Annotated in this window: 46 protein-coding genes and 2 pseudogenes; 20 read left to right on the top strand and 28 right to left on the bottom strand. The window is 64.2% G+C overall.

The genetic code is table 11. From position 1 onward, the window contains the following. Positions 1 to 283: 283 nt before the first annotated feature. On the top strand, positions 284 to 784 hold the full coding sequence (locus tag C6A77_RS16835) for a methylated-DNA--[protein]-cysteine S-methyltransferase (protein ID WP_114170475.1): 501 nt from the start codon (positions 284 to 286) through the stop codon (positions 782 to 784). Positions 785 to 788: 4 nt separating this feature from the next. Here C6A77_RS16835 and C6A77_RS16830 read toward each other — a convergent pair whose 3' ends face one another. Continuing rightward, the gene (locus C6A77_RS16830; protein WP_114170474.1) at positions 789 to 1,028 is read right to left on the bottom strand and encodes a hypothetical protein; all 240 of its coding nucleotides are present in this window, start codon (positions 1,026 to 1,028) and stop codon (positions 789 to 791) included. After that, positions 1,025 to 1,768 carry a carbon-nitrogen hydrolase family protein gene (locus tag C6A77_RS16825; RefSeq protein WP_114170473.1) on the bottom strand — a complete coding sequence of 248 codons (744 nt, stop codon included), beginning with the start codon at positions 1,766 to 1,768 and terminating at the stop codon, positions 1,025 to 1,027. Before C6A77_RS16825 ends, C6A77_RS16830 begins: the two co-directional genes overlap by 4 nt. Before the next feature lie 164 nt (positions 1,769 to 1,932). Here C6A77_RS16825 and C6A77_RS16820 point away from each other — a divergent pair, with 164 nt between their 5' ends. After that, on the top strand, positions 1,933 to 2,658 hold the full coding sequence (locus C6A77_RS16820; protein ID WP_114170472.1) for a metallophosphoesterase: 726 nt from the start codon (positions 1,933 to 1,935) through the stop codon (positions 2,656 to 2,658). On the opposite strand, the gene C6A77_RS16815 is transcribed toward C6A77_RS16820, so the two are convergent. After that, positions 2,606 to 3,220, bottom strand: a complete 615-nt coding sequence (locus tag C6A77_RS16815; RefSeq protein WP_114170471.1) for a LysE family translocator — start codon at positions 3,218 to 3,220, stop codon at positions 2,606 to 2,608. The genes C6A77_RS16820 and C6A77_RS16815 overlap by 53 nt on opposite strands. 195 nt (positions 3,221 to 3,415) lie before the next feature. Then, a complete protein-coding gene (locus tag C6A77_RS16810; RefSeq protein ID WP_114170470.1) occupies positions 3,416 to 4,234 on the bottom strand; it encodes an AraC family transcriptional regulator in 819 nt (272 codons plus the stop codon). 130 nt (positions 4,235 to 4,364) lie between these two features. On the opposite strand from C6A77_RS16810, the gene C6A77_RS16805 reads away from it, so the two are divergent. After that, positions 4,365 to 4,988: a LysE family translocator gene (locus C6A77_RS16805; RefSeq protein WP_114170469.1), complete on the top strand. Its 624-nt coding sequence runs from the start codon at positions 4,365 to 4,367 to the stop codon at positions 4,986 to 4,988. A 105-nt stretch (positions 4,989 to 5,093) separates the two neighbouring features. Here C6A77_RS16805 and C6A77_RS16800 read toward each other — a convergent pair whose 3' ends face one another. The 15 genes and pseudogenes from C6A77_RS16800 to C6A77_RS16730 all read right to left on the bottom strand — a co-directional run bounded on the left by C6A77_RS16800 (position 5,094) and on the right by C6A77_RS16730 (position 21,106). Further along, positions 5,094 to 5,369, bottom strand: coding sequence for a peptidylprolyl isomerase (locus tag C6A77_RS16800; RefSeq protein ID WP_110994954.1), 276 nt, complete (start codon positions 5,367 to 5,369; stop codon positions 5,094 to 5,096). Positions 5,370 to 5,414: 45 nt separating this feature from the next. Continuing rightward, the gene (locus C6A77_RS16795; RefSeq protein ID WP_114170468.1) at positions 5,415 to 7,373 is read right to left on the bottom strand and encodes an acetoacetate--CoA ligase; all 1,959 of its coding nucleotides are present in this window, start codon (positions 7,371 to 7,373) and stop codon (positions 5,415 to 5,417) included. A 147-nt stretch (positions 7,374 to 7,520) separates the two neighbouring features. Then, a complete protein-coding gene (eco, locus tag C6A77_RS16790; RefSeq protein WP_114170467.1) occupies positions 7,521 to 7,991 on the bottom strand; it encodes a serine protease inhibitor ecotin in 471 nt (156 codons plus the stop codon). 55 nt (positions 7,992 to 8,046) lie between these two features. Next, a complete protein-coding gene (gene hbdH, locus C6A77_RS16785) occupies positions 8,047 to 8,817 on the bottom strand; it encodes a 3-hydroxybutyrate dehydrogenase (protein WP_114170466.1) in 771 nt (256 codons plus the stop codon). A gap of 10 nt (positions 8,818 to 8,827) precedes the next feature. Next, positions 8,828 to 10,219, bottom strand: coding sequence for a GntP family permease (locus tag C6A77_RS16780; RefSeq protein WP_114170465.1), 1,392 nt, complete (start codon positions 10,217 to 10,219; stop codon positions 8,828 to 8,830). Positions 10,220 to 10,488: 269 nt separating this feature from the next. Then, positions 10,489 to 11,889, bottom strand: coding sequence for a sigma 54-interacting transcriptional regulator (locus C6A77_RS16775; RefSeq protein WP_114170464.1), 1,401 nt, complete (start codon positions 11,887 to 11,889; stop codon positions 10,489 to 10,491). 138 nt (positions 11,890 to 12,027) lie between these two features. After that, positions 12,028 to 13,043, bottom strand: a pseudogene (locus C6A77_RS16770) (ABC transporter permease). Continuing rightward, entirely contained in the window at positions 13,043 to 14,101 is a 1,059-nt protein-coding gene (locus C6A77_RS16765; protein WP_114170463.1) for a microcin C ABC transporter permease YejB, read from the bottom strand. The pseudogene C6A77_RS16770 and the gene C6A77_RS16765 overlap by 1 nt, the downstream one beginning before the upstream one ends. Continuing rightward, entirely contained in the window at positions 14,098 to 16,041 is a 1,944-nt protein-coding gene (locus tag C6A77_RS16760; RefSeq protein ID WP_114170462.1) for an extracellular solute-binding protein, read from the bottom strand. Before C6A77_RS16760 ends, C6A77_RS16765 begins: the two co-directional genes overlap by 4 nt. A gap of 13 nt (positions 16,042 to 16,054) precedes the next feature. Then, entirely contained in the window at positions 16,055 to 16,336 is a 282-nt protein-coding gene (locus C6A77_RS16755) for a peptidylprolyl isomerase (RefSeq protein ID WP_114170461.1), read from the bottom strand. 33 nt (positions 16,337 to 16,369) lie between these two features. Then, complete coding sequence (locus C6A77_RS16750) at positions 16,370 to 17,479, bottom strand: 3-deoxy-7-phosphoheptulonate synthase (protein WP_114170460.1); 1,110 nt, start codon at positions 17,477 to 17,479, stop codon at positions 16,370 to 16,372. Between the two features lie 552 nt (positions 17,480 to 18,031). Continuing rightward, positions 18,032 to 18,583, bottom strand: a complete 552-nt coding sequence (locus C6A77_RS16745; RefSeq protein WP_114170459.1) for a YbhB/YbcL family Raf kinase inhibitor-like protein — start codon at positions 18,581 to 18,583, stop codon at positions 18,032 to 18,034. 43 nt (positions 18,584 to 18,626) lie between these two features. Continuing rightward, complete coding sequence (locus tag C6A77_RS16740) at positions 18,627 to 18,947, bottom strand: hypothetical protein (RefSeq protein WP_114170458.1); 321 nt, start codon at positions 18,945 to 18,947, stop codon at positions 18,627 to 18,629. A gap of 118 nt (positions 18,948 to 19,065) precedes the next feature. Further along, positions 19,066 to 20,049, bottom strand: coding sequence for an endonuclease (locus C6A77_RS16735; protein WP_114170457.1), 984 nt, complete (start codon positions 20,047 to 20,049; stop codon positions 19,066 to 19,068). Between the two features lie 175 nt (positions 20,050 to 20,224). After that, positions 20,225 to 21,106 (bottom strand): LysR family transcriptional regulator, encoded by an 882-nt coding sequence (locus tag C6A77_RS16730; RefSeq protein WP_114170456.1) that lies wholly within the window; start codon positions 21,104 to 21,106, stop codon positions 20,225 to 20,227. A 170-nt stretch (positions 21,107 to 21,276) separates the two neighbouring features. Here C6A77_RS16730 and C6A77_RS16725 point away from each other — a divergent pair, with 170 nt between their 5' ends. The 4 genes from C6A77_RS16725 (at position 21,277) to C6A77_RS16710 (ending at position 26,830) form a co-directional block, all read left to right on the top strand. Then, complete coding sequence (locus C6A77_RS16725) at positions 21,277 to 22,920, top strand: acetolactate synthase large subunit (RefSeq protein ID WP_114170455.1); 1,644 nt, start codon at positions 21,277 to 21,279, stop codon at positions 22,918 to 22,920. Positions 22,921 to 23,054: 134 nt separating this feature from the next. Then, the gene (locus C6A77_RS16720; protein WP_114170454.1) at positions 23,055 to 24,614 is read left to right on the top strand and encodes a sensor domain-containing diguanylate cyclase; all 1,560 of its coding nucleotides are present in this window, start codon (positions 23,055 to 23,057) and stop codon (positions 24,612 to 24,614) included. A 105-nt stretch (positions 24,615 to 24,719) separates the two neighbouring features. Next, positions 24,720 to 25,340: a dTMP kinase gene (locus C6A77_RS16715; protein ID WP_114170453.1), complete on the top strand. Its 621-nt coding sequence runs from the start codon at positions 24,720 to 24,722 to the stop codon at positions 25,338 to 25,340. Positions 25,341 to 25,453: 113 nt separating this feature from the next. Continuing rightward, the gene (locus tag C6A77_RS16710) at positions 25,454 to 26,830 is read left to right on the top strand and encodes an NtaA/DmoA family FMN-dependent monooxygenase (protein ID WP_114170452.1); all 1,377 of its coding nucleotides are present in this window, start codon (positions 25,454 to 25,456) and stop codon (positions 26,828 to 26,830) included. 41 nt (positions 26,831 to 26,871) lie between these two features. Here the strand turns inward: C6A77_RS16710 and C6A77_RS26005 are convergent, their stop codons facing one another. Then, positions 26,872 to 27,288, bottom strand: coding sequence for a hypothetical protein (locus tag C6A77_RS26005; RefSeq protein ID WP_241507434.1), 417 nt, complete (start codon positions 27,286 to 27,288; stop codon positions 26,872 to 26,874). A gap of 823 nt (positions 27,289 to 28,111) precedes the next feature. Here C6A77_RS26005 and C6A77_RS16700 point away from each other — a divergent pair. From C6A77_RS16700 to C6A77_RS25625, 4 genes and pseudogenes are all read left to right on the top strand, one after another. Then, positions 28,112 to 28,426, top strand: a pseudogene (locus C6A77_RS16700) (Lrp/AsnC family transcriptional regulator); the annotation flags it as partial. 454 nt (positions 28,427 to 28,880) lie between these two features. Further along, positions 28,881 to 29,150, top strand: a complete 270-nt coding sequence (locus tag C6A77_RS16695; protein WP_114170451.1) for a DUF3077 domain-containing protein — start codon at positions 28,881 to 28,883, stop codon at positions 29,148 to 29,150. A 294-nt stretch (positions 29,151 to 29,444) separates the two neighbouring features. Then, on the top strand, positions 29,445 to 30,056 hold the full coding sequence (locus tag C6A77_RS16690) for a class I SAM-dependent methyltransferase (RefSeq protein WP_114170450.1): 612 nt from the start codon (positions 29,445 to 29,447) through the stop codon (positions 30,054 to 30,056). 227 nt (positions 30,057 to 30,283) lie between these two features. Next, the gene (locus C6A77_RS25625; RefSeq protein WP_162604244.1) at positions 30,284 to 30,454 is read left to right on the top strand and encodes a hypothetical protein; all 171 of its coding nucleotides are present in this window, start codon (positions 30,284 to 30,286) and stop codon (positions 30,452 to 30,454) included. A 26-nt stretch (positions 30,455 to 30,480) separates the two neighbouring features. On the opposite strand, the gene C6A77_RS16685 is transcribed toward C6A77_RS25625, so the two are convergent. Together C6A77_RS16685 and C6A77_RS16680 are read right to left on the bottom strand one after the other, a co-directional pair. Beyond that, entirely contained in the window at positions 30,481 to 30,750 is a 270-nt protein-coding gene (locus C6A77_RS16685; RefSeq protein ID WP_114170449.1) for a DUF6555 family protein, read from the bottom strand. A gap of 145 nt (positions 30,751 to 30,895) precedes the next feature. Then, complete coding sequence (locus tag C6A77_RS16680; protein ID WP_114170448.1) at positions 30,896 to 31,105, bottom strand: general stress protein; 210 nt, start codon at positions 31,103 to 31,105, stop codon at positions 30,896 to 30,898. A 262-nt stretch (positions 31,106 to 31,367) separates the two neighbouring features. Here C6A77_RS16680 and C6A77_RS16675 point away from each other — a divergent pair, with 262 nt between their 5' ends. Beyond that, the gene (locus C6A77_RS16675) at positions 31,368 to 35,504 is read left to right on the top strand and encodes a CheR family methyltransferase (RefSeq protein WP_114170447.1); all 4,137 of its coding nucleotides are present in this window, start codon (positions 31,368 to 31,370) and stop codon (positions 35,502 to 35,504) included. A 90-nt stretch (positions 35,505 to 35,594) separates the two neighbouring features. Next, entirely contained in the window at positions 35,595 to 35,993 is a 399-nt protein-coding gene (locus C6A77_RS16670) for an NUDIX domain-containing protein (RefSeq protein WP_114170446.1), read from the top strand. 33 nt (positions 35,994 to 36,026) lie between these two features. Here C6A77_RS16670 and C6A77_RS16665 read toward each other — a convergent pair whose 3' ends face one another. Together C6A77_RS16665 and C6A77_RS16660 are read right to left on the bottom strand one after the other, a co-directional pair. Beyond that, on the bottom strand, positions 36,027 to 36,578 hold the full coding sequence (locus tag C6A77_RS16665; protein ID WP_114170445.1) for an ATP-dependent Clp protease proteolytic subunit: 552 nt from the start codon (positions 36,576 to 36,578) through the stop codon (positions 36,027 to 36,029). A 50-nt stretch (positions 36,579 to 36,628) separates the two neighbouring features. Continuing rightward, the gene (locus C6A77_RS16660; protein ID WP_114170444.1) at positions 36,629 to 37,015 is read right to left on the bottom strand and encodes a low affinity iron permease family protein; all 387 of its coding nucleotides are present in this window, start codon (positions 37,013 to 37,015) and stop codon (positions 36,629 to 36,631) included. Positions 37,016 to 37,205: 190 nt separating this feature from the next. Here C6A77_RS16660 and C6A77_RS16655 point away from each other — a divergent pair, with 190 nt between their 5' ends. From C6A77_RS16655 to C6A77_RS16635, 5 genes are read left to right on the top strand one after another with little or no spacing between them, the layout of a single operon-like run. Next, positions 37,206 to 38,123, top strand: a complete 918-nt coding sequence (locus C6A77_RS16655) for a DUF72 domain-containing protein (RefSeq protein WP_114170443.1) — start codon at positions 37,206 to 37,208, stop codon at positions 38,121 to 38,123. After that, positions 38,120 to 38,905, top strand: coding sequence for an endonuclease/exonuclease/phosphatase family protein (locus tag C6A77_RS16650; protein WP_114170442.1), 786 nt, complete (start codon positions 38,120 to 38,122; stop codon positions 38,903 to 38,905). The genes C6A77_RS16655 and C6A77_RS16650 overlap by 4 nt, the downstream gene beginning before the upstream one ends. Continuing rightward, a complete protein-coding gene (gene clsB, locus C6A77_RS16645; protein WP_114170441.1) occupies positions 38,902 to 40,104 on the top strand; it encodes a cardiolipin synthase ClsB in 1,203 nt (400 codons plus the stop codon). Before C6A77_RS16650 ends, clsB begins: the two co-directional genes overlap by 4 nt. After that, positions 40,104 to 41,051: a lysylphosphatidylglycerol synthase domain-containing protein gene (locus C6A77_RS16640; RefSeq protein ID WP_114170440.1), complete on the top strand. Its 948-nt coding sequence runs from the start codon at positions 40,104 to 40,106 to the stop codon at positions 41,049 to 41,051. The genes clsB and C6A77_RS16640 overlap by 1 nt, the downstream gene beginning before the upstream one ends. A 32-nt stretch (positions 41,052 to 41,083) precedes the next feature. Then, positions 41,084 to 41,512, top strand: coding sequence for a hypothetical protein (locus C6A77_RS16635; RefSeq protein ID WP_114170476.1), 429 nt, complete (start codon positions 41,084 to 41,086; stop codon positions 41,510 to 41,512). A 161-nt stretch (positions 41,513 to 41,673) separates the two neighbouring features. On the opposite strand, the gene C6A77_RS16630 is transcribed toward C6A77_RS16635, so the two are convergent. Together C6A77_RS16630 and C6A77_RS16625 are read right to left on the bottom strand one after the other, a co-directional pair. Further along, positions 41,674 to 41,898 carry a metallothionein gene (locus C6A77_RS16630; protein ID WP_114170439.1) on the bottom strand — a complete coding sequence of 75 codons (225 nt, stop codon included), beginning with the start codon at positions 41,896 to 41,898 and terminating at the stop codon, positions 41,674 to 41,676. Further along, the gene (locus C6A77_RS16625) at positions 41,895 to 42,359 is read right to left on the bottom strand and encodes a phosphotransferase system, HPr-related protein (RefSeq protein ID WP_114170438.1); all 465 of its coding nucleotides are present in this window, start codon (positions 42,357 to 42,359) and stop codon (positions 41,895 to 41,897) included. The genes C6A77_RS16630 and C6A77_RS16625 overlap by 4 nt, the downstream gene beginning before the upstream one ends. 146 nt (positions 42,360 to 42,505) lie before the next feature. Here C6A77_RS16625 and ligD point away from each other — a divergent pair, with 146 nt between their 5' ends. Both ligD and C6A77_RS16615 read left to right on the top strand, forming a co-directional pair. Continuing rightward, positions 42,506 to 45,004, top strand: coding sequence for a DNA ligase D (ligD, locus tag C6A77_RS16620; RefSeq protein WP_114170437.1), 2,499 nt, complete (start codon positions 42,506 to 42,508; stop codon positions 45,002 to 45,004). Between the two features lie 31 nt (positions 45,005 to 45,035). Beyond that, positions 45,036 to 45,791, top strand: a complete 756-nt coding sequence (locus C6A77_RS16615) for a PIG-L family deacetylase (protein ID WP_114170436.1) — start codon at positions 45,036 to 45,038, stop codon at positions 45,789 to 45,791. Between the two features lie 404 nt (positions 45,792 to 46,195). Here C6A77_RS16615 and C6A77_RS16610 read toward each other — a convergent pair whose 3' ends face one another. Both C6A77_RS16610 and C6A77_RS16605 read right to left on the bottom strand, forming a co-directional pair. After that, complete coding sequence (locus C6A77_RS16610; RefSeq protein ID WP_114170435.1) at positions 46,196 to 47,029, bottom strand: Ku protein; 834 nt, start codon at positions 47,027 to 47,029, stop codon at positions 46,196 to 46,198. Between the two features lie 72 nt (positions 47,030 to 47,101). Continuing rightward, positions 47,102 to 48,007, bottom strand: coding sequence for an SDR family oxidoreductase (locus C6A77_RS16605; protein WP_114170434.1), 906 nt, complete (start codon positions 48,005 to 48,007; stop codon positions 47,102 to 47,104). Between the last annotated feature and the right edge of the window lie 221 nt (positions 48,008 to 48,228).

Here is a 48,228-nt window from a genome sequence, read left to right as displayed (position 1 = left end):
CGCCGGTGTTCGCGGCTAAAGCCGCTCCCACAAGTACAGCGTGAGCCCCGGACCTGCGCCGTCCCAGTGGGAGCGGGTTCACCCGCGAAGCAGGCGACGCGGTGCATGGCACCGGCTACGCCGGTGTTCGCGGCTAAAGCCGCTCCCACAGGTACAGCGTTGAGCTGAGATATGCGCAGCTCCATGGCGGGCGGCGTCGCTTGTCAGAAGCGCAAGAAAGCGGATGCGGGCCGGGCTGTGGATGCGTACAGTAGCCTGATCGCAACCTGTCAGGAGCCGGCCCATGTCCAGCGCATTCACCTTCATGCAGTCGCCGGTCGGCACGCTGACCTTGGTCGCCCGTGGCGAATGCCTGGCAGCGGTGCTCTGGGAAGAAGAGCGGGAAAACCGCGTCCGCCTCGGTGCCCTGCACCGTGACGATCAAAGCCCGGTACTGCTGGAAACCGCCCGCCAGCTCGGCGAGTACTTCGCCGGCAAGCGTCGGCGTTTCGAGCTGCAACTGGACTTTGCCGGCACCGATTTCCAGCGCCAGGTGTGGGCCGCGCTGTTGGCGATACCGTTCGGTGAAACCCGCAGCTACAGCGACATCGCCCGGCACATCGGCAACCCCAACGCGGTGCGCGCGGTAGGCGCCGCCAACGGCCGCAACCCGATCTCGATCATTGCCCCGTGCCACCGGGTGATCGGTGCTTGCGGCAGCCTGACCGGGTTTGCCGGCGGCCTGGCGGCCAAGCAGTACCTGCTGGCGCTGGAAGGCCGGCAAAGCCTGGCACTGGACCTCTAGCGTTTCAGAGCCAGCTGGCGACCAGGCACATCAGTACGGCCAGGGCCGTGCCGGCCATCAGGCTGTAGTGCCGATGGGCCCGCTTGGCCTGGTGCCTGACTGCGCGCAGGTATTCGCCAGGCGTTGGCGCATCGGGGCGATGACGCAAGCCCTCGGCCACATCCGCCAATTGCCCATGAATCAGCAAGCCGACCACGTAGTAGGTAGCGGCGTAACTCAGCAACGCCAGCAGCAGATAACTCATCCGCGTTGTAGCGCCAGCGGCAGCGTCACGGCACTGGCAGTGGCGGTGTCGAACACGAGCAGCCCTTCGCTGTGGTCATCCAGGCTGGCCAGCAACTGCCCGTGGCGGTCCCAGGCTGCCGAGCCGCCCGCGCCGATAAAAGTGTCGGCCGGCCCTACGCAGTTGGCCAGCAACACCGGCATGCCCAGTTCGCGCGCGACTTCGGGGTAGTGCGCATATCCCTCGCGGATGCCTTTGGCGCTTTTCACCACGCTGACCATGTACAGGTCGGCGCCGTTTTCCCGCGCTGCGGCCGCATGCGCCATGAACATCGATTCGTAGCAGATCGCTGGCGCCAGCCGATGTTCGCCTACCTGCAGCAGCAATGCCTGGTCGCCGGGGGTGAAGTAAGCCAGCTCGTCATCGTGCAGGCGCCGCTTGGCATAGGCCTGGCGCGCGGTCCCGGGGCTGAAGATGGGCATGCCGATGCGGATGCCATCGGGGCTCGGCAACGGCAGGCCTACCGCGACGGTGACGCCGAGGCGGTCGCAGGCTGCCTGCAGCGGGTCCAGCCGCGCCGAGCTGACTGGCAAGGCAGCCTGCCGCGCGAGGGTTGGCTCATAGCCGGTCAGTGACAGTTCGGGGAACACCAGCAGTTCGGCACCCACGGCTGCTGCCTGTTCGATACAGGCCAGGTGGCGTTCGAGATTGGCTTGCACATCGCCCTTGAACGATTGCAATTGCACGGCGCACAGTTTCATGAAAGAGCCTTCCCTGGTTCAGGTTGAAGGGCCGAGCATACGCCTGGCCCAACGCCTGTTCCAGTGAAGGCCCGTTCATGAGGCTGTCTGCACGGCCGGGGTACCTTATGCCATGCTGTGCAGTGCACCATGAGCACTGGCGGCAGCAGCAGAGGAAAATTGCAATGACACGGTTTCGGCGGCTGATCGCCAATCTGCGCGGGCGGGACCTGGCGGTGGGCGATATCCACGGTCACTTCCAGCGCCTTGAGCAGTGCCTGGACGCGGTGGGCTTCGACCCGGCCGTGGACCGCCTGTTCAGCGTCGGTGACCTGGTTGACCGTGGCCCGGACAGCGCGGCGGCGCTGGAGTGGCTGGCGCAGCCCTGGTTTCATGCCGTGCAAGGTAATCATGAAGCGTTGGCGATTACCCGCGTGCGCGGCGGGCGGCTCGATCTGGACATGTACCGCGCCGCCGGGGGCAGCTGGTTTCTTGACCTGCCAAGGGCCGAGCAATTGCGCTTCGTGGAGCGATTCGAACAGCTGCCGATCGCCATCGAGGTGGAAAGTGCGGCGGGGCTGGTCGGCCTGCTGCATGCCGACAGCCCGTTTTCCGATTGGGCTGCCTTGCGCACCAGTCTGGAACTGGAAGACGACCGCAAAGTGCGCGAAGTCTGCCAGTGGTCGCGGCAGCGCCTGAAGGTTGGCCACACCCAACCGGTACAGGGCCTGCGCGCGCTGCTGGTCGGCCATACGCCGGTGCTGGAGGCCAAGCTGCTGGGCAATGTCTGGCACCTGGACACGGGCGGCTGGGCCAGCGGCCACTTCAGCTTGATGGACATGCGCACCCTGCAGCTGGTCAGCCCCGCAGCATGTGCACCAGCAATGCCGCCGCCAACAGCACCAGCATGACCCCGGAAGCGCGTTCCAGCCACGGCAGGGCGCGGGCGAAACGCCGCAGCACCCGCTGGTTGCCGATGGCCACGGCCACCAGCAGGTCCCACAGCAGCACGACACTGAACATCCACACGGCGCAGGTGGTTTTCCAGCCGACGCTGGCGTTGCTGACCATGCTGGCCAGGCTGGCGTAGAACAGCGCGTTCTTCGGGTTGAGGATGCCGGACAAAAACCCCATGGCCAACCCCCGCCACCAGCCCTGGGCTGCCTGCTGGCCGGCGACTGCACCCAGCTGGGTCTGCCCGGCATGGCGCAGGAACAGCACGCCGATGTACAGCAGATAACCGGCACCGGCCAGCTGCAGGGTGGTGAACAGCAGGCTGCCTTCTTGCAGCACCGACAGGCCGGTGAAGGCCATGGCGATGAACGCGCCATTGGCCAGGGCGATCCCCAGGCAGGCCCCACTGGCTACCCGCCAGCCGCTGCTGACCGAGGTGCGTGCGACCAGGAAGAAGTCCGGGCCGGGCGAGAGCAGGGCGAGGAAATGGGCGAGGGCGATGATCAGGAATGCTTGCATGGGCGCTGCTCTGGCGAAAAAGCCGAACTTTGCCCCTCGCTGCTCACGCCGTATTGAACAATATTGCAGACGCCTGCACGGTACCTGTGAGCGCGGGCAAGCCCGCGAAGCAGGCAACGCGGTGGCTGGCACCGGCTGTGCCGGTGTTCGCGGGCGCGCCCGCTCCCACATGAAGACCGAGCTGCCGGCAAAAACTCAACGGCGCTGGCAACCCCGATACTGCCCCGGTGTCACCCCCACATGGGCCTTGAACACCCGCTGGAAATGGCTCTGGTCGGCGAAGCCCAGGCGATAGGCCACCTCTGCCAGGGCCTGCCCCTCGCCGAGCAGGCGACGGCCTTGGTTGATGCGCGCGTTCAGCAAGTAGGCATGCGGGGTAAACCCGGTGGCAGCGCGAAACGCGCGGATCAACTGGTAGCGCCCAAGCCCCGCCTGTCGTGCCAGCGCATCGAGGCTGAGCTGCGTCAGGTCCTGGCTTTCGATGGCCTCGAGCAAGCCGTTCAATGCGCCCGCCGCCAGGGCAGGTGCCGGCGCCAGTGGCGCATGCGCGGACAAGTCCAGGTCACCCAGAAAGGCAATCAGCGCCGCCTCCTTCTCAGCGCTGCTGGCCTTGGAGAACAGCAAGCCGTTCAGCGCGCAGAACTGCCGATACACCCCCGCCACCCGGCAGATACGTGCCGGTTCACCGGGCCCGTCACCCGCCAGCCCGGACTCCCGGCGCAGTTGCGCCAGCCAGCCGCCATCCACATGCAGCATCTGGTAGCTCCACGCTTGCCCCGGCGCGGGGTTGCAGGCATGGACCCGGCGGGCCGGGACCAGCACCAGGGTGCCGGGCGTCAGGCGTTGCTGGCCGGCGGCAGCACCGCTGAAATGGCTGCAGCCGGCATCCACCGCACCGATGGAAAACGTCGGGTGGCTGTGGGCCTTGTAGCAGGCGCGGCTATGGCAGGCACGACGGCTTTCGACATGGGGCAGGGCCGGGTCGCGCCACAACGTGGCATGGGAACGGGGCATCACGGAGTCCTCAATATGGCCGGCAGGGTAAACAGCTACCGCGTACCCGTACAGTTTTTATCCCTGGCTGTCCCTTGACCGCAAGGCCTGGCCCGGTCGAAATGGACGGCTGTTGCCAGAGGAAACCACAATGGAACTGTCCAGCCTGCTGCTTTTCATCCCCGCCTGCTTCGCCCTGAACATGGCGCCGGGGCCGAACAACCTGTTGTCGCTGCACAACGCCAGCCGCTACGGCCTGCGCACCGCCTGTGTCGCCGGTGGCGGGCGTATTCTGGCCTTCAGCGGCATGATTGCCCTGGCGGCGATGGGCCTGGCTGTGGTGCTGCACACCAGCGAGTACCTGTTCCTGACCATCAAGCTGGTGGGGGCTGCCTACCTGTTCTATATCGCCTGGCAACTCTGGCGGGCGCCGGTGGGCGAGGCCGTGGTGGCAGGTGAGCAGCCACGGGGTACCTGGCGCCTGGCCCGCCAGGAGTTCTGGGTGGCAGCCGGCAACCCCAAGGCCATCCTGATCTTCACCGCGTTCCTGCCGCAGTTCGTCTCGGTGGGCAGCGCCACCCCGGTGAGCGAGCAGTTCCTCTGGCTGGGCGTACTGTTCCTGCTGCTGGAATGGGCGGCCATCGCCCTCTATTCGGGCCTGGGCGCCTACCTGCAGCGCTGGTTCAGCCAGCCCGGGCCACGGCGCCAGTTCAACCGGGGCAGCGCCTGCTTGCTGGGCTGCGCCGGCCTCGGTCTGCTGGCGGCGCGCCGCTAGAACTGCCAGCGCAGCCTGGTCGCCTCCATGCGGCCAATCTGGCCCCAGGAGAACAGCGGATTGTCGCCATATTCGAACGCGCCGACAATGCGCCCGCCGGCGGGGTCAGTCGCGGTAGAACGTCTGCACCAGGTGATAGCCGAATTTGCTCTTGATCGGCCCATGTACCACGCGCAAGGGCTTCTTGAAGATCACCTGGTCGATGGCGCCGACCAGCTGCCCCGGGCGGATTTCACCCAGATCGCCGCCACGCTTGCCCGAAGGGCAGGTGGAGAACTTTTTCGCCAGCACGTCGAAAGCTTCACCGTTGGCGATGCGCTGCTTGAGCTTTTCGGCTTCGTCAGCGGTCTTGACCAGAATGTGGCGGGCTTGGGCTTTCATGGGGTTACCTGTGCTTCGGGACTGAAAGGGCGGCATTATGCCCAATTACGGCTGTTCGCGTAGCTCCACGCGATCACGAAACTGCGCCAGCGCCTCGGGGTTGGCCAAGGCATCGGTGTTCTTCACCGGCAAACCATGCACCACATTGCGAATCGCCAGCTCCACCAGCTTGCCGCTGATGGTGCGCGGAATGTCATCGACCTGGGCGATCACCGCCGGGACATGGCGCGGCGTGGTGTACTGGCGAATCACCTGACGAATATGCTGGCGCAGGGCCTCGTCCAGCTGCAGGCCGTCGCGCAGGCGTACGAACAGCACCACCCGCACATCGCCGTGCCAGTCCTGGCCGATGGCCACGCTTTCCAGCACTTGCTCGACCTTTTCCACCTGGCGGTAGATTTCCGCCGTGCCAATGCGTACACCGCCCGGGTTGAGCACGGCATCGGAGCGGCCATGGATCACCAGCCCGCCACTGGCGCGCTGTTCGGCATAGTCACCCTGCGCCCACACCCCCGCGAACTGGCTGAAATAGGCGTCGTGATAACGGCTGCCGTCCGGGTCGTGCCAGAAGCCCAATGGCATCGACGGAAAGTTGCGCGTGCACACCAGCTCGCCTTTTTCGCCTTGCACCGGCTGGCCGTGTTCATTCCACACTTCCACCGCCATACCCAGGCCCTTGCACTGGATCTCGCCCCGGCGCACCGGCAGGGTCGGGTTGCCCAGCACGAAGCACGAGACGATATCGGTGCCGCCGGACATCGATGCCAGGCACAGGTCGGGCTTGACCTTGCGGTACACGTAATCGTAGCTATGCGGCGACAGCGGCGAGCCGGTGGACAGCAGCAGGCGCAAACTGCTCAGGCGATGGCTTGCCGCAGGCTCCAGGCCGGCCTGCTCCAGCGCCGCCAGGTACTTGGCGCTGGTGCCGAAAGCCTGGATGCGCTCGGCGTCGATCAGGTTCAGCAGCCGCTCGGGGCCGGGGTGCAGCGGCGAGCCGTCGTACAGCACCAGCGTGGCGCCCACCGCCAGGCCGCTGGCCAGCCAGTTCCACATCATCCAGCCGCAGGTGGTGTAGTAGAACAGCACGTCATCGGCCTTCAGGTCGTTGTGCAGGCCATGTTCCTTCAGGTGCTGCAGCAGCACGCCGCCCGCGCGGTGAACGATGCACTTGGGCACGCCGGTGGTGCCGCTGGAATAGAGGATGTACAGCGGGTGATCGAACGGCAGCGGGGTGAAGTGCGGCTCGCCGCCGGGCTGGTAGAACGCTTCCCACAGGCTGACATTGGCGGCCTGGAAGGCGTCGGGGCGGGTGTCGCGGCGGGTATGCGGCACCACGACAAGCTGTTGCAGCCCGGGCAGCTGCGCACACACCTGGTTGACCTTGTCCACCAGGTCGATGTCCTTGCCGGCGTACTGGTAGCCGGCGCAGGCGATCAGCAGCTTCGGTGCGATCTGGCCGAAGCGGTCGATGATGCCGTGCACGCCGAACTCGGGCGAGGCGCTGGACCAGATCGCGCCGAGGCTGCTGCAGGCAAGCATGGCGACCAGTGTCTGCCAGGTGTTGGGCATGATCGCGGCAACCCGGTCGCCGGGCACCAGGCCGGCCGCCTTGAACGCCGTTTGCAGCCCGGCTACCTGGGCCGCCAGCTGGGCATGGCTGAACTGCTGGCGCTGGCCGTCTTCGCGCACCGCGACCACGGCCAGGCGGTCATCGCGGCGGCGCAGCAGGTGTTCGGCGAAATTGAGTGTGGCGTCGCTGAACCACTGGGCATCGGGCATCTGCGGCCCTTCGCTGAGCACCTGGCTCGGCGGGGTATGCCAGTGCACCTGGAAATAGTCGGCAAGGGTCTGCCAGAAGGCGGGGCGCTGCTCGATGCTCCAGCGCTGCAGCGCGTGATAATCGTCGAGTTGCAGGTTGTAGCGCAGGTTGACCTGGCGGCGGAAGGCATCCATCCGGCTGGCCTCGATCTGCGCCGTGGAGGGGCGCCAGAGCACATCGTTCATGCCGAACCTCCAGATGATCATTTGGATTCGAGGGCCTCTTCGCGGGTTCGCCCGCTCCCACAGGTACAGCGTAGATGTCGAGCCGGTGACATCCTGTGGGAGCGGGCGTGCCCGCGAAGAAGGCCCCCTGGCAGCGGGGTTTGCGCGTTACTCTACTTTAGCCTTTTGCACATCCTGCGATGCGCTCCAGACGCGGTAGCGCACTTCGACATCCTTGGGCACATACACCACCACTGGCAGCTTGCTGTTGTAGCGCAGCATGAAGCCTTCACCGACCACCGGCACGAAGGCCTCGGTCTTCTTGCCATCCGGGCAGGCCATCAGCGTGCTGGCCGGGCCGCTGACCTTGTCCAGGCGGTAGTAGCTGTAGCCCCAGCCGTCCAGGGTGTGTTGTTCCAGGCTGCCGCCCAGGCGCTGGCGATTGCAGTCCACCTTGAGGGTCTTGCCAGCGAGGATTTCCAGTTGGTAGGCCGACTCGTCAGCCTGGGCCGGCAGGTGGATGACCTGCCGGGTGAAGCCTTTTTCCGCCTCGGGGTAGGGCGCGACGTCCTTCAGGCTGGCAGCCATCACGGGGGCGGCGGCCAGGGTCAGGGCGAGGATCATCGGGGTTGGGCGCATAGGGCCTCCTTGCAGATAAACGAATGCAAGACCGCCGCCAGGCCCAGGCCGCCCGTCATTGGGCCAACCAGCCACCATCGACGTTCCAGGCGGCACCGCGAACCTGGCTAGCGGCCTCGCTGCACAGGAATAGTACCAGCTCACCCAGGTGTGTGGGGGTGACGAAGGCCAGCGACGGCTGCTTTTCTGCCAGCAGATCGTGTTGCGCTTGCAGCGGATCGCCACCGTTGGCAGCACGATCGTCGATCTGTTTCTGCACCAGCGGCGTCAGTACCCAGCCCGGGCAAATGGCATTGCAGGTGACGTTGCTGGTGGCAGTTTCCAGGCCCACCACCTTGGTCAGGCCGACCACGCCATGCTTGGCCGCCACGTACGCCGCTTTGCCGGTCGAACCGACCAGGCCATGTACCGAGGCAATGTTGACGATACGCCCCCAGTTGCGCGTGCGCATGCCGGGCAGGGCCAGGCGGGTCCCGTGGAACACCGCCGACAGGTTGAGGGCAATGATCTTGTCCCAGCTTTCTGGCGGAAACTGCTCCACCGCTGCCACATGCTGGATACCGGCGTTGTTGACCAAGATGTCGACACCGCCGAAGTCGCGCTCGGCCAGCGCGAACAGGGCTTCGATCTGGGCTACATCGGACAGGTCGGCCGGGTGGTGGGCCACCTTCACCCCGTGCCGGGCGATTTCGGCCAGCGCCGCGGCCGGGTCGCCGAAGCCGTTGAGCACGATGTCGGCGCCTGCGCCGGCCAGCACCTGGGCAATGCCCAGGCCGATGCCGCTGGTGGAACCGGTGACGAGTGCAGTCTTGCCTTTGAGGGTCATGCAAAGCTCCTTAGACGATGCCGGTGGCATAGAACGTGGCAATGACCACGAACACTGCCAGGGTCTTGATCAGGGTAATGCCGAAAATATCCTTGTAAGCCTCACGGTGGGTCAGCCCGGTGACCGCCAGCAAGGTGATCACCGCGCCATTGTGCGGCAGGGTGTCCATGCCGCCGCTGGCCATGGCGGCCACCCGGTGCAGCACTTCCAGCGGGATGTTGGCGGCGTTCGCGGCGGCGATGAAGCTGTCGCCCATGGCCGCCAGGGCGATGCTCATGCCACCCGAGGCAGAGCCGGTGATGCCCGCCAGCAAGGTCACGGTGACGGCTTCGTTGACCAGCGGGTTGGGGATACCGCGCAGGGCATCGGCCAGCACCAGAAAGCCCGGCAGCGAGGCGATCACCGCGCCGAAGCCGTATTCCGATGCGGTATTCATGGCCGCCAGCAAGGCGCCGCCGACCGCGCTTTTGCTGCCTTCGGCCAGGCGTGTGCGGATGGCGCCGAAGGCGCACACCAGCACCATCAGGATGCCCATCAGCAACGCTGCCTGCACTGCCCAGATGGCGGTGAGCTTGGCCACATCGCTCTGTACCGGTGCGCTCATGCCGGGCAATTGCAGGCTGTGGCTGGTGCCGTACCACTGCGGGATCCAGTGGGTGAACAACAGGTTCATCACCCCCACCAGCAGCAACGGCGACAACGCCAGCCAGGGGTTGGGCAGGGCCAGGTCGGCGGCGGTCTCTGGCTCGTTGCGCAGCTGCGTGCCATAACCTTCACCGGCGCGCTGGGCCTTGTTGCGCTGGCGCTGCAGGTAGGCCATGCCAACGCAGAACACGAACAGCGTACCGATCAGCCCGAGCCAGGGCGCGGCCCAGGCGGTGGTGTTGAAGAAGGTGCTGGGGATGATGTTCTGGATCTGTGGGGTGCCGGGCAGGGCGTCCATGGTGAACGAGAACGCACCCAGGGCAATGGTGGCCGGGATCAGACGCTTGGGAATGTTGCTCTGGCGGAACATCTCGGCGGCGAACGGGTACACCGCGAACACCACCACGAACAGCGAGACGCCGCCATAGGTGAGCAGGGCGCAGACCAGCACGATCACCAGCATCGCCTGCCGGGTGCCGAGCACGCGGATGGCGGCGGCGACGATCGAACGGGAGAAGCCGGACAGCTCGATCAGCTTGCCGAACACTGCGCCGAGCAGGAATACCGGGAAGTACAGCTTGATGAAGCCGACCATTTTCTCCATGAACACCCCGGTGAATGCGGGGGCCACGGCGGACGGGTCGGTGAGCAGGACGGCGCCGAGGGCGGCGATGGGGGCGAAGAGGATTACGCTGTAACCGCGGTAGGCAGCGAGCATCAGCAGGGCCAGTGCGGCGAGGGCGATGAGCACGGTCATCGGGGTAGGTCTCCTGGGTGAGTCTTGTTTTTATCGGTGAGCAGGAGATAGCGGGAAACGTGCCAATTACTAACTGACTGATTTATAAGGACTTATTGTTTTTAATCAACATTGGTGTCTACAAGTTGAGACCGTAGGGGGCTGCTGTGCAGCCCATCGCCGGCAAGCCAGGTCCCACAGGGTTGCGCTGAGCCTTGTGGAAGCCTTGTGGGAGCTGGCTTGCCGGTGATCGAGGGCGCAGACCTCGCGGCGATCTCGAATTAGAAACATTAGTCTCCAACAAGAGACGAAATCCCGAGCGCCACCATTTTCTTGTACAAAGTCGAGCGCCCCAACCCTAACGCAGCGGCGGTCTGTGGCACATTTCCCTGATGTTCAGCCAAGGCATCGCCAATAAGCTTGCGTTCGAACTGCTCACAGGCTTCCCGGTACGTCTGCCGGACCGGCGCAGCGGCAACCGGGCTCAACGGCCCCAACGCCGCGCGCAAATCGGCTACCTCCAGCCGTGGCTGGTCTGCCAGCAGCGTGGCGCGTTCCAGCACATTGCGCAGTTCGCGGATGTTCCCCGGCCAGGCATGCCGCGCCAGCAACTGCTGCGCTTCAGGCGCAAGCTCGTACTGGCTGCCCAGCTCGCCCAGGATGGCCTCGCACAGCGCCGGCAGGTCTTCCAGCCGTTGCCGCAACGGCGGCACCTCGATCGGCAGCACATTCAGCCGGTAATACAAGTCGGCACGGAAGGCGCCGCGGGCGATGGCGGCCTGCAGGTCGATGGAGGTGGCGGCGATCACGCGCACATCGCTGCGCAACATCTGGTTCGAGCCCACCGGCTCATACTCCTTTTCTTGCAGTACCCGCAGCAGCTTGCTCTGCAGGGCCAGCGGCATGTCGCCGATCTCGTCGAGGAACAGCGTGCCGCCTTCGGCCAGTTGCAGCTTGCCGCTGCGGCCCTTGCGATCGGCGCCGGTAAAGGCGCCAGGGGCGGTGCCGAAAAATTCGGCTTCCAGCAGCGTCTCGGGGATCGCCGCGCTGTTGATGCTGACGAACGCCTTGTGCGCCCGCGCCGACGCCGCATGGATGGCGTGGGCGAGCAGCTCCTTGCCGGTGCCGGTCTCGCCCAGCAGCAACACCGGCGAGTCGCTGCTCGCACCACGCCGGGCGCGGCGCTTGGCCTCGAGGCTGGCGGCGCTGCTGCCGACGAACTGGGCGAAGCTGTACTTGGCCTGGCGGGCGCGCAACTGCGAGCGGGTCGAGGCCAGTTCCTGCTGCATGCTGGCATAGCGTTTGAGCAGCGGCGACAGGCTGCGCAACTCGTCGAACAGGGCAAAACCGATGGCGCCGATCAGCGCGCCCTGGCCGTCGTGGATGGGCAGGCGCATGACCACCAGGGGCTCGTTTGGCGTGTCGAGCATGTCCAGCAGGATCGGCCGGCCATTGCTGACCACCTCACGCATCAGGCTGCCGGGGATCACCGCTTCGCACGCTTGGCCGATGGCGCTGGCGGCATCGGCCAGGCCGAAACGCCGGGCGTAGCGCTCGTTCATCCAGACGATGCGCGCCTGGCGGTCGACGATGACCGTGCCTTCGCTGGACTGCTCGATGATCTCGAACAGCGAGCGGATCGCCAGTTGCCGTACCTGGGGGTAGTCCTTGAGGCTGTCGCTGTCGTGCATGGTAAAAATCCTGAAATCTATGTAAGCAGGGCCGGCCTCTTCGCGGGTAAACCGGCTCCCACAGGGGCATCACAAACCTTGAGGCTGTGGGGTACCTGTGGGAGCGGGTTTACCCGCGAAGGGGCCAGACCTGAAAGCCTAGCCCCTGGGGTCGAACGCCTCGCGCAGGGCATCGCCGATGAACACCAGCAGCGACAGGATCAGCGCCAGCGCAAAGAACGCGGTAAAGCCCAGCCACGGCGCCTCCAGGTGCTGCTTGCCCTGGGTCACCAGTTCACCCAGCGACGCGCTCCCGGCCGGCATGCCGAAACCGAGAAAGTCCAGTGCGGTCAGGGTGGTGATCGCGCCGGTCAGCATGAACGGCACGTAGGTCAGGGTGGCGTTCATGGCATTGGGCAGGATATGCCGAAGCATCACCTGGCGGTCCGGCAGGCCGAGGGCCCGGGCGGCTTTCACGTACTCCAGGTTACGCCCGCGCAGGAACTCGGCGCGCACTACATCGACCAGGGCCAGCCAGGAAAACAACGCCATGATCCCCAATAGCCACCAGAAGTCCGGCTCGACGAAGCCGCTGAGAATGATCAGCAGGTACAGCACTGGCAGCCCGACCACACTTCCAGCAGGCGCTGGCCGAACAGGTCGACCCAGCCCCCGTAGTAGCCCTGCAGGGCACCGGCGACCACCCCGATCAGCACGCTGATCACGGTCAGGGCGAAGGCGAACAGCAACGATACCCGCGTGCCATACAGCACCCTGGCCAGCACATCGCGGCCCTGGTCGTCGGTACCCAGCCAGTTGCTGGCGCTGGGCGGGCTGGGGGTGGGCACTTGCAGGTCGTAGTTGGGGGTGTCGGCGCTGAACGGGATCGGCGCGAACAGCATCCAGCCGCCTTGCCGCTCGATCAGCTGACGGACGTAGGCGCTGCGGTAATCGGGCTGGAACGGCAGCTGGCCGCCGAACTGCTGCTCGGTGTAGCGCTTGAGCGCCGGCACGTACAACTCGCCCTGGTAGCCCAGCAGCAAGGGTTTGTCGTTGGCCACCAGCTCGGCACCCAGGCTCAGCAGCAGCAGGCCGGCGAACAGCCACAGCGACACCCAGCCCAGGCGGTTGCGGCGAAAGCGTTGCAGGCGGCGCCGCGAGATGGGCGAAAGCATCAGTGCGCCCTCGCGTCGAAGTCGATACGCGGGTCGAGCAGGGTGTACGACAAGTCGCCGATCAGGCGGATCAGCAGGCCAGCCAGGGTGAAGATGAACAGGGTGCCGAACACCACCGGGTAATCGCGCGATACCGCAGCTTCGTAGCTCATCCGGCCCAGGCCATCCAGCGAGAAGATCACCTCGATCAGCAACGAGCCGGCGAAGAACACCGTGATCAGTGCCTGCGGCAAGCCGGCCACCACCAGCAGCATGGCGTTGCGCAACACATGGCCATACAGCACCCGGCGCTCGCTGAGGCCCTTGGCCCGGGCGGTGACCACGTATTGCCGGGAGATTTCGTCGAGGAAGGCGTTCTTGGTCAGCAACGTCAGCGTGGCAAAGCCGCCGATCACCAGGGCCCCGACCGGCAGCACCAGGTGCCAGAAGTAGTCGGCGAGCTTGCCCAGCAGGCTGAGCTCGTCGAAATTTTCCGAAACCAGGCCGCGTACCGGAAACCAGTTCAGCGATGTGCCGCCGGCGAACAGCACGATCAGCAGCAGGGCGAACAGGAACGACGGCAGGGCGTAGCCGACCACGATCAGCGCGCTGCTCCAGGCATCGAAGCGGCTACCGTGGCGCACTGCCTTGCGGATACCCAGCGGGATCGACACCAGGTAGGTGATCAGCGTGGCCCAGAAACCCAGCGACAGGGTGACCGGCAACTTGTCGAGGATAAGGTCGGTTACCTTGGCACCGCGGAAGAAACTGTTGCCGAACTCCAGCCGGGCGTATTGGCCGAGCATCAGCCACAGGCGCTCGGGGGCCGATTTGTCGAAGCCATACTGGCGCTTGATTTCTTCGATCAGTTTCGGGTCCAGGCCACGGGTAGCGCGGGACTCGCCATGGACCACCTCGGCCCGGGCGCCCGGCGTGCCACCGCCAATGCCCTGCAGGCGCGCCACGGCTTGTTCCACCGGGCCGCCCGGCGCGGCCTGGACGATGGCGAAGTTGACCAGCAGGATCGCCAGCAGGGTGGGGATGATCAGCAACAGGCGGCGCAGAATGTAGGTGGTCATGGCGAGGCCTTCAGGCGCTCGGCCATTTGCGTGTTGGTCAGCGCGGTGGGGCTGACTTCCCACCAGGTGTCCAGGCCTTCGTCATAGGCCGCCTGCACCTTGGGCAGACCAAAGCGGTTCCACCAGACGGTGGAGCTGCCCGGTGGGTAGTAGTTGGGGATCCAGTAGTAGTTCCATTGCAGCACCCGGTCCAGGGCATGGGCGTGCTGCAGCATGGCGGCCTGGGTGTCGGCACGTACCAGGCCGTCGATCAGCCGGTCCACGGCCGGGTCCTGCAGCACCATCAGGTTGTTCGAGCCGGGGTCGTGGGCCGCTGCCGAGCCGAAGTAGTTGTACAGCTCGGCGCCGGGCGACAGGCTCACCGGGTAGCCGGTGACGATCATGTCGTAATCGCGCGCCATCAGGCGGTTGACGTACTGCGCCGAGTCGACGTTGCGGATGTCCAGGGTCACGCCGATCTGCGCCAGGTTGCGCTTCCACGGCAGCAGCAGGCGCTCCATGCCGGCCTGGCCGTTGAGGAAGGTGAACGCCAGCGGCGTGCCCTGGCTGTTCACCAGACGGTCGCCTTGCGGGCGCCAGCCGGCCTGCTCGAGCAGCGCCAGTGCCTGCAATTGCTGCTTGCGGATGATCCCCGAGCCGTCGGTGACCGGCGCGCTGAACACCGAGGTGAAGACTTCGTCCGGCAACGCGTTGGCCGGCAACTGGCCGCGCAGCGCTTCGAGCAGCTGCAACTCGCCGGCATCCGGCAGCTTGCGGGCAGCCAGCGGGGTATTGGCGAACACGCTCTGCTGGCGGATGTACAGGTTGCGCATCATCTGCCGGTTGCTCCACTCAAAGTCCCACAGCATGCCCAGCGCCTGGCGCACGCGGCGGTCCTGGAACTGTGGCCGGTCGAGGTTGAAGACGAAGCCCTGGGCCACCTGCGGCTTGGCCGGGCCCAGGTGGGCGCGCTGCAGGCGGCCGTCGTCCAGTTGTGCGCCGTTGTAGCCCAAGGTGTAGCCCGTCGCGGAGAACTCGCGGTTGTAGTCGTAGCCGCCGCCTTTGAGCACCTGCCGCGCCACTTCGGTGTCGCCGAAGTACTCGATGCGCAGCTTGGCGAAATTGTAGCGGCCACGGCTGACCGGTAAATCTTTTGCCCACCAGCCCGGGTCGCGCTCGAAGGTGATGCTGCGGCCGTTGTCGATGCGCCCGATGCGGTACGGCCCGCTGCCGACCGGCTTGTCGAAGCCGGCGCCGTTGGCGAAGTCGCGCTGTTGCCAGTCGTGCGCGGGCAGTACCGGCAGGCTGGCGAGGTCCAGCGCCAGGGTGCGGCCGTGCTCGGGTTTGAAGTCGAAGCGCACGCGCTGCGGGGTTTCCACGACCACGGCGGCGACATCGGCGAACTGGGTGCGGTACCTGAGGCTGCCCTTGCTCATCAGCAGCTCGAAGGTGAAGCGCACGTCTTCGGCGCGCACCGGCCGGCCATCGGCGAAGGTGGCGCGCGGGTCGATGTCGAAGCGCAGCCAGGCATCGTCCGGGCCGCGCTCCATGCGCCGGGCGATCAGGCCGTAGACGGTATAGGGTTCATCGAAGGAGCGCACCGCCAGGGGTGCGTAGAGCAGGCCATCGACTTCGCTTACGCCGATGCCTTTGTCGATGTACGGCAGAATGTGGTCGAACTGGCCGATCTCGATGGCCGAGCGGCGCAGGATGCCGCCTTTGGGGGCGTCGGGGTTGACGTAGTCGAAATGGCGGAAGGTTTCGCTGTAGCGGGGGGCTTCGCCGTAGACGGTGAGGGCGTGGGTGGGCGCCGCGTGGGCATTGAAAGCCAGGCAAAGCAGGAGCAGACAACGCAACCCCTGTGGGAGCGGGTTTACCCGCGAAAGCGTCCTTGCAAGCAACCTTGTTGCCTGGCCTGACGCATTCGCGGGTGAACCCGCTCCCACAGGGGATCTCATCACCTGAACAGGTGAATCAGTCCTGGCGGCTGGTGACTTCCAGCAAGTGGTAGCCGAACTGGGTCTTCACCGGGCCTTGCACGGTGTTGACCGGCGCGCTGAACACCACGGTGTCGAATTCCTTGACCATCTGGCCCGGGCCGAACGCGCCCAGGTCGCCGCCCTGGCGGCTGGACGGGCAGGTGGAGTTGGCTTTGGCGATTTCAGCGAAGTCGGCGCCGGCTTCGATCTGGGCTTTCAGTTCGTTGCACTTGGCTTCACTGTCGACCAGGATGTGGCGGGCGGTTGCACGGGCCATGGGTACTGCTCCTTGGGGGGAAAAAGGGCAAGCCTAGCGCACTTGTCCGGGGTATGTCTCGCCAGGCTTGCAACCATCGGCCTGGAGTTTTTGTGCCGCCTCGCGCAACAGGGTTTCGGTAGCCGACCAGCCCAGGCAGGCGTCGGTGATCGACACGCCGTATTTCAGCGTACCCTTGCCCAGCGCCTGGCAGCCATCGAACAGGTGCCCTTCGATCATCACGGCCACGATCGAGCGGTCGCCGGCCAGGCGCTGCGCCAGCACATCGTTGAACACCGCCGGCTGGCGCGCCGGGTCCTTGCCGCTGTTGGCGTGGCTGCAATCGACCATGATCCGCGCCGGCAGCCCGGCCTTGGCCAACGCCTGGCGGGCCATGGCGATGCTACTGGCATCGTGATTGGGGCCGCTGTGGCCGCCGCGCAGCACCAGGTGGGTGTGCGGGTTGCCCAAGGTTTCGATGATCGCCGGGTAGCCCTGCGCATCCATGCCGAAATGCCGGTGCGGGTGGGCGGCACTGCGCATGGCATCGCTGGCAATCGCGATGCCGCCGTCGGTGCCATTCTTGAAGCCGACCGGCAGCGTCAGGCCACTGACCATTTCGCGGTGCACCTGCGACTCGGTGGTGCGTGCGCCAATCGCGGCCCAGGCCAGCAGGTCGTCGAAGTAGCCGGCCGCCATCGGTTGCAGCAGCTCGGTGGCCACCGGCAGGCCGCGCTCGATCATGCTCAGCATCAGCCCGCGGGACAAGGCGATACCCGCGTGCATGTCGTCGCTGCCATCCAGGTGCGGGTCGTAGGCCAGGCCTTTCCAGCCCACTGTGGTACGCGGTTTCTCGACGTAGGCGCGCATCACCAGCAGCAGCTTGTCGTCGACTTCGCGGCTGAGGGCGGCCAGGCGGTCGGCGTATTCCAGGGCCGAGCGTGGGTCGTGGAGCGAGCACGGGCCGACGATGACCAGCAGGCGCTGATCGCGGCCTTCGAGGATGGCACGGATGGCCTGGCGGTGGGCATCGACTTGCTGGGCCAGGTCGGTGGACAGCGGCATCTGCTGCTTGAGCAGGTGCGGGCTGGGCAGGCGCTTGCTGACAGTGGTATTGGCCGCTTGCGGCTGGGTCAGGGGCAGGGCGAGGCTGGAAGCTTGCATGGCGTATTTCCCTGGGCGGACCGCGCGTCGTGGCCCGCGTGGTCGGCCCTATCGAGGTGTTCGACAGATCGTTGAAGGCTGGTTGGCTGCTGCGATGCCACCTGTGCAAGACCGAACGGAGGCGGCAGGCTGGCCCGAACGGGATTGGCTAAATCGCCAGGCGGAGGTGTCTGCGTAGTAATAAGTGGCGTAGTTCATGAATCTTTCCTCAAGGTGAATCGGTGTTGTTCAAAGGCCTGAAAAGCAAAACCCCCGGTCGGGGAGCCGACCGGGGGTTTGAGTATTCTCATGTTCGGCGGCCCCTCGAAGGTGGGCGCCGTGTGGGTATCGGCGCCTAGTGGCTAAACCAATACCCAAAGTAATAGCTGGCAGGTGCCACGCAGCCGGCAACGGCCAGCACAGGGCGCAGGCTGCGACCGGTGTGGTTGGCGGGGATGCGGGTGTGTTTCGGCATGTTGCTCTCCAGTGATTGAGCCCGAGCTTACTTCAGTTCGCCGGGGCCATTCAATGGATAAATGTTATGGCGGCGATCATTTGTTTACGCTGCCGGGTTCAGTGGCCATAGCGGCCGACCAGGCTCTGTGCGCCCAGCGCGTGGCCTTGCAGCAGTTGCAACAGGCCGCTGCGGTCCAGGCCTTCGGGCAGCGTGCCCAGCGGCAGGTCGGTGGCGATCAGGGTCAAGGCGTAGTGATGCGGGTTGTCGCCGGCGGGCGGGCAGGGGCCCCGGTAGCTGAGGGTGCCACGCGAGTTGCGCCCCACGGTCACGCCTGGCCCGGTCAGCCCGGCGACGCCTTCCTTCAGCCCATCCTGGGCCGGGTCGATGTTGTAGGCGACCCAGTGGACCACGCCGATGCCCTTGCCGCCGTCCGGGTCGAACATGATCAGCGCCAGCGACCGGGTGCCGGCGGGGAGGTTGTCCCAGCTCAGTTGCGGCGTGCGCTCCTCGCCAGCGCCGCAGGCCGGGTCCGGGCCGACCTGCTGCAAGGCGATCACCCCGCCGTCGGTGAACGACGATGAACTGATCGCCAGCGCACCCTGGCCACCCGCGACGGCCAGGGCACTGAAGGGCAGCACGGCGGCAAGCAGCCAGGGCTTGAGGTTCATGGTGAATCCTTGGCAGGGCGTTTCGGCGCAGTGTAGCCCAGCCTCAGCGGCTGTCCTGGTCCTCGGCGCTGCCGCCGGTGTGGCCCGCGCCGGAGCCGGTAGCTTCGCCGGTACTGTTGGAGCCGCCAGCGGCGCCGTCGGCGGCATCGCTGTTGCTGCCGGTGTCGCTGCTGTCGTTGTCTTGGCTGCTGCCGGGGCTGTTGACGCTGCTGCCTTCGCCAGCGGTCTTGCCACCGGTCTGGTCGGTTTGCGGATGGGCGTCGGTATGGGTGTCGGTATGGCTATCGGTGGCGGCGAAGCTGGTGCCGGCGAGGGGCGCCAGGGCAAGGGCCAGGCACAGTGACAGGGGACGAATGCGGATCATGGAACCTCTCCTTTGCGGATGATCTGTCATTCGTTGGGCTGGGCAGGGGAAACGGGGTGCCATCCGGGCGACGGGTGGTCATTCCCGTCAGCGGCCGCCAGCCCCCGAAGCCGCGCAATCAGCGGCAGTTGCCCGCTTTGCGATAACCCGCCGCCTGGGCCTCACCTTCGGTGGCGAAAGTCACCTGGTTCTTCGCTGCCACCTGGGCATAGCCCGGGCAGCCGACGGACAGGTGATAGACATGGCTGTTGCGGTTGCCGAGCACGGCACCGGCTGACCCGGCCGACCCGGCCGACCCGGCACTGGCCAGGCTCGGTTTGGCCTGCGCCCTGGGCACTGCTGCCGGCGCGGCCTGCACCACGCCGCTGCCCTGCGGCTTGTAGTTGGCGGTCCACTTGCGTTCGCCGGTGACGAAGGGGTTGGCATGCCCCATGATGCTGGCGATGCGCCGGTTGCGCTCTTTTTCCCAGGCCGACACCGGGTGCTGTTTGTCCCAGGCCATCAGCAGCTGTTGCTGCTGGCGCGACATGCTCAGTTTGTAGCGGTCGTACATGTAGAACGTGGTACGGGCGACCAGGCCTTTCACTTCGTCACGCGGCTCGGCGGCACGCTGGACGAAATCGACCTTGGTGCTGCACTGCCCGTACTGGCCTGGATTGCCGGCAACCATGCCGTAGTTGAAGTTGCTGCGGTCGCCGTTGACCTCGCCTACCGCCGGATACAGGTTGAACAGGTCGGCCTCCATGGCGCGGAACACCGGGTCGTCATCCACGCAATGTTCGCGGCCGCCGTTCTTCCAGCATTGGCGCTGGTTGCCGAAGGTGTAGGCGGGCACGATGTGCTCCCACTCGGTGCGTTCGGCGCGGTTCTGCTGCTTGCGGGTTTGGTAGCCGCACGAGGCGGCATCGATACGCCCGCCAGACTTGCCCACCCAGGTCCATTTACAGCCGCAGTACAGGTCACCCATGGCGCTGCTGGCCTGGTCCATGTACACCTTCTGCTTGGCTACCACCTTGGCTTCGGTAAAGGTCGCCGGCGGGCTGGCCAGGGCAGGGAAGGTAAAGGAAAACAGCAAGGTTAAGGCGTAAAGCAGTGATTTCATGGGAAAAACATAATTCAGGTTGGGTAGCGCATTGTAAGCATTTCGCCGTCGCTGACCAGCTTGCCGGGTGACCGGGCACCGGCTGCGCCGGTGTTCGCGGGCACGCCCGCTCCCACAGTTCAGCAAACCCTTGTGGGAGCGGGCGTGCCCGCGAAAGGGCCAGAGCAGGCTGGCCCTAGCGCTCCAGGTAATGCATCTGCGCGGCAAAATCGATGAAGCGCTTGCTGGCCAGCGACAGGTATTCGCCCGAGCGCCAGCACAGGCGGAAACTCATCAGCTGCGCCGGCCGGAACGGCACCCCGACAATGCCTGGCGTGCGCTGCTGCACCGAGCGCAGCAGGGTCGCCACGCCCATGTTGTCCAGCGCCGCCTGCACCACCAGCGAGACGAAGTTGCTCTGCAGCGCCACCTGGTAGGTAATGCCATGCTCGGCAAAGAACGCATCCAGCAGGTGGCGCTGCACGAAGGTCCGGTCGAACACCACCATGTCGGTATTGCGCAGGTCCTCGGCGGTGAGAAAGGCTTTGCCGGCGTAGGGATGGTCGGGGTGCATGCACGCCAGCATCTCGTCGCTGCCCAGCAGGATCGACTCCTTGTCCGGCGGCACGCGCCTGGACTCCAGCAGCGCCAGGTCGATTTCCCGCTGTTCCAGGCGCTGGCCGATGTCCTCGGCACTGCCTTCAAACACGGTCATGGCAATGCCCGGGTACAGCTTGCGGAAGGCGTTCATCAACCCGGGCACATAGTGCAGGCCGAACATTGGCGGAATGCCCAGGCGTACTTCGCCGCGCTTGAGGTCGGCCATGTCGCGCAGCTCTTGGCGGGCCACATCCATCTCGCGCAGGGCCGAGGCAATGCGGGGCAGAAACTGTTCGCCCTCGGCGGTGAGGATGACTTTGCGCGTGGTGCGGTTGAACAGGGTGACGCCCAGTTCCTCTTCCAGGCGGGTCACCGCCATGCTTAGTGCCGGTTGGGCGATGTGCAGGTGCTGCGCGGCCTTGGTGAAGCTGCCTTGGCGGACGATCTCGACGCAGCAGCGCAATGCCTTGAGGTTCATTGAGGGGCTTTACCATTCATAACAAGTTGTGATGCTGAGCATCATAACAATATATTTATTATTATTAACCAGAGGGCCTACGATGCGCGCCACTGAGACATCCTGCAACATCTCAGTCACGCAGCTTAATAAATCTGCAATCCCACAAAGATTTTGAGGTAGTACCCCAAATGGCCAAGGCCGCCGATGTCGTTGTGCAATGCCTGGAAAACGAAGGTGTCGAGTATGTGTTCGGCATTCCCGGTGAGGAAAACCTCGACCTGCTCGAATCCCTGCGCAAGTCGAAGATCAAGCTGGTACTGACCCGTCACGAGCAGTCTGCAGGTTTCATGGCTGCCACCTATGGCCGCCTGACCGGCAAGACCGGCGTCAGCCTGTCGACCCTCGGCCCTGGCGCCACCAACCTGGTCACCGCCAGCGCGTACGCCTACCTGGGTGGCATGCCGATGATGATGATCACCGGCCAGAAGCCGATCAAGAAGTCCAAGCAGGGCCGCTTCCAGATCATCGATGTGTGCGGCATGATGGACCCCATCACCAAGTACACCCACCAGTTCGCCTCGGCCGACAACATCCCGGCGCGCATGCGCGAAGCCTTCCGCCTGGCTGAAGAAGAAAAGCCCGGTGCCGTGCACCTGGAACTGCCGGAAGACATCGCCGCCGAGCAGACCGACGCCCTGCCGATTCCGCCAAGCCTGCACCGCCGTCCGCTGGCCGAGCACGTGGCCATCGAAGCTGCCGTGCAGAAGCTGCAGAACGCCCGCAGCCCGATCCTGGTGATCGGCGCCGGCGCCAACCGCAAGATGACCGCCAAGGTCCTCAAGCAACTGATCGACAAGACCGGCATCCCGTTCATCACCACGCAGATGGGTAAAGGCGTGGTCGACGAGCGCCACCCGCGCTTCCTCGGCAACGCTGCACTGTCGTCCGGTGACTTCGTCCACCGCGCCATCGAAGCCGCCGACCTGATCATCAACATCGGCCACGATGTGATCGAGAAGCCGCCGTTCTTCATGGTCCGTGGCGGTACCGAAGTGATCCACATCAGCTTCCGCTCCGCCGAAGTCGATGCCGTGTACTTCCCGCAGGTGGAAGTGATCGGTGACATCGCCAACGCCGTGTGGCAGATCAGCGAAGCGCTGACCGACACCGCGCATTGGGACTTCACCCGCCTGATGGCGATCCGTGAAGCCAACGAAGCGCAGATCGCCGAAGGTGCCGACGACGACCGCTTCCCGGTGTACCCGCAGCGCCTGGTCGCCGACATCCGTCGCGTACTGCCGTCCGAAGGCATCGTCGCCCTGGACAACGGCATCTACAAGATCTGGTTCGCCCGCAACTACAAGGCACACAAGCCGAACACCGTGCTGCTGGACAACGCCTTGGCGACCATGGGCGCCGGCCTGCCATCGGCCATGGCTGCGCACCTGGTGCACCCGGACCGCCCGGTCATCTCGGTATGCGGTGACGGCGGCTTCATGATGAACAGCCAGGAGCTGGAAACCGCTGTGCGTCTGGGCATGCACATCACCGTGGTGATCCTGCGTGACGATGGCTACGGCATGATCCGCTGGAAGCAGGCCAACATGGGCTTCACCGATTTCGGCCTGGACTACGGCAACCCGGACTTCGTCAAGTACGCCGAAGCCTACGGTGCCAACGGCCACCGTGTGGAAAGCGCCGAAGGCCTGCTGCCGCTGCTCGAGCACTGCATCAACACGCCGGGCGTACACGTGATCGACTGCCCGGTCGATTACAGCGAGAACGACCGCATCCTCAACAGCGAGCTGCGTGAGCGCGCGCTGGCGGTGTAACGCCTGACAGGCACGGCGCCACCTTCAGGCTGGCGCCGTACCTGCCTGTTTCCATATCCCCCATCGCCCTCAGGGCCCTTGCACCCATGGCGGAGTCTTCTACGCTCTGAAGGGGGCAGGGGGAGCCGCTATTCATGGACAGAACCAGCGCGCGATACATCGGCATTCGCGGCCTGATGCTGTCGCTGTTGTCAGCCAGTGTCGTGGTCACCCTGGCCACTTGCCTGGTGGTCGCCTACGGGGTGCTGCGCGACTCGCTGATCCATTCGGCCCTGGAGTCGCACAAGGCCTACGCCTACAAGGTGGCCTCGGGGATCGACCAGTTCATCCATTCGGTGCATGAGCGCCTGCAATACAGCAGCCAGCTGATCGGGCAGGACTTCAGCAACCATGCCCTGGCGATATCCGAAGCGAAACGCCTGCAGGTGCAGGACTCCGAGCTGCAGATCGTGGTTGTCGCTGATGCTGCGGGGAACATCCTTGGCGGTTACCCGCAACTGGACTTTGCCAAAACCGTGAAACTCGGCGAGGCCGCCAGGCAGGCGGCAAGCGCCGGGCGCCCGCTGGTGAGCAAGGCCTTCACCTCTCCCGAGGGCCATTTCAGCGTGTTCATTTCCAACCCCGTGCGGGATGAGCAAGGCAATGTGCTTGGCTTGATCGGCGGCGTGGTGAACCTGCGCGAAGGCGGGGTGATGAGCATTCTGCTCGGCGGCCATCAGCTGGCCGACGCCTTTGCCTTCGTCGTGGACGAAAACCTGCAAATCCTCTACCACCCGGATGCCGCCAGGCTGGGCGCGGTGCTGAGCGCCAGCGCCAGTGCCAACGCAGCCTTGCGCGGTGACGACGGGGAGCTGGAAACCAGCGATTATCGCGGCATACCGATGCTGGCCGGGTATGCCGAAATCAAGGGCGCGCACTGGGCGGTGGTAACCCAGCAACCACGGGACAACGCGCTGCATCCGTTGCGCAACCTGATGCGCGACATGCTATGGAAACTTCTGCCAGTGGGGCTGTTCGGGCTGCTGCTGCTTCTTGCGGTATCCACCTGGGTCGCCCGCCCTTTGCGGCAGCTGGCCAACAGTGCCCGCCATATGCCTGACGCCGATGCCAGCGGGGAGCTGCGTCGGCTGAATGCCTGGTACGCCGAGGCGGCGGCGATTCGCAGTGCACTGCTGGCCGGGTTGCAGTCGCTGGACCAGAAGATCAGCACCTTGCACCACGCGGCAGAAAGTGACCCGCTGACCGGGCTGGTCAACCGTCGTGGCATGAATGCGGCATTGGCGATCCTCGACCAACAGGCGCAGCCGTACAGCGCACTGGCGCTGGATATCGACCATTTCAAACGGGTGAACGATACCTGGGGGCATGACGTCGGCGATGTCGCGCTGCAGCATATCGCCGGCATCATCCAGGCCTGCTCCCGCACTGGCGACCTGGCGTGCCGTGCCGGCGGCGAAGAGTTCTGCCTGCTGTTGCCGGATACCAGCCTGCAAGTGGCCACCGAGATTGCCGAACGCATCCGCACCACGATCGCGGCCAGCCCCCTGGACCCGGTTGGCGCGATGACGATTTCCATCGGGGTGGCCTGCCGCACCTACGCCGAGCAACCGTCCGGCGCCATTTTAAAATGCGCCGATGAGCGCCTGTACAAAGCCAAGGACACCGGGCGCAACCGCGTGGTCAGTGGCGATTGAGCGCTTTTACAGCCTGGGATACAAATGTGCTCCTGGCAGGCAGCCCTTGCTGCCATGCCACCACCAGTGGTCTCATCCCGCGCCTGAACCGACTGGTATTGAACAATGAACCGCCCGCTGTTTGTTTCCATCGACGGGCCCAAGGGCACCGGCAAGACCACGCTGCTCGAGGCCGTCACCAAAGCCCTGAGGGCTGGCCAGCACAAAGTCATCCGGCTTAGCGAAAAGAACTGCGACCCCGGCCGGGGCGAAACCATGGCCCTGGTCAACCAGCTCGCCCGGCACCCGTCGCAAGCGCTGGAGTACCGCGTGTGCGAGCGCTTTGCCGAAAGCCGCGCCCGGATTTCCCGGCAGGTGCTGCCCAGGCAGCCGGCCGACAGCATCATCCTGATCGATCGCTGGTACCCGTCTGACGCCGCATTTCGCCGGTCTGTGCCGTTCGATGAAATCTTGCGGCTGAACATCGAGCGACAGGTACAGGTGCCGGACCTGCACATCGGGGTGGTGACCGCGCCCGCTACCTCATGGGCAAGGGCGGCGGCACGAACGCGCGGGTTGGGCAGTACGGTCATCCAGAGCCTGGACGAGCAGGTGGCGTGCACCGAGGCCTTCGAACGTGCGGTCGCGGCGCATGGCTGGGTGCTGTGCCGCAATGAAGGGCCGATCGAGGTGGCTACCAGGCAGGTGGTGGCCGAGATCGACAGGGTGTGGCGATCGTTTCGCTGAAAAGGCAGGGGCCGCTATAGCTTGGCGACACAAGCTTATGCAATATCGATAGTTCAAAACGTTTTTATATTGCTATTAACTATTAAAAACTTTTGCCTATCGAGTATTCGTCAATGTCCGACCCAAAGCCTCTATTGTTTGCCCTCTACGAACAGGCCAGTGTCGGCTGTGGGGGCGCACCGAGCCTCTGGACTCATCCGGCTGACGAGCGCCTGGCGGCCAACACCTTCGGGTTCTGGGCCAACCAGGCCCGTATCGCTGATCAGGCTGGCCTCGACATGCTGTTCTTTGCCGATGTGCTGGGTTTCTACGATGTGTATGGCGGTAATGCCGAGGCCGCGGTGAAGTGGGCCGTCGAGGCGCCCGCCAACGACCCGCTGATGATCATCCCGGGGCTGGCTGCCATCACTCGGCAGCTGGCCTTCGGCGCGACCGTTTCCACCACTTACGAACACCCGTTCACCCACGCCCGGCGGTTCAGCACGCTCGACCACATGACCGATGGCAGAATCGGCTGGAATATCGTCACTTCCTATCTGTCCAGCGCCGCGCGCAATTTCGGCCTGGACGAGATGATCCGGCATGACGACCGCTATGAGCGCGCCGAGGAATTCATGGATGTGGTCTACAAGCTTTGGGAAGGCAGCTGGGCGGACGATGCGGTCGCGGCCGACAAGGCGCGCCAGGTGTACGCCCAGGGTGAGCGGGTCAAGCCTGTCGATCACAGCGGCGAACGCTATCGGGTGGCCGGGCCGCATCTCTGCGCGCCGTCGCCACAGCGTACGCCGTTGCTGATTCAGGCCGGCTGGTCGGGTAGGGGGCGCGAGTTCGCAGCCAAACATGCCGAGCTGATATTCATCGCCAAGTCCGACCCCGAGGAAATCCGCCAGGGCCTGGAACAGATCTGGTCGATGGCCGAGGCCCGTGGGCGCAGCCGGGGTGATGTGCAGTCGTTGACGGTGCTGCGGATCGTCACCGCCAAAACCGAGATCGAGGCGCAGCGAAAGTACGACGCGCTGCAAAGCCACTATCACCTGGAAGCCCAATTGGTCAGCTATGCCGGTGATACCGGCTTCGACCTCAGCCGTTATGCCGACAGTGATGCCCTGTCGAACCATACCGAAGGCCTGACCTCGTACATGTTGCGCCCGGATGGCAGCGGCAAGCCGTTGACTGCCGGGGACGTCAGGAAGCGCTTCGCCAACGTGACCCGGGGCACCGACCTGATTCTGGTCGGCACGCCGCAGCAGGTAGCCGACCGCATTGAGGAACATGCGCGCATTTCCGCTACCAGTGGCTACATGCTCAACCCCTTGACCAGCCCCGGCACGCTGGAAGATTTCGTCGAACTGGTCATACCGGAACTCAAGAAGCGTGGGCTGTTCAGAAGCCAGGCGCAGACCGGGAGCTTGCGCTCCCGATTGAGAGCGGACGGCGCCAGCCGCCTGCCGTCGAGCGCGTATGCCGCGTCATTTCGTTGGCCCAGTTGACCGACCCGGTTCGGGGCGACTGGTAGTCGCCCCTGTTGCGCTCAAGGGTGGTCCTTGAGGGTTTCGAAAGCTTTCGCCCGCTTGACCAGGCTTTTCTTGATGGCAGAGTCGGCACTGCCGAACAGGAAGGAGAAGTCCGAGGCCAAGGCGGGGTCGCCGGCAATCGTCGCGTACTGATGGCACTGGTTGCAGTCATCACCCTGCACGTAGGTTTCCAGGGTGGTGTTGGCCACCGGCACGTTGCCCTGGCTGATGAACGGCCCGTACGACAGTGGCACTTGCGCGTTGGCGCCCGGTTCCGGGCTGGGCGGGTTGGGCGCGAGCGTCCAGAGCACGTTGATCAGCTTGTAGTACTGGAATACCGATTGGCCCTGGCTGTGCTGCGCGAAGTTGGCTTGCACCGCGCTGTTGAGCGCTTGCAGGTCGCCGGGCACGAGGTGTTCGCGGGTGGTCTGCACCGGCTGGTCGCGCGGAAAGCGGTCGCTGCAGCCCTGGTCGGGATGGTGTTGCTGGCACTGGATACGCGGCTGGTTCGGTGTGCACTCCGGCCCGCTGCCACAGGCGGGGTTGTTGAAGGCGAAACCGTTCGGCGGGGGTTTGCTGCGGCGGGGCCTGATCCGCTTCGGGCACGTTGTCGACCTGCTCGAAGGTGGTCCAGATGAAGTTGGGCGAAGCCTGGGTCTTGTTGATGATATGCAGGCCTACCAGGCCAACCACTTCCTGGCTGCAGGCCAGGGTGTCGGGGCGTTTGAGCCAGGCGACGGTGGTCAGGTAGCGCCCGAACAGCTCGGGTTTGCCGGTCAGCACCCGCCAGGCAGCCTTGAGCTCGATCGCCCCCAGTTGTTCCTGCGGGAGCGGGGCGGGCGGCAGCGAGCGCATCGGTTCGCCGGCGGGCAGCGACAGCCCCTGCGGGGACTTGCCGTCCTGGTTTTGCGCGACCTTCAACTGGTTGGCGGCATCAAAGAGGCCGTTGTCGACGATGTAGTCGAATTCGGCCTTGCCCACCTTGCGCTCGAAAAACACCAGGTTGCCCGACTGGTCTGTCAGCCAGCCGCCAGACGCCTCCATGAACGGGTCGGGGCTGGACGCCAGCGTGCCGCTGGACAGGTGGAAGCCGTGCAACACGTTGATCGCGCTCTTGGAGGTGGCGTTCAGGAACTTGCGCGCGCCGACCTTGAATGCCTTGAGGCTACCCTGGGGGCTGCAATTGGCCGGCACCAGGGTTTGCACGCCCCAGCCGCTGGGCGTGGGCGCGCCGGGCAGGAAGATGTCGTTGGCATCCTGGGCATTCAGGTGACGGCGTTCTTTCTGGTCAAGCTGGACCGCGACAGCAACGACATCGACCGCAAGATGCAGCACATCCTGGCCAGCCACCCGGAGATTCAGGACTGTTACCTGATGACGGGCGAGTTCGATTTCGTCATGGTGGCCAAGTTTCGCGATACCATTGAATACACCGACTATATCTACCGGTTTCTCGATACTTACCGGGAGATACCGATTCGTACGTATTCGTCGACCTTGGCGGTGCGGACGGTGAAGAAGTCGTATGAGTTGCCGCTGGGGGGAGGGCTGCAGCGGGCGGTTGATGCGTGATCCGGTGCGGCTGACTGGCGTCTTGTTGGCTGGAAAAATCAGACTTTGTCGCTTTCTTGTAGGGCATTTCCCAAAGATACTGTTACCGCCTATTTTCCGTTGCGAGTGCCTTGTCGGGGTTTTAGTCTGGGCCGTCGCTGCTCATCAGCGACACGGCTTTGACGGGCCGTAACGGTATGTAGGATGTGCAGCGCTTAAATGGCGGCTGCGTGTGGGGCACGCTTGCGTGCGCCGGAACTTCCTATGTCCGCCGGTCTGTCAACCCACACACAGCTGCCACCCAACCTGTTTGACGGCGGGATCGGTGCAGCCCATTTGGAGATATAGGAATGCTGAAAATGGTCCCCGATCCACCCCAAGGCCTTCATGCCCTCAAAGGCATATCCATCCCGGGCTGGACTTGTCACCAGCGAAGCTGTCCGCCCAGGTGCTTGACGATCAGGGAAATGAACCAATGACTACTGACGAATCGACCGAGAAAACCACGGTAGGCAAGACTACGTTCTACCAAGGTGAAAACCAGACCCATCCGTTGTTTCGTATCGAAGCCGGGATTCCTTGCAAGAGCGCTCGGGAGCAGTCTTCGGAGTTGATGGGGTATGTGCGGGAACTGACGATCGTCGGGTTGATGGACGAGAAACCGATGATGATCTGGGCTGCACATTATCTTAGCGCGTTGGCGAAGGCGCTAATGGATGATGCTGAGTTGGGGATGATGCACTGAGTTGGTTGCAACTTGTGGCGGTACGCACAGTGCGGCCGCCTCTAATCGCTGCCATTTGAAAAAGGATCGACCCAGTGGCTTGTTACTGCTGACTTTAAGGCACGGTGGGTGACTGAACATGGCTTAGGGGCAGTGACAAATATAAACGCACCCAACGCAATATATAATTTAACATAATACTCATTATCCGCAGTTTCGTATTTTCTTCTAGATGCCTACCCAGGGTACATTTCGCGCTATGGTCCCCCTCAAAGCGTGCTCCGCAAACCCCAATCCAAGGACTGCCCCGAACCAATGGCCAGCCATCCATCTGCAGACCAGATCATCAACCTCTACGACCGCCACGCGACGACCTGGGACATCCTGCGTACCGATCATTTCATCGACCGTAAATGGATCGACCGCTTCTGTACGCAGCTACCTGCGCGTGCAACCGTTCTCGACCTGGGCTGTGGTTCTGGCCAACCTGTAGCGCGTCATCTGATCGAAGCCGGCGCGTCCGTTATGGGTGTAGATTCCTCTACGCACATGCTCGCTCTATGTCGCGAGCGGTTTCCTGCACAGCAATGGATTCACGCAGACATGCGCTCGCTTGCGCTCGATCGCCAGTTCGACGCGATCCTGGCCTGGAACAGCTTTTTCCACCTAAAGCCCGAAGACCAGCGCCGGATGTTCCCGATATTCCAGCGCCATGCCGCACCGGGTGCATTATTGATGTTCACCAGTGGTCCTTCACATGGCGAGGCTTTGGGGGTATTCGAAGGCGAAACGCTGTATCACGCGAGCCTGGATCAACAGGAGTACACCGCACAGCTGCATGACCATGGCTTCGAGGTGCTGGATCACATCGTCGAGGATGCGGAATGTGGCGGCCAGACGGTCTGGCTGGCGCGTCGCCTGCCCTGATTGTTATGCACTTTAGCTATAACTACGCTAAATAGTTATTTAGCGTAGTTATATAAAAGCCTATCTGTGACCCACCTGCCATTGGTCGGCATCTGCCTGAACGCGAATGATCAGCCCTCGCCTCGCGGGGTTCAGATGCAGTGAGAGGTGGTCAACGGCGTAGCCTCTCACTCCTGTGTTGGCCCGCCTGCCAGGCGGGCCTTTTTTACCAAGCGGAGGCTGAGCACATGAACGATAAACAATGGCTGGGCGGTGGGAACGTAGAGGATGACTGGCCGGAACTTGAGCCAGACAGTCGTAACGACCAGGTGGACGACCCCGACGCCGACCCCAACCTGACGGATGATGACCAGAACCGCCCTGGGGTCCCCGCCAGCGATCCCGAATCAGGGGCCTGAGCGGTCAGCGCAATATATAGGCAGGTTCAGACTGTTGTGGCCGGGTCGCCCACGGATTGGCCAGGCTTGCTACCGGACACCCGCCAGCTGACATCCGTCACCCCATAGCGCTCCGCCATGGGTTTGCTCACCTTGCGTAACTTTTCGCGGCCAAACTTGGGAATGATGCCGATGCCCGCGTCGCAGCTCGCCCAATGCCACGCTTCGGCATTGTCCAGGCGTTCCAGGCGGATGATGAAGCTGCGCGGTTTGCCATGTAACCGGTAGTCGATGATGTACAACTGCGGATTAGGCATCGCGTGGCCCTCCTCTTTTCCATGGATGACTGGGTGATTGAGTCGGGCGCGCTGCGAAAGATTCAAAAAAAGTGAAAAGATTCGCATGAGCGGTGGCCCGGTGGGTTTTCCCGCCAGGCCACCGCTGCTGGTTTACGCCACTGGCTTACTGGTTGCGACCGCCGCCGTGGCTGTTCTGGCCGCCCTTGCGGCCTGCTTCCGAGGCGCGTTCCCGGTCATTGGCGAAATTGCCGCCGGAGGCCTGGCCACCCTTCTGTCCAGCGCGGGACGCCTTTTCACGGTCGTTGGCGAAATTGCCCGGGTTGGTTTCCTTGGTGCCGCCACGTTGGCTGGTTTGATCTTGATCGCGAGCCATGTCGTTTCTCCTTGCGGTTGGAAAGATAGGCACGGTGCTGTGCCGTGCCTTTACTCCGAACCCGCGCCGACGGATTGCGCTCACTCCAAGCCTGGGTTTACGGACGAGTGGCGCCAAATGACCAACAAGTCGCAAATTTGCGCGCTGCCCTTTGGGGCGTCGTCAAACGCTCGCGAATGCGTGTTCGGCCTGCCTATAATGGGCTTTCACAAGCCCGGCGATGCGTCGATGGGCAGTCTGTCAGTCTGTATAAGGCAACGCCATGAAGTCGACTGCTACCCAGCCCGCTTCGCCGCAGAATCCGCACTTGAGCCCAAGCCATCTGGACTTTCCGGTCGTCGGTATAGGCGCCTCGGCAGGTGGGCTGGAAGCCATCTGTACGCTGTTCCGGCAGATGCCGGCAGACTCCGGCATGGCCTTCGTCATCGTGCTGCACCTGTCCCCCGATCACCAGAGCGTGGCCGACCGCATCATTCAGGAAACCACCGCCATGCCGGTACGGCAGGTGACCGAGCCGGTGCCGATCGAACGCAACCATGTCTATGTGATTTCTCCGGCCAATCGCCTGTCGACCAACGACGGTTATCTGCGGGTAACCCCTGCCAACCGGCGCCGCGGCGACCATGTGGCCATCGACCTGTTCTTCCGCGACCTGGCGGATGTGCACAAGGACCACGCCTTTTGCGTGGTGCTGTCCGGTACCGGTGCCGATGGCGCGGTCGGGCTGTCACGGATCAAGGAACAAGGTGGTGTCACGCTGGTACAGGCGCCAGACGACGCGCAGTACGACAGCATGCCGCGCGCCGCTATCGACACCGGCATGGTCGACATCATCCTGCCGGTCGCCGAAATCCCGCAAAAATTGCTCGAACTCTGGCACAACGCCCTGCGGGTGAAGCTGCCGCGCATCGATGACGATACCCTGCCCCCTGCCCTGGGCACCCGGGCCGGCGACCCACAGGCCTCCGAACCGTTGCTCGAAGAGATCCTCCTGCAACTGCGCAGTGCCACCGGCCACGACTTTCAGCATTACAAGCGCGCAACCGTGCTGCGCCGCATCGAGCGCCGTTTGCATGTGACCGGGCAGGCCGACCTTCGTGGCTACCTGCGCTACCTGGAAGACCACGGCGAAGAAGCCGCCGCGCTGCTGGCCGACATGTTGATCGGCGTTACCAACTTTTTCCGCGACCGTGAGGCATTCGAGGCGCTGGAGCGGCATGTACTGCCACAGCTGGTCAGCGAACCCGAGCCGGAAGGCACCGGTGAAATACGCATCTGGTCCGCCGGTTGCTCCACGGGCGAGGAAGCCTACAGCCTGGCCATGCTTGCCTGCGAGCAACTTGCCGTGGAACAGCGCGTCAGCAAGGTGCAGGTGTTTGCTACCGACCTGGATGAACGTGCCATCGCCATTGCCCGGGGCGGCTCGTATACCGAGGCGATCGTCACCGACGTACCGCCTTCGCGGCTGCGCCAGTTCTTCGTCAAGGAAGACCAGCATTACCGGGTACGCAAGGAAATTCGCGAAAAGGTCCTGTTCGCCCGGCACAACCTGTTGTCTGATCCGCCCTTTTCGCAGATCAGCCTCATCGTCTGCCGTAACCTGCTGATCTACCTGGACCGCGAGATCCAGCAGGACATCCTGCAGATGTTTCATTTCGCTTTGCGCCCCGGCGGCTATCTGTTCCTGGGTGCGTCCGAGTCTGCCGACCTGGCCGGCGAGTTGTTCGCCGTGGTCGACAAGCGCAACCGCATCTACCGTGCCCGCGATGTCAGCGCCGCCGGTCGCCGCTCGGGCCGTCAGTTGTCCGGGCCGGACGTCGCCACTGCCCCGCAGCCTGCACGAGACAAGAGCAAACCCGGCCGCAAGCCCGCCTACGCCGAGGCGCACCACAGGGCCCTGGCCCGTCGCACCCCGCCTAGCCTGATCATCGACGGCGAAGGCACCATCCTGCACCTGAGTGAAGGCGTCGGGCGGTTCATGCAGCTGGCGGGTGGCGAGCTCAGCCGTAACCTGTTGAACCTGGTGCTGCCGAACCTGCGCCTGGCCCTGCGCAGCACCCTGTTCCAGGCGCGCCAGGGCACTGCGGCCGTGACCTCCCGGCCGGTCGACCTGGGCGAAGGCGCCGAGCGGGTTCAGGTCGAGATCACCGTGCAACCGCACAAGGATGAAGTCAGCGCTGGCGAATACCTGCTGGTGGTGTTCGAAGAGCGCGCCCCCGACCCGTCCCTGCCCGTCGCCGGGTCGATTCGGCAGACCGAAAGCATGGTCCTGAACAACCTGGAACGCGAGCTGCAGCGTACCCGCCTGCAGCTGCAGGAAACCATCGAGCAGTCGGAAATTTCCAGTGAAGAGCTGACCGCCTCCAACGAAGAGATGCAGGCGATCAACGAAGAGCTGCGCTCTGCCAGCGAGGAGCTGGAAACCAGCAAAGAAGAGCTGCAGTCGATCAACGAAGAGCTGCTGACCGTCAATTACGAGCTGAAGAACAAGGTCGAGGAAACCGACAAGGTCAACGACTACCTCAGCAACCTGATCGCCAGCACCGACATCGCCACGGTGTTCGTCGACCGCAACCTGCACATTCGCTGGTTCACCCCGCGGGCCACCGACCTGTTCAACATGCTGCCGGTCGACACCGGCCGCTCGCTGCTCGATATCACCCATCGGCTGCATTACCCCGCGCTGGCCGAAGACGCCCGCGCCGTGGCCCAGGGGGAACACATCATCGAGCGCGAGATCGGCGGGCTCGACCAGCACTGGTATCTGGCGCGGCTGCTGCCGTACCGCTCGAGCGAGCAGGAAATCGACGGTACGGTGTTGACGTTCATCGACATCAGCAAGAGCCGCGCTGCAGAAGAACGGGTGCGCCTGGGCGAGGAACGCATGCGCGTGGTGGCGGAAAGTACCCATGATTTCGCCATCATCCTGCTCGATGAACAGGGCCTGATCACCGACTGGAACACCGGTGCCACGTTGATTTTCGGCTACGCCAAGGCGGACGTGCTGGGCCAGCACTACCGTTTGATCTTCACCGAGCAGGACCGCGAACAGGGCGTCCCCGAGCGGGAGCTGCATGATGCCCGGGTCAATGATCGCAGCCAGGACGAGCGCTGGCACGTGCGCAAGGATGGCAGCCGGTTCTACTCCAGCGGCGAGATATCGCGGCTCAAGGGCAACACCCTGCGCGGCTTCGTGAAAATCGCCCGCGACCTTACCGGGCACAAGCGCCTGCATGACGAACAGAGCAAGAAACTGGCCGAGTCGCAGAGCACCAGCCACATGAAGGACGAATTCTTCGCCATCATGTCGCACGAACTCAAGCATCCGCTCAACCTGATCCAGCTCAATGCAGAAATTCTCCGGCGCCTGCCTGCCATTTCCCACATCGCCGCAGCGAGCAAGGCGGTGGGCACCATTCGCGAAGCGGTCAGCAGCCAGGCGCGCATCATCGATGACCTGCTGGATGTCGCGCGCATTCGTACCGGCAAGCTCAAGCTCAAGACTGAACCGGTGGATGTCTGTGCCATCCTGCAAGCCATTCATGCCTTGGTGCTGAGCGAACAACCGGTGTGCAGTGTGGCGCTCGAACTGCCGGCCGATGGGCTGCCATTGATCATCGACGGCGACAGCACCCGGCTGGAGCAGGTGGTGTGGAACCTGCTGAACAACGCGATCAAATTCAGCCCGGTGGACGGGCTGATCCGGCTGGTGCTGAGCCATGATGATGAACAGGTTGTGCTGCGCGTCATCGACCAGGGCGTCGGGCTGTCTGCCGACAGCCTGGAGCACATCTTCGACCTGTTCAGCCAGGCCGCGCCGCAATCGGGCAATCATCCACGCGAGGGGCTGGGTATCGGCCTGTCGCTGGTGCGCCAACTGGTAGAAGCCCATGGCGGCACTGTCAGTGCCCATTCGGCCGGCATCGGCCAGGGCTGCACATTCACCGTCGGCCTGCCCCTGTCCGCCACCAGCCAGCGGCCGAGCGCAGCGCCGGCCGAGTTGGAACAGGACGGTCGGCTCAGCGGTATTCGTGTACTGCTGGTCGATGATTCGGTGGATGTGCTGGAGGTGATGCAGCAATTGCTGGAAATGGAGTGTGCCGAGGTCAGCGCGTTCAGCGACCCGCGTCAGGCGCTGGAAGCTGCGGCGCAAGGCAGTTATGACATCATCCTGTCTGACATCGGCATGCCGGTGATGGACGGCCACGCCCTGATCAAAGCCCTGCGCGGCCTGAGCCACTTGCAACACACGCCGGCCATCGCGTTGACCGGCTATGGCGCCAGCGCCGATCAGCACAAGTCGCGCCAGTCGGGGTTCGATCGGCACTTGAACAAGCCGGTCGGTTACGACGAACTGGTCGAAGCGATCGAAACCCTGCATGGCTCGGTGCCCTACTGACCGGCCATCTGCCTCACTTTTATCAAACACAACGTTCATTGCGCTTCTGGTGACTAATTCGTTATAGGAATAGCGTCACCAGGAGTCGTCATGAAGCAGCACAAAGCACGCGCCACCGTCATTTGCCGCCACGGCAAGCACGCCCACAAATGGCTTTGGGTCAGGAAGAGCAACGCCGCGTGGACCTTGCCTGGTGGCAAGGTCGAGGCGGGTGAGACGCCGGCCCAGGCGGCCGAGCGCGAGTTGCTGGAAGAAACCGGGCTGCGCGCCGAGTCCCTGACCCTGTTGATGCGCCACGAAAACGCCGCGCGCATGCACTACGTGTTCGAAGCCGAATTCGCAGACGCGCCCCACCCCACTGCCCTGCACGAAATTGCCGACTGCTGCTTCGCCCATGTCGACCAGGTGCCGGTGCTCAAGGATGAGATCAAATTGCTGATCCGTTCGCTGCTGGCCTGCGACCGGGCGATAGCCGCGTCCATTCGCTAGGTTGCGGGCGCGGCTGAAGCCCACAGGGATGGGTCAGGCGTGCACGCTCCACTGGCAGGCATCCGCCTCGATCGGCATCTCGTCGACCGCATGGATCATGCCGCTTTCCAGCGCTTCGCGCGGGCTCAGAATGCGCGGATACGCCATCAGGTAACGCGGCACATCCAGCACATCAGTGCTGCCTTCGGTACGTTCGGCCACGATCTGCGCATACAGGCGCAAGTCGTAGTCCAGGCTCATGGCATATTCGGCCATGCGCGAATGGTCCACCGAGCCATGCAGCGTCCAGTGAAACGGGTGGAACAGGAATTTGCTGTGGGCACAGGCCGTGCGCCGCTCGCCGGCCAGGAACAGGATGTTGCCCATCGACTCGACGGTGCCCAGGTTGTGCGTGTGCAGGGCAATCGGCAGCCCGCGCAGGTAGTTGTACAACGTGAAACCGTAGCTGCATTCGCCGCCCATGGTGGCGATGTTCAGCTGCAGCAGCTCGGCGCCCTGCTGCATGGCTTTCGAGCAGGTGCCGATGAGGTTGCCACAGGTGGATGAATTGATCGGGCCGGTGAAGTGAATGATGTGTCTGGCCATGCGTTCCTCCAGGAGATTGCGGTATTCCTTCCAGTGAAATGGGCAGGCTTTCAGTCAGCGGGCGGGTCCCGGCGGCCGTCGCGGTCCTCGTCGCGCTCGCCCATGCGTTGGTACTGCTTGCGCAGCGCATGCAGTTCGGCGGGGTCCATGTCTTCCAGGTCGAGCAGCGCCTTGTGCGCACGTTTGGTGGTGCGCAGCAGTTCGTCGATCTTGATGTGCAGTTCGTCGTTGTCGCGGTTCTGGGTGTTCTGGATCAGAAACACCATCAGAAAAGTGATGATGGTGGTCGATGTGTTGATCACCAGCTGCCAAGTGTCGTTGTAGTCGAACAGTGGCCCGGTCACGGCCCAGGTCACGATCACCAGAAACGCGATGGCGAAGCTCAGCGGGCGGCCGGTCCAGTTCGCCAGCCATTGCGCGAAACGGTCGAATTTCATGGCGTCGCTCCTCACCGTCGGCACTGCCAGGGCAGCGTACACCGCCCTCGGTCTGCTAAAGGGTGGAATCGCACACGGCGGCAAAGTTCAATCCGACGCCGGGCGCGCCGTCGATCAATCTTGCTTGAACCCTTGCCCGCCTGTACCGGTCGCAAATGATGAACCGTGCAACAAGGAACGAGGAGGCAGCGTGAGCGAAGTGCGCATTGGCATTTCAGGATGGCGCTATGGCCCCTGGCGCAAGGACTTCTACCCCAAGGGCTTACCCCAGGACGACGAGCTGGCGTTTGCCTCGCGGGCGGTGAATACCATCGAGATCAACGGCTCGTTCTACAGCCTGCAGACGCCGCAGCGCTATCGCGACTGGGCCGGGGCAACCCCTGACGATTTCGTTTTTTCGGTCAAAGCGCCCCGCTACATCACCCACATCCGCCGGCTGAAGAACATCGAACAGCCGCTGGCCAATTTTTTTGCCTCGGGGCCGCTGCTGTTGGGAGACAAGCTCGGGCCGTTCCTCTGGCAGTTTCCGCCCAACATGAAGTTCGATGAGGCCCTGTTCGCCGCGTTTCTCGACCTGCTGCCCCATGACCGCGCGTCCGCACGGCAATGTGCCGAAGGTTGCGCCGAGCGCTTGCAGGGTAACGGCGGCACTGCCATCGAGGGTAATCAGCGCCTGCGCCATGCGGTGGAAATACGCCATGAAAGCTTCCTGTGCGACGCCTTCGTCAAGCTGCTGCGCAAGCATCGGGTCGCCCTGGTGGTTGCCGACAGCGCCGGCAAATGGCCGTACGTGGAAGACGTCACCGCCGACTTCGTGTACATGCGCCTGCACGGCGATGTCGAGCTGTACAGCAGCGGCTATACCTCGCGCGCACTGCGCCGCTGGAAACAACGCATTTTGCACTGGAGCCAAGGCACCCAGGCCGACGATGCCCACTTGATCGTGCCAGGCCCGCCGCCGCAGCGGGCGTCCCGCGATGTGTACTGCTACTTCGACAATGACCAGAAAGTGCACGCCCCCTATGACGCCCGTCGCCTGCTGGAAAAGCTCCACCTCGATCATGACTTGATGACCGAGCCGGGCGTTGCGCCGGAGGTAGAGCTGTGAACAGGACCTTGCCCACGCCGCGCTGCATCATCGACAAGATCACCGCCGTGCATCGGCTGAACGTGCTTACCCTCAACGTGCACAAGGGTTTCACTTTCTTCAACCGGCGTTTCATCCTGCCCGAACTGCGTGAAGCGGTGCGTGCCACAGGTGCCGACCTGGTGTTTTTGCAGGAAGTGCACGGCAGCCACCAGCAGCACGCCATCCGACACCCCGCCTGGCCGGACGCCCCGCAATACGAATTTCTCGCCGACAGCATGTGGCCGCAGTTCGCCTACGGGCGCAACGCGGTCTACCCCCATGGCGACCATGGCAATGCCCTGCTGTCGAAATTCCCCATCACCCGTTTCGACAACCTCGATGTGTCGGTACAGGGCAACGAGCAACGTGGCCTGCTGCACTGCCAGCTGGAAGTGCCGGGCCATGAGCAGGTGCATGCCGTGTGCGTGCACCTTGGCCTGCGCGAGGCACACCGGCAGAGCCAGGTGAAGCTGCTGCTGGAGCTGCTCGACCGCCTGCCGGCCAACGCGCCGGTGATCATTGCCGGCGACTTCAATGACTGGCGGCTGAAGGCGGATGCGGTGCTGTCGCAGCGCCTGGTCGAAGCCTTCGGCGAGCGCTTCGGCACCCCTGCGCGCAGCTTCCCGGCCCGCCTGCCGCTGTTGCGGCTAGACCGCATCTATGTGCGCAATGCCATGCCCGGCAAGGCCCAGGTGCTGTCGAACTACCCGTGGTCGCATCTGTCCGACCACGCTCCACTGGCTGCGGAGATTGCGCTGTGAGAAGACCTTGGGTGGATGGCAACAGCGTCGAGCTGTTGATCAACGGTGAGGCGTTTTACCCGCGCGTTTTCGAGGCTATCGGCCAGGCGCGGGAAGAAGTGCTGCTGGAAACCTTCATCATCTTCGATGACAAGGTCGGCCAACAGCTGCAGCGGGTGTTGATCGATGCGGCACGTCGCGGCGTACGGGTCGAGGTGGTGGCCGATGGCTACGGTACGGCCGACCTGCCAAGCGATTTCATCGCCGCGATGACCGATGCCGGGGTCAGTTTCCACCTGTTCGACCCCCAGCCACGGCTGGCCGGCATGCGCACCAACCTGTTCCGCCGCCTGCACCGCAAGATCGTGGTCATCGACGGTGAGCGGGCGTTTGTTGGCGGGATCAATTACAGCGCTGACCATCTGGGTGATTTCGGGTCAATGGCCAAGCAGGACTATGCCGTCGAAGTCACCGGCCCGGTGGTGGCTCAAGTGCATGCCGTCAGCCGTCGGCTGATGTCGCCGGTGCTCGAGCCGCCCAGCGAGGTGCGCCCGGTCACCGACCCTACCGGCACGATCACCGCGGTGCTGGTCGAGCGCGACAATGGCCAGCGCAGTACCGCCATCGAAGCGTATTACCTGGAAGCCCTGCGCAGCGCCCGCCGACGCATCGTGGTCGCCAACGCCTATTTCTTCCCGGGGTACCGGCTGCTGCGCGAGCTGCGCAACGCGGCCCGCCGCGGGGTCGAGGTGACCTTGATCATGCAGGGCCAGCCAGACATGCGCTGGGTACGCGCACTTTCCCGGCTGCTGTACAACTACCTGCTGCGCGACGGTGTGCGCATTCGCGAGTACTGCCAACGGCCATTGCACGGCAAGGTTGCCCTGGTGGATGACGAATGGGCCACCGTCGGCTCCAGCAATCTCGACCCATTGAGCCTGTCGTTCAACCTCGAGGCCAACCTGTTCATCCGCGATCGCGCGTTCACCCAGCAACTGCACCAGCACCTGCAGAGCCTGGCCAGCGAGCACTGCAAGCCGGTCACCCTGGCCCGCATGGTCCGCGGCTACTGGTGGCGGGCACCGCTGATCTTCCTGTGTTTCCACGTCATCCGCCATTTCCCGCGCATCGCCGGCTGGTTACCCGCCCACCGCAAGCGCCTGAAAACGGCGCAAGCGGACATCGCGACGCAAGGCAACCTGCACGAGGGCAATACCTGATGGAGCGAAAGCGTTGGCATACCTGGGCCAAGCGCCTGTTCACCCTGCTGTTCCTGATCCTGATTCCGCTGCTGCTGTTCATGCTCGCGCGCAACCTGGACTGGAACGAAGTGCGCCAGTCGTTGTTCGCCTACAAGCCGGGCAGCTTGGCGATCGGCATGGGCATGGCGCTGTGCAGTTTCCTGATCTTTGCCAGTTATGACCTGCTCGCACGCACCTACACCGGCCACCAGCTGCCAGCGCGGCAAGTGCTGCCGGTGGCATTCGTGTGCTATGCCTTCAACCTCAATTTCACCACCTGGGTAGGCGGTGTGGCCTTGCGCTACCGGCTGTACAGCCGGCTTGGCCTGGATACGCCGACCATCACCCGCATCCTCACCCTCGGCCTGCTGACCAACTGGATGGGTTACATGCTGCTGGCCGGCAGCGTGTTCGCCTTGCGCCTGGTGGAGCTGCCGGCCAACTGGGCGGTAGGCACCGGCGGGTTGCAGCTGATCGGTTTCCTGTTACTGGCCATCGCCATCGGTTACCTGCTGGCCTGCGGCCTGGCGAAAAAGCGGACCTGGACGTGGCGTGAGCATGAATTGACCTTGCCGTCGCTGCGCCTGGCGCTATGCCAGGTTGCCCTCGGCGCCAGCAACTGGGCGATGATGGCGTTGCTGATCTATTGGCTACTGCCGGATGAGGCGTTCTACCCCTCGATTCTCGGCATTTTGCTGATCAGTTGCGTGGCGGGTGTGGTGGCGCACATTCCGGCCGGGCTGGGGGTACTGGAAACCGTATTCCTCGGCTTGCTGCACGGGCAGATCGGCCAGGGCAGCCTGGTCGCGGCGCTGCTGGCCTATCGCACGCTGTACTACCTGATTCCGCTGGTACTTGCAGTGATCACTTACCTGGTGCTGGAGAAGCGCGCCAAGGCCATGCGCCGACGCGAAAAACCGGCATGAACATGAAGCGGCCCGCGGGCCGGGAGGTGGCCATGCGTTGCTCGGTAATGACATTGATGCTGGTGAGCCTGGTCAGCGGCGAGGTCTGGGCCGAGGCCTGTGATGTGATGACCCGCTCGTCCAGCGAAGCGGTAAAACCGGTGGAGCAACACACCTGTTACACCTACGGCAACATGCCCCCTGAGGCGATTAATTGGTCGTGCAGTAACGAAAGCAAGGACATGCTCAGTTCAGAGAAACACAAGGTGGCCCGCTGCGCCGATGGCAGCGTGGGCAGTTGCATTGCCCCACTGACCCAGGAAGCGCTGGCCAACCCCAAGGCGGGCGGTAATGACCAGCCCTCTACCCGCCCGAACCTGCCGAAGGATGCACGAGTCGTGACCTACTACTACGACACCCCAAGCCTTGGCCAGGCCCGGACGGACTGCGAGCGCAGTAACGGCATCTGGCAGACGCACTGAGCCACCGCAGGAAGGCGGGCTGTAAACCTGTAGGAGCGGCTTTAGCCGCGAAGAATCCAGCGCGGTGCATGGCACCGGCTACGCCGGTGTTCGCGGGTAAACCCGCTCCCACAGGTTGCAGGGGCAGTTGCGCAAGCTATTTCAGGCAGCTGCCCCAGCGATCATGGCGAGATCGGGTCACTCGCCGGGAAGGTTTCATCCAAGGCATTGTCCACATTGGTTTCCTTGGGCTGCACGGCCTGTGCGCAGTTGCAGCCTGGCATGCGGCAAGGCTCGCCATTGCGGTGCCCGCTGGCGCAGGCTTCACAGCAATAGGCCTTGCCACCCTGTGGCGCGGCGTCCACCGTGCAGCTGCATTCGCTGCAGGCGCATCGTAATTCGCTCATCGCTTGCCCTCCTCGTCGTCCTCGACCACATCGTCGCTCCACGGCTGGCCATCCAGCGGCGCGGAACGTGCCAGCTCGGCTTCGTCGAGACCGATACCCCCACCGATCTCCTCGGCATCGACGTGGCGCAAGGCCTTGTCCGCCGGGCCGCCATGGCCCGGCTCGTGCGGGTCACGGGCGCCGGTCTCGTCGAGCAAGGTGTCCGGGCTGAGGTCGTCATAGGTGACGTTGTCCTCGTGCAGGCTGTCGCTCAGCGCCTCGCCACCGGTCATGCCGCTTTCTGCCACCCGGCGGGCGGGGAACTCCTCGGCAACTTCCCGGGCCGGCCGCTCATCTCCCACCCGCCCCTCGCGATCATCCAGGCGATCACTGAAGTCCAGCTCATGCACACTGCCCATGCGGTCTTCGGTGTCGTCGATCTCGGTCGGTGTGTAGGGTTTGCGATCATCAGGTGTGGACATGGATTGTCTCCATCAGTTGGCTTACTCATGGTCGACTGCGCCACGCCACGGAAGATTCAGAGTTTCTCCGCACCAGCGTGTTTTTTTGAACTCCCCTGCCCCGGCCGCCTCCCAACGATAAGACCGCGAACCGCCGGGAGCCTGCCATGGCCAAGCCCCTTGAGGAATATGCGCGCAAGCGCGATTTCAATGCCACGCCCGAGCCCAGTGGCAAGCACACGCGCGCCAAACGCGCGCATGCGCTGCAGTTCTGCATCCAGAAGCACGATGCCAGCCACCTGCACTACGACTTCCGCCTGGAGCTGGACGGTACGCTGAAAAGCTGGGCCATTCCGAAAGGGCCGTCCCTCGACCCGAAGGTGCGCCGGCTGGCCGTGCATGTCGAGGACCACCCCCTGGACTACGCCGATTTCGAAGGCCACATCCCCGAAGGCCACTATGGCGCCGGCGACGTGATTGTCTGGGACCGCGGCATCTGGGAGCCAGAGGGCGATGCCCGCGAAGCCTACGCCAAAGGCAAGCTGCGCTTTCGCCTGCAGGGCGAGAAGCTCAGCGGCGTATGGAACCTGTTCCGCACCCACCTGGCCGGCAAGAAGGAGCAATGGATGCTGGTCAAGTCCCACGACAGCCAGGCGCGCAGCGAAAGCGAATACAGCATTGTCGATGCACAGCCAGACAGCGTGATCAGTGATCGCACCCTGTTACCCAAAAACCGCCCTGCACAAGCGGCCAAACCCAGGCCCACTACCAGCAAGCGCAAGGGCACTGGTAAAGCGGCGCCGTTGCCCGAGCAACTGCAACCGCAGCTGGCGACGCTGGTCGACTCGCCACCCAGCGGCGACTGGCGCTATGAAGTGAAGTTCGACGGCTACCGCATCCTGGCGCGCATCGACGGCGATGACATCCGCCTGTTTACCCGCAATGGTCACGACTGGAGCGCGAAAATGCCGCGCCAGGTGGCGGCCTTACGTCAGCTGGGGGTCGACTCGGCATGGCTCGATGGTGAGATGGTGGTGAACAACACACAGGGCGTCGCCGATTTTCAGGCGCTGCAGAACGCCTTCGACACCGACCACGACGAACAGATCACCTACTACCTGTTCGACTTGCTGTTTCTTGGCGGCCGCGACTTGCGCCAGGTGCCGCTGCAGGACCGGCGCGAAGCGCTGCGCCAGTTGCTCGAACACAACCAGGCCGACAACCTGCTGTTTTCCGCAGACTTCGATCAGCCCGTCGATTCGCTGCTGGACAGTGCCTGCCGCCTTGACCTTGAAGGCCTGATCGGCAAGCGCGTGGACAGCGTCTACAGTGGCCGGCGCAGTGCCGACTGGGTCAAGCTCAAATGCAAGAAACGCCAGGAGTTCGTGATCGTCGGCTTCACCGACCCGAAAGGCAGCCGCAGCGGTTTCGGCGCCCTGCTGTTGGCGCTGCACGACAACGACAGCGGCGAGCTGCGTTACGCCGGCAAGGTCGGCACCGGGTTCAGCACCACCACCCTGGGCAGTATCCATGCCCGGCTCAAACCGCTCGAAATCGCCAAGCCCGCCCTGGCCAGGCCGCCCACCGGGGCAGAGGCACGCGGCGTGCACTGGCTCAAGCCAAACCTGCTGGCCGAAGTCGCCTATGCGCAAATGACCCGGGAAGGCATCGTCCGCCATTCGGTATTTCACGGTTTGCGCGACGACAAACCTGCCACAGCCATCGACCTGGAGCGTGCCATGCCCGCCAAGACCGTGCCGAAAACCCGCCAAGCCAAGGCTGCTGACGACTTCGGTGATCTGCGCCTGACCCACCCGGACCGGGTCATCGATGCCAGCAGCGGCATCACCAAGCGCGACGTGGCGCACTATTACGCCGAAGTCAGCCAGTGGATCCTGCCGCAGCTCAAGGACCGCCCCGTGGCGCTGGTGCGCGCCCCTGACGGGCTGGCGGGCGAGCTGTTCTTCCAGAAAAACGCCGGCCAGCTGCACATCCCCAATGTGCTCAGTTATGACAAAGCCGAGGCAGGCCAGGCGGCGATGGTGATCAATCGCCCGGACACGCTGCTGGGTGCCGTGCAGATGAACATGCTCGAACTTCACACCTGGAATGGCACCGACAAGGATTTCGACAAGCCCGACCGTTTTGTCCTCGACCTCGACCCTGACCCCGCCCTGCCCTGGAAAGCCATGCTCGAAGCCACCCAGCTGACCCTTACCCTGCTCGACGAGCTCGGTTTGAAGGTGTTTCTGAAAACCAGCGGCGGCAAAGGCATCCATCTGGTCGTGCCGCTGACCCGCAAAGCCGACTGGGACGAGGTGAAGGACTTCAGCCACGCCATCGTCAATTACCTGGCCAAGCTGTTCCCGGACCGTCTCAGCGCGGTATCCGGGCCGAAGAACCGCGTCGGGCGCATCTTCATCGACTACCTGCGCAACGGCAAAGGCGCCACCACCGCTTGCGCCTATTCGCTGCGCGCGCGCGAGGGGTTGCCGGTTTCGGTACCGATCTGGCGTGAAGAACTGACCCAGCTCAAGGGTGCCAATCAGTGGAACATCAGCAACCTGGGGGAACGCCTGGCAGAGGTCGACGACCCTTGGGCGGGCATGAGCAAGGTGCGCCAGTCGATCACCGCGCGCATGCGCAAGCAGCTGGGCCTCAAATGACCGTGCAAGGGCGAATGGAAGCGTGGCAGCCATGAACGAAAGCCTGATTCAGCCCGGTGCGGGCACACCGTGGGCAGCCTGGCAGCATTCCGCGCACCTGGCGCGCGCCACCTGGCTCGACCGTCGCCAACTGTGCCCGCCTGGGCGGCGCCTGGTGCTGATAGCGCCCCACCCGGACGACGAAATACTCATGGCCGGCGGGCTGCTGGCCGATTTCAAGGGACGCGAACAGGACCTGGTGTTGATTTCCGCCACTGACGGCGAAGCCAGCCACCCTGGCTCCGGCGAGTGGACGCAGCACCGCCTGCGGCGCAAACGGCCTCAGGAAAGCCGCCTGGCCTTGCAGCAGCTGGCGCTGGATACCAGCAAGCTGGACTGGCGCCGGCTCAATCTCAGGGACGGTCAATTGCCCCGGGAGGAGGCGTTTCTGGCCCGCCACCTTGCCCAGCTGCTGAAACCCGATGACCTGTTGCTGGCCACCTGGCGCGGGGATGGCCATTGCGACAACGAAGCCGTCGGCCGCGCTGCTGCGTACGCTGCAGCGGCGCGTCAGGTGCAATTGGCGGAAGTACCGGTATGGGCGTGGCACTGGGCGCAGCCGGACGACCCGCGTTTGCCCTGGCCCCGCGCGCACCGCCTGCAGCTGGACGAAGGCCAGCTGGCGCGCAAACGCCAGGCCTTGGCCGCGCATGCCAGCCAGCTGGAGCCGGACGGCGACAACCCGCCTGCATTGCCGGGTAATTTGCTCGAGTGCCTGCTGCAGCCGTTCGAATTGATGTTTCTTTGACCCGGGGCGAGCCTGCCAAACCTGCCATTCATCACCGGCGCAGCCAATGCCACCACCGCGCCGCCTGCTTCGCGGGTGAACCCGCTCCCACAAAGTACGACGCAGGCCCGGGGCTTACACTGCACCTGTGGGAGCGGCCGTGGCCGCGAATACCGGCGAAGCCGGTGCCATCCACCGCGTCGCCTGCTTCGCGGGCACGCCCGCTCCCACAGGGACGAGGCAGGCAGGGCATTAAACTGTGGAAGCGGCTTTAGCCGCGAACACCGGCGAAGCCGGTGCCATCCACCGCGCTGCCTGCTTCGCGGGCACGCCCGCTCCCACAGGGACGAGGCAGGCAGGGAACTAAACTGTGGGAGCGGCTTTAGCCGCGAACACCGGCGCAGCCGGTGCCATACATGCGGCGGCTATGACGCCTTGCGGGTCTTCTTCGCCGGTTTCTTCTCGGGCTTCTTGCCCCCCAGGCTGCGCTTGAGCAGTTCGGTAAGGTCGAGAATGTCCGCACTCTTTTCCGTGCCGGCAGCCTCGCCCTGCTCGACCGTCTCGATCTTGCCCTTGCTGGCCTTCTCTTCCACCAGGTCAAGAATGGTCTGGCGGAAAGCATCGTGGTACTCACCCGGGGTCCAGGCACCGGTCATGTCCTCGACCAGCCGTTTGGCCATGTCCAGCTCGCGCTTGTCCACCTTGGCTTCGGTAACGCTGCTGTCCAGCTCCAAAGTGTCCAGCCCGCGCACCTCCTCCGGCCAGCGCAGGGTAATCATGACCAGCGCATCGTCCAGCGGGCGCAGCAATGCCAGGTGCTGACGGGTATGCAATACCACCGTGGCCAACGCCACCTTGCCGGTGCTGGCCAAGGTTTCGCGCAGCAACGCGTAGACCTTGCCGCCGCGCCGGTCCGGGCTGAGGTAATACGGCGTGTCGAAATGCTGCAGGGGGATATCGCCGGCCTCGACGAAGGAAAAGATATCGATGGTCTGCGTGGCCTCGGGCCGGGCCTTGCGGATCTCTTCCTCGCTGATCACCACATAACGGCCCTTTTCGAACTCCACGCCCTTGACGATGTTTTCCTTGTCGATGTCCTTGCCGGTAACCTTGTTCACCCGCTTGTAGCCCACCGGCTCCATGCTGCGCTTGTCCAGCCAGTCGAAATCGACCCGCTCGGTACGCACCGCCGTATTGAGCGCAACGGGGATGTGCACCAGGCCGAAACTGATGGCGCCTTTCCAGATTGCCCGAGCCATGAGCTGCTCCCAAGGTTACCTGTCGATACCTGAAATGACTGCGCCAGGCGGCAAAGGTTTAGCCGCCGCGCCCTACGGCAGCGGGTTGCCGCCGGTCACACCGAACACTTCACCGGTGATGTAGCTGGACTCCTGACTGGCCAGCAACACGTAGACCGGCGCGCACTCGGCGGGCTGCCCCGGGCGCTTCATCGGCGTTTGCGAGCCGAACTCGGGGATTTTCTCTGGTGGCTGGCCACCGCTGGGCTGCAACACGGTCCAGATCGGCCCGGGGGCGACCGCATTCACCCGGATACCGCGCTCGATCACCTGCTTGGCCAAGGCCTTGGTGAACGCCACGATCGCTGCCTTGGTGGTGGCATAGTCGAGCAAGGTGGCCGATGGCTGGTAGGACTGAATCGAGGCGGTGTTGATGATGGTGGCGCCAGCCGGCATCAGCGGCACGGCAGCCTGGCATAGCCAGAACAATGCGTAGACGTTGGTCTTGAGGGTGTGATCGAACTGCTCGTGACTGATCTGGCTGATGTCCTTGCGCGCTTCCTGCTTGCCCGCGACGTTGACCAGGATGTCGAGGCCGCCAAGCTGTTCATGGGCCTGCTCGACCAGTTCCTTGCAGAAGTTCTCGTCCTTGAGGTCGCCGGCAATGGCCACCACCTTGCGGCCTTCGGCTTCGATCAGCTTTATCACTTCGCGGGCATCGGGCTGTTCGATGGGCAGGTAGTTCAAGGCGATATCGGCCCCCTCGCGGGCAAAGGCGATGGCCACTGCCCGGCCGATGCCGGAATCCGCGCCGGTGATCAGCGCTTTGCGCCCGGCCAGGCGGCCGAAGCCTTTGTAAGAGGTTTCACCGTGATCGGGCTTGGGTTGCATGTTGGCATCCAGGCCCGGCGCTGGCTGGCCCTGGGCCGGAAATGGCGGGTGCGGGTATTGGGTCAGCGGGTTCTGCATGCTGAACTGGTCATGGGGCTTGTTGGGCATGGGGAGCACTCCTCTGTGAAACCAGTGGTGCCTTCACGGGCAAGCCCGCGAAGGCCCTGTTACCGGTTTCGAGGCAACGCCTCCCGCGATGGTTGTGTTCAACTTGCCCGGGCCCCCCCCCCCCGGGACCCCCAAAGAGGGCGGCCCACCCGGGGGGGAGGAAAATTTTAAAGGGGGCGCGAGCGGAAGGGGGGGGCAGGGGGGGAGGGGGGGGCGGGGGG

Source organism: Pseudomonas sp. AFG_SD02_1510_Pfu_092, assembly GCF_003331055.1.
GTDB lineage: Bacteria > Pseudomonadota > Gammaproteobacteria > Pseudomonadales > Pseudomonadaceae > Aquipseudomonas.
Note: the sequence above shows the minus strand (reverse complement) of the source record. Positions and strands in the feature narration are given on the sequence as shown.

Coding starts and splice junctions, on each gene's coding strand:
- C6A77_RS16685 (WP_114170449.1), bottom strand. CDS start 30,750: ATGCCTAATCCGCAGTTGTACATCATCGACTACCGGTTACATGGCAAA.
- ligD (WP_114170437.1), top strand. CDS start 42,506: ATGGCCAAGCCCCTTGAGGAATATGCGCGCAAGCGCGATTTCAATGCC.
- C6A77_RS16745 (WP_114170459.1), bottom strand. CDS start 18,583: ATGAACCTCAAGCCCTGGCTGCTTGCCGCCGTGCTGCCCTTCAGTGCC.
- C6A77_RS16630 (WP_114170439.1), bottom strand. CDS start 41,898: ATGAGCGAATTACGATGCGCCTGCAGCGAATGCAGCTGCACGGTGGAC.
- C6A77_RS16825 (WP_114170473.1), bottom strand. CDS start 1,768: ATGAAACTGTGCGCCGTGCAATTGCAATCGTTCAAGGGCGATGTGCAA.
- C6A77_RS16605 (WP_114170434.1), bottom strand. CDS start 48,007: ATGCCCAACAAGCCCCATGACCAGTTCAGCATGCAGAACCCGCTGACC.
- C6A77_RS25625 (WP_162604244.1), top strand. CDS start 30,284: ATGAACGATAAACAATGGCTGGGCGGTGGGAACGTAGAGGATGACTGG.
- C6A77_RS16615 (WP_114170436.1), top strand. CDS start 45,036: ATGAACGAAAGCCTGATTCAGCCCGGTGCGGGCACACCGTGGGCAGCC.
- C6A77_RS16795 (WP_114170468.1), bottom strand. CDS start 7,373: ATGAACGATGTGCTCTGGCGCCCCTCCACGGCGCAGATCGAGGCCAGC.
- C6A77_RS16805 (WP_114170469.1), top strand. CDS start 4,365: ATGGAACTGTCCAGCCTGCTGCTTTTCATCCCCGCCTGCTTCGCCCTG.
- C6A77_RS16820 (WP_114170472.1), top strand. CDS start 1,933: ATGACACGGTTTCGGCGGCTGATCGCCAATCTGCGCGGGCGGGACCTG.
- C6A77_RS16660 (WP_114170444.1), bottom strand. CDS start 37,015: ATGAAATTCGACCGTTTCGCGCAATGGCTGGCGAACTGGACCGGCCGC.
- C6A77_RS16710 (WP_114170452.1), top strand. CDS start 25,454: ATGTCCGACCCAAAGCCTCTATTGTTTGCCCTCTACGAACAGGCCAGT.
- C6A77_RS16635 (WP_114170476.1), top strand. CDS start 41,084: ATGCGTTGCTCGGTAATGACATTGATGCTGGTGAGCCTGGTCAGCGGC.
- C6A77_RS16690 (WP_114170450.1), top strand. CDS start 29,445: ATGGCCAGCCATCCATCTGCAGACCAGATCATCAACCTCTACGACCGC.
- C6A77_RS16675 (WP_114170447.1), top strand. CDS start 31,368: ATGAAGTCGACTGCTACCCAGCCCGCTTCGCCGCAGAATCCGCACTTG.
- C6A77_RS16610 (WP_114170435.1), bottom strand. CDS start 47,029: ATGGCTCGGGCAATCTGGAAAGGCGCCATCAGTTTCGGCCTGGTGCAC.
- C6A77_RS16830 (WP_114170474.1), bottom strand. CDS start 1,028: ATGAGTTATCTGCTGCTGGCGTTGCTGAGTTACGCCGCTACCTACTAC.
- C6A77_RS16740 (WP_114170458.1), bottom strand. CDS start 18,947: ATGATCCGCATTCGTCCCCTGTCACTGTGCCTGGCCCTTGCCCTGGCG.
- C6A77_RS16775 (WP_114170464.1), bottom strand. CDS start 11,889: ATGCACGACAGCGACAGCCTCAAGGACTACCCCCAGGTACGGCAACTG.
- C6A77_RS16720 (WP_114170454.1), top strand. CDS start 23,055: ATGGACAGAACCAGCGCGCGATACATCGGCATTCGCGGCCTGATGCTG.
- C6A77_RS16765 (WP_114170463.1), bottom strand. CDS start 14,101: ATGACCACCTACATTCTGCGCCGCCTGTTGCTGATCATCCCCACCCTG.
- C6A77_RS16625 (WP_114170438.1), bottom strand. CDS start 42,359: ATGTCCACACCTGATGATCGCAAACCCTACACACCGACCGAGATCGAC.
- C6A77_RS16735 (WP_114170457.1), bottom strand. CDS start 20,049: ATGAAATCACTGCTTTACGCCTTAACCTTGCTGTTTTCCTTTACCTTC.
- C6A77_RS16800 (WP_110994954.1), bottom strand. CDS start 5,369: ATGAAAGCCCAAGCCCGCCACATTCTGGTCAAGACCGCTGACGAAGCC.
- C6A77_RS16680 (WP_114170448.1), bottom strand. CDS start 31,105: ATGGCTCGCGATCAAGATCAAACCAGCCAACGTGGCGGCACCAAGGAA.
- C6A77_RS16780 (WP_114170465.1), bottom strand. CDS start 10,219: ATGACCGTGCTCATCGCCCTCGCCGCACTGGCCCTGCTGATGCTCGCT.
- C6A77_RS16670 (WP_114170446.1), top strand. CDS start 35,595: ATGAAGCAGCACAAAGCACGCGCCACCGTCATTTGCCGCCACGGCAAG.
- C6A77_RS16665 (WP_114170445.1), bottom strand. CDS start 36,578: ATGGCCAGACACATCATTCACTTCACCGGCCCGATCAATTCATCCACC.
- C6A77_RS16835 (WP_114170475.1), top strand. CDS start 284: ATGTCCAGCGCATTCACCTTCATGCAGTCGCCGGTCGGCACGCTGACC.
- C6A77_RS16730 (WP_114170456.1), bottom strand. CDS start 21,106: ATGAACCTCAAGGCATTGCGCTGCTGCGTCGAGATCGTCCGCCAAGGC.
- C6A77_RS16695 (WP_114170451.1), top strand. CDS start 28,881: ATGACTACTGACGAATCGACCGAGAAAACCACGGTAGGCAAGACTACG.
- hbdH (WP_114170466.1), bottom strand. CDS start 8,817: ATGACCCTCAAAGGCAAGACTGCACTCGTCACCGGTTCCACCAGCGGC.
- C6A77_RS16810 (WP_114170470.1), bottom strand. CDS start 4,234: ATGCCCCGTTCCCATGCCACGTTGTGGCGCGACCCGGCCCTGCCCCAT.
- C6A77_RS16755 (WP_114170461.1), bottom strand. CDS start 16,336: ATGGCCCGTGCAACCGCCCGCCACATCCTGGTCGACAGTGAAGCCAAG.
- C6A77_RS16715 (WP_114170453.1), top strand. CDS start 24,720: ATGAACCGCCCGCTGTTTGTTTCCATCGACGGGCCCAAGGGCACCGGC.
- C6A77_RS16750 (WP_114170460.1), bottom strand. CDS start 17,479: ATGCAAGCTTCCAGCCTCGCCCTGCCCCTGACCCAGCCGCAAGCGGCC.
- C6A77_RS16815 (WP_114170471.1), bottom strand. CDS start 3,220: ATGCAAGCATTCCTGATCATCGCCCTCGCCCATTTCCTCGCCCTGCTC.
- eco (WP_114170467.1), bottom strand. CDS start 7,991: ATGCGCCCAACCCCGATGATCCTCGCCCTGACCCTGGCCGCCGCCCCC.
- C6A77_RS16725 (WP_114170455.1), top strand. CDS start 21,277: ATGGCCAAGGCCGCCGATGTCGTTGTGCAATGCCTGGAAAACGAAGGT.
- C6A77_RS16640 (WP_114170440.1), top strand. CDS start 40,104: ATGGAGCGAAAGCGTTGGCATACCTGGGCCAAGCGCCTGTTCACCCTG.